Annotated in this window: 41 protein-coding genes and 3 pseudogenes (1 of these 44 running past the window's edge); 21 read left to right on the top strand and 23 right to left on the bottom strand. The window is 62.7% G+C overall.

Translation table 11 applies throughout. The features are described 5' to 3' along the window. Positions 1 to 119: 119 nt before the first annotated feature. Positions 120 to 680: a TetR/AcrR family transcriptional regulator gene (locus QRN25_RS12445; protein WP_285019753.1), complete on the bottom strand. Its 561-nt coding sequence runs from the start codon at positions 678 to 680 to the stop codon at positions 120 to 122. A gap of 86 nt (positions 681 to 766) precedes the next feature. Here QRN25_RS12445 and QRN25_RS12440 point away from each other — a divergent pair, with 86 nt between their 5' ends. From QRN25_RS12440 to QRN25_RS12410, 7 genes are all read left to right on the top strand, one after another. Then, the gene (locus QRN25_RS12440) at positions 767 to 1,510 is read left to right on the top strand and encodes an SDR family NAD(P)-dependent oxidoreductase (RefSeq protein ID WP_285019752.1); all 744 of its coding nucleotides are present in this window, start codon (positions 767 to 769) and stop codon (positions 1,508 to 1,510) included. A gap of 776 nt (positions 1,511 to 2,286) precedes the next feature. Then, positions 2,287 to 4,785 carry a TonB-dependent receptor gene (locus QRN25_RS12435; protein ID WP_285019751.1) on the top strand — a complete coding sequence of 833 codons (2,499 nt, stop codon included), beginning with the start codon at positions 2,287 to 2,289 and terminating at the stop codon, positions 4,783 to 4,785. A 69-nt stretch (positions 4,786 to 4,854) separates the two neighbouring features. Then, complete coding sequence (locus tag QRN25_RS12430; RefSeq protein WP_285019750.1) at positions 4,855 to 6,003, top strand: LLM class flavin-dependent oxidoreductase; 1,149 nt, start codon at positions 4,855 to 4,857, stop codon at positions 6,001 to 6,003. Continuing rightward, complete coding sequence (locus tag QRN25_RS12425; protein WP_285019749.1) at positions 5,996 to 7,333, top strand: MFS transporter; 1,338 nt, start codon at positions 5,996 to 5,998, stop codon at positions 7,331 to 7,333. The genes QRN25_RS12430 and QRN25_RS12425 overlap by 8 nt, the downstream gene beginning before the upstream one ends. After that, positions 7,330 to 8,463 (top strand): serine hydrolase domain-containing protein, encoded by a 1,134-nt coding sequence (locus QRN25_RS12420; RefSeq protein ID WP_285019748.1) that lies wholly within the window; start codon positions 7,330 to 7,332, stop codon positions 8,461 to 8,463. The genes QRN25_RS12425 and QRN25_RS12420 overlap by 4 nt, the downstream gene beginning before the upstream one ends. After that, complete coding sequence (locus QRN25_RS12415) at positions 8,460 to 9,764, top strand: MFS transporter (protein WP_285019747.1); 1,305 nt, start codon at positions 8,460 to 8,462, stop codon at positions 9,762 to 9,764. Before QRN25_RS12420 ends, QRN25_RS12415 begins: the two co-directional genes overlap by 4 nt. Before the next feature lie 399 nt (positions 9,765 to 10,163). Next, entirely contained in the window at positions 10,164 to 10,568 is a 405-nt protein-coding gene (locus QRN25_RS12410; RefSeq protein WP_285019746.1) for a DoxX family protein, read from the top strand. 18 nt (positions 10,569 to 10,586) lie between these two features. Here the strand turns inward: QRN25_RS12410 and msrB are convergent, their stop codons facing one another. From msrB to msrA, 5 genes are all read right to left on the bottom strand, one after another. Then, on the bottom strand, positions 10,587 to 11,078 hold the full coding sequence (gene msrB / locus QRN25_RS12405) for a peptide-methionine (R)-S-oxide reductase MsrB (RefSeq protein WP_285019745.1): 492 nt from the start codon (positions 11,076 to 11,078) through the stop codon (positions 10,587 to 10,589). Between the two features lie 92 nt (positions 11,079 to 11,170). Then, the gene (locus QRN25_RS12400; RefSeq protein ID WP_285019744.1) at positions 11,171 to 11,731 is read right to left on the bottom strand and encodes a fasciclin domain-containing protein; all 561 of its coding nucleotides are present in this window, start codon (positions 11,729 to 11,731) and stop codon (positions 11,171 to 11,173) included. 83 nt (positions 11,732 to 11,814) lie between these two features. Then, positions 11,815 to 12,501 (bottom strand): anti-sigma factor, encoded by a 687-nt coding sequence (locus QRN25_RS12395; RefSeq protein WP_285019743.1) that lies wholly within the window; start codon positions 12,499 to 12,501, stop codon positions 11,815 to 11,817. Further along, positions 12,494 to 13,069 (bottom strand): sigma-70 family RNA polymerase sigma factor, encoded by a 576-nt coding sequence (locus QRN25_RS12390; RefSeq protein ID WP_285019742.1) that lies wholly within the window; start codon positions 13,067 to 13,069, stop codon positions 12,494 to 12,496. Before QRN25_RS12390 ends, QRN25_RS12395 begins: the two co-directional genes overlap by 8 nt. Before the next feature lie 31 nt (positions 13,070 to 13,100). Beyond that, the gene (gene msrA / locus QRN25_RS12385) at positions 13,101 to 13,841 is read right to left on the bottom strand and encodes a peptide-methionine (S)-S-oxide reductase MsrA (RefSeq protein WP_285019741.1); all 741 of its coding nucleotides are present in this window, start codon (positions 13,839 to 13,841) and stop codon (positions 13,101 to 13,103) included. 184 nt (positions 13,842 to 14,025) lie between these two features. Here msrA and QRN25_RS12380 point away from each other — a divergent pair, with 184 nt between their 5' ends. From QRN25_RS12380 to QRN25_RS12370, 3 genes and pseudogenes are all read left to right on the top strand, one after another. After that, the gene (locus QRN25_RS12380) at positions 14,026 to 15,789 is read left to right on the top strand and encodes a cytochrome c biogenesis protein DipZ (protein WP_285019740.1); all 1,764 of its coding nucleotides are present in this window, start codon (positions 14,026 to 14,028) and stop codon (positions 15,787 to 15,789) included. A gap of 135 nt (positions 15,790 to 15,924) precedes the next feature. Beyond that, positions 15,925 to 16,761: an outer membrane protein gene (locus QRN25_RS12375; RefSeq protein WP_285019739.1), complete on the top strand. Its 837-nt coding sequence runs from the start codon at positions 15,925 to 15,927 to the stop codon at positions 16,759 to 16,761. A gap of 382 nt (positions 16,762 to 17,143) precedes the next feature. Then, positions 17,144 to 17,776: pseudogene (locus QRN25_RS12370) on the top strand (tyrosine-type recombinase/integrase). 297 nt (positions 17,777 to 18,073) lie between these two features. Here QRN25_RS12370 and QRN25_RS12365 read toward each other — a convergent pair. After that, the gene (locus QRN25_RS12365; RefSeq protein ID WP_285019738.1) at positions 18,074 to 18,541 is read right to left on the bottom strand and encodes a PaaI family thioesterase; all 468 of its coding nucleotides are present in this window, start codon (positions 18,539 to 18,541) and stop codon (positions 18,074 to 18,076) included. 11 nt (positions 18,542 to 18,552) lie between these two features. Beyond that, entirely contained in the window at positions 18,553 to 19,104 is a 552-nt protein-coding gene (locus QRN25_RS12360; protein WP_285019737.1) for a TetR/AcrR family transcriptional regulator, read from the bottom strand. A gap of 106 nt (positions 19,105 to 19,210) precedes the next feature. Between QRN25_RS12360 and QRN25_RS12355 the strand changes: the two genes are divergently transcribed. The 8 genes from QRN25_RS12355 to tnpC all read left to right on the top strand — a co-directional run bounded on the left by QRN25_RS12355 (position 19,211) and on the right by tnpC (position 27,015). Beyond that, positions 19,211 to 19,990 (top strand): SDR family NAD(P)-dependent oxidoreductase, encoded by a 780-nt coding sequence (locus QRN25_RS12355; protein ID WP_285019736.1) that lies wholly within the window; start codon positions 19,211 to 19,213, stop codon positions 19,988 to 19,990. Positions 19,991 to 20,025: 35 nt separating this feature from the next. Further along, positions 20,026 to 21,117, top strand: a complete 1,092-nt coding sequence (locus tag QRN25_RS12350) for an alkene reductase (protein WP_285019735.1) — start codon at positions 20,026 to 20,028, stop codon at positions 21,115 to 21,117. Between the two features lie 22 nt (positions 21,118 to 21,139). After that, positions 21,140 to 22,156, top strand: a complete 1,017-nt coding sequence (locus QRN25_RS12345; protein ID WP_285019734.1) for an NADP-dependent oxidoreductase — start codon at positions 21,140 to 21,142, stop codon at positions 22,154 to 22,156. Beyond that, positions 22,153 to 22,998 (top strand): alpha/beta fold hydrolase, encoded by an 846-nt coding sequence (locus QRN25_RS12340; RefSeq protein ID WP_285019733.1) that lies wholly within the window; start codon positions 22,153 to 22,155, stop codon positions 22,996 to 22,998. The genes QRN25_RS12345 and QRN25_RS12340 overlap by 4 nt, the downstream gene beginning before the upstream one ends. 23 nt (positions 22,999 to 23,021) lie before the next feature. Next, the gene (locus QRN25_RS12335; protein ID WP_285019732.1) at positions 23,022 to 23,978 is read left to right on the top strand and encodes an aldo/keto reductase; all 957 of its coding nucleotides are present in this window, start codon (positions 23,022 to 23,024) and stop codon (positions 23,976 to 23,978) included. A 757-nt stretch (positions 23,979 to 24,735) separates the two neighbouring features. Continuing rightward, positions 24,736 to 25,155: an IS66-like element accessory protein TnpA gene (gene tnpA, locus QRN25_RS12330; protein ID WP_285019731.1), complete on the top strand. Its 420-nt coding sequence runs from the start codon at positions 24,736 to 24,738 to the stop codon at positions 25,153 to 25,155. Then, positions 25,152 to 25,505, top strand: coding sequence for an IS66 family insertion sequence element accessory protein TnpB (tnpB, locus tag QRN25_RS12325; RefSeq protein WP_011608149.1), 354 nt, complete (start codon positions 25,152 to 25,154; stop codon positions 25,503 to 25,505). Before tnpA ends, tnpB begins: the two co-directional genes overlap by 4 nt. 154 nt (positions 25,506 to 25,659) lie before the next feature. Further along, positions 25,660 to 27,015 (top strand): IS66 family transposase, encoded by a 1,356-nt coding sequence (gene tnpC / locus QRN25_RS12320; protein WP_285019760.1) that lies wholly within the window; start codon positions 25,660 to 25,662, stop codon positions 27,013 to 27,015. Here the strand turns inward: tnpC and QRN25_RS12315 are convergent. The 12 genes and pseudogenes from QRN25_RS12315 to QRN25_RS12260 form a co-directional block, all read right to left on the bottom strand. Then, a pseudogene (locus tag QRN25_RS12315) lies at positions 26,937 to 27,260 on the bottom strand (SDR family NAD(P)-dependent oxidoreductase); the annotation flags it as partial. The gene tnpC and the pseudogene QRN25_RS12315 sit on opposite strands and share 79 nt — an antisense overlap. Before the next feature lie 298 nt (positions 27,261 to 27,558). Continuing rightward, positions 27,559 to 30,075, bottom strand: a complete 2,517-nt coding sequence (gene ligD, locus QRN25_RS12310; RefSeq protein WP_285019730.1) for a DNA ligase D — start codon at positions 30,073 to 30,075, stop codon at positions 27,559 to 27,561. A gap of 51 nt (positions 30,076 to 30,126) precedes the next feature. Continuing rightward, positions 30,127 to 30,783 (bottom strand): DUF6766 family protein, encoded by a 657-nt coding sequence (locus QRN25_RS12305; RefSeq protein WP_285019729.1) that lies wholly within the window; start codon positions 30,781 to 30,783, stop codon positions 30,127 to 30,129. A gap of 72 nt (positions 30,784 to 30,855) precedes the next feature. Continuing rightward, positions 30,856 to 31,458 (bottom strand): cysteine hydrolase family protein, encoded by a 603-nt coding sequence (locus tag QRN25_RS12300; RefSeq protein WP_285019728.1) that lies wholly within the window; start codon positions 31,456 to 31,458, stop codon positions 30,856 to 30,858. A 51-nt stretch (positions 31,459 to 31,509) separates the two neighbouring features. Next, a complete protein-coding gene (locus QRN25_RS12295) occupies positions 31,510 to 31,698 on the bottom strand; it encodes a DUF3606 domain-containing protein (RefSeq protein ID WP_285019727.1) in 189 nt (62 codons plus the stop codon). A 178-nt stretch (positions 31,699 to 31,876) separates the two neighbouring features. After that, positions 31,877 to 32,824 (bottom strand): glycosyltransferase family 2 protein, encoded by a 948-nt coding sequence (locus tag QRN25_RS12290; RefSeq protein ID WP_285019726.1) that lies wholly within the window; start codon positions 32,822 to 32,824, stop codon positions 31,877 to 31,879. Continuing rightward, positions 32,824 to 33,405, bottom strand: coding sequence for an SAM-dependent methyltransferase (locus tag QRN25_RS12285; protein WP_285019725.1), 582 nt, complete (start codon positions 33,403 to 33,405; stop codon positions 32,824 to 32,826). Before QRN25_RS12285 ends, QRN25_RS12290 begins: the two co-directional genes overlap by 1 nt. Next, positions 33,402 to 34,097 (bottom strand): PIG-L deacetylase family protein, encoded by a 696-nt coding sequence (locus QRN25_RS12280; protein WP_285019759.1) that lies wholly within the window; start codon positions 34,095 to 34,097, stop codon positions 33,402 to 33,404. The genes QRN25_RS12285 and QRN25_RS12280 overlap by 4 nt, the downstream gene beginning before the upstream one ends. Next, on the bottom strand, positions 34,063 to 35,169 hold the full coding sequence (locus tag QRN25_RS12275; RefSeq protein WP_285019724.1) for an acyl-CoA dehydrogenase family protein: 1,107 nt from the start codon (positions 35,167 to 35,169) through the stop codon (positions 34,063 to 34,065). The genes QRN25_RS12280 and QRN25_RS12275 overlap by 35 nt, the downstream gene beginning before the upstream one ends. Further along, entirely contained in the window at positions 35,166 to 36,215 is a 1,050-nt protein-coding gene (locus tag QRN25_RS12270; protein WP_285019723.1) for a glycosyltransferase, read from the bottom strand. Before QRN25_RS12270 ends, QRN25_RS12275 begins: the two co-directional genes overlap by 4 nt. Beyond that, positions 36,212 to 37,147 carry a glycosyltransferase family 2 protein gene (locus QRN25_RS12265; RefSeq protein WP_285019722.1) on the bottom strand — a complete coding sequence of 312 codons (936 nt, stop codon included), beginning with the start codon at positions 37,145 to 37,147 and terminating at the stop codon, positions 36,212 to 36,214. Before QRN25_RS12265 ends, QRN25_RS12270 begins: the two co-directional genes overlap by 4 nt. Continuing rightward, positions 37,144 to 38,244: a glycosyltransferase family 4 protein gene (locus QRN25_RS12260; RefSeq protein ID WP_285019721.1), complete on the bottom strand. Its 1,101-nt coding sequence runs from the start codon at positions 38,242 to 38,244 to the stop codon at positions 37,144 to 37,146. The genes QRN25_RS12265 and QRN25_RS12260 overlap by 4 nt, the downstream gene beginning before the upstream one ends. A 416-nt stretch (positions 38,245 to 38,660) precedes the next feature. Here QRN25_RS12260 and QRN25_RS12255 point away from each other — a divergent pair, with 416 nt between their 5' ends. Together QRN25_RS12255 and QRN25_RS12250 are read left to right on the top strand one after the other, a co-directional pair. Beyond that, positions 38,661 to 40,757, top strand: coding sequence for a catalase (locus QRN25_RS12255; protein WP_285019720.1), 2,097 nt, complete (start codon positions 38,661 to 38,663; stop codon positions 40,755 to 40,757). A 65-nt stretch (positions 40,758 to 40,822) separates the two neighbouring features. Next, positions 40,823 to 41,005 (top strand): hypothetical protein, encoded by a 183-nt coding sequence (locus QRN25_RS12250; protein ID WP_211152052.1) that lies wholly within the window; start codon positions 40,823 to 40,825, stop codon positions 41,003 to 41,005. 64 nt (positions 41,006 to 41,069) lie between these two features. Here the strand turns inward: QRN25_RS12250 and QRN25_RS12245 are convergent, their stop codons facing one another. After that, a complete protein-coding gene (locus tag QRN25_RS12245; RefSeq protein WP_285019719.1) occupies positions 41,070 to 41,258 on the bottom strand; it encodes a helix-hairpin-helix domain-containing protein in 189 nt (62 codons plus the stop codon). Continuing rightward, positions 41,255 to 41,749, bottom strand: a pseudogene (locus QRN25_RS12240) (nucleoside deaminase). The gene QRN25_RS12245 and the pseudogene QRN25_RS12240 overlap by 4 nt, the downstream one beginning before the upstream one ends. A 264-nt stretch (positions 41,750 to 42,013) precedes the next feature. Between QRN25_RS12240 and QRN25_RS12235 the strand changes: the two are divergent. Continuing rightward, complete coding sequence (locus QRN25_RS12235; RefSeq protein WP_248006429.1) at positions 42,014 to 42,370, top strand: hypothetical protein; 357 nt, start codon at positions 42,014 to 42,016, stop codon at positions 42,368 to 42,370. Between the two features lie 15 nt (positions 42,371 to 42,385). On the opposite strand, the gene QRN25_RS12230 is transcribed toward QRN25_RS12235, so the two are convergent. After that, positions 42,386 to 42,463: the end of a plasmid stabilization protein gene (locus tag QRN25_RS12230; protein ID WP_285019758.1), read on the bottom strand. Its footprint extends 219 nt past the window's final position; the window shows 78 of its 297 coding nt (coding positions 220–297); its start codon lies beyond the right edge, outside the window; it ends in the stop codon at positions 42,386 to 42,388.

Genomic DNA, 42,463 nt, shown 5'->3' with positions numbered 1-42,463 from the left:
ACGGGCGGCAATTGGGAACGGAGAATCAGGGGCCGAACGGCCGGAATGGGTCGACTGCCGCCGCCGGCGGCTCGTTGAAAACACGGCATCCTCGCTTGCAAATGCGAGACTTTGAGCGGTCAGCGCTGGCCGATCCCGTTTATGAATATATCGACGAGATGCGCAATGCGCGTGCATGCCGGGCCTTCCCGCTCGGTGGCGAGAGAGATTGCGGTCGCCACGCAGATGAGGTCGTCAAAACCAACCTTGCTGCTGACGGCGCCTGCCTGCTGCGCCCGGTCCAGCAGGCGCATCCCTTCCTCCGTCGTGGCGAGGCATCCGGGCGTTCCAATCTGGAGCACCGTTTCGAGCGACGTCGCCAGCCCACGATAGAAATTGGTCTGCCGGATCAGTTCCTCCAGATAAGCGCGCATCGCGCTCAGCGGGCTCAGATCACCGGCCTCTTCCCTGCTCGCCTTGGCGAGCGCGAGGAAGCGGGCGCTGTAGGTCGCGGCCAGCAGATCCTCCCGTGTCGGAAAGCGCCGGTAGAGCGTGCCAATCCCAACTTCCGCTGTTCTGGCAACATCATCAAGAGAGGCGCTTGCCCCCTTTTCGAGAAACACCGTTTCTGCCGCTGCAAGGATGCGGTCACGGTTTTTCTGGGCATCAGCCCGCAGAGAGGGGGCATTGGTCAAAGGCATCAGTCTCGCTCGGTCTTGCTAAGTGGAGAATAGCTCCATATAGAAAGTGGAGCAATCCTCCAGTTGTGCGAAATGGGCAAGGCGACATGGCGAAACGGTTCGAAAACAAAATTGTGGTGGTCACGGGCGGAACGGATGGCATCGGCCTGACGACGGCGAAGGCCTTTGCCGCTGAAGGTGCCGTCGTTTACGTCACGGGACGAAGCAAGGAGCGACTCGACGAAGCGCTGTTGGAGATTGGCCATGGCGTGATCGGCGTGCAGGGTGACATCAGCGATCTCACCGCACTCGATCAGCTTTATGCGCAAATCGCCGGCAATCACGGCCGCGTAGACGTGGTCTTTGCCAATGCGGGTGTGTCTGAATCCGCGCCCATCGGTGCCATCGAGGAAGATCACTTCGACCGCGTTTTCGACATAAACGTCAAAGGCACGGTCTTCACCGTGCAAAAGGCTCTGCCGCTCATGAGCGACGGCGGCGCGATCGTGCTGATGGGGTCGGGCGCGGGGAGCAAGGGCTTCCCGGCGCTGTCTATCTATAGTGCGACCAAAGCGGCCATCCGCTCCCTTGCCCGCACCTGGACTACCGACCTTAAAAGCCGGGGCATCCGCGTGAACACTGTGTCGCCGGGGATGGTGCTGACACCGGGGATGCAGCGCTACCTGGAGGCCAATGAGGGGGTCGAGGGCTGGATGAAGCAGACCATCCCGTTCGGCCGGCTGGGCAGGACAGAAGAAATCGCGAAGGCGGTGCTCTTTTTGGCGTCTGATGAGAGCAGCTTCGTCGGCGGGGAAGAACTGTTGGTGGACGGCGGCTTCGTCGCGGCGTGACGAGAACGGCGGCGTTGGAACCGTACAGTCTGACGCCGCCAACCAAAGATATTGAGAAAGCTGCCGGTCAGGTTCCGGGCGTGCCTCACAGGCAGGTGGAAGGCAGGAAGTGGTCGACACCGCATACTAAACAGGATTCCTAGGTTCGTCCGCAGCTTCATGCTGATCGGTAAGACGTAGCCCCTTGATGTTTGCTGGAACTGCGCGATTTGCACGACTGCCCTCGGTTCTCTCCTAGGCGGGTTACCCTCTCGACAAAGCGGCCCATCCACCGCCTCCCGTAAGTTAAGAAAACCGTTCATAAGTAGATGCTTACGCAGATTCGCTTCGTCCACGATACGCATGGCTCAAGATGGCAGCGCGCTCGGCCTGATTCGACGACGCTGGCTTGGGTGATAGACAAGGATAGATCTTGTTTATCACTGGCTGAATTTTGGGTGCTGTTCAGATCGGTCGACAACAATCAGGTTGGCGTTTGTGGACGACCTGCGGCTGGCGGGGCGGCCTTAGTCACTGGTTCTTTGTCAGGAACGATGCAAATCAGGCGCAAGCCTTATATGCATCGCACTAATCCACTAATATCCGATATTGGTGCACTGCTTATTCCGGCTTCCATGAGACTGGATGCGGAATAAGATAATCAAGCCAGATACTGGTCAGGAGGCACGGGGTACTGATCCGACGTTCGATCCGGACAGGCCATCATTTCAATTGCAGCTACGTCCACTCGCCTGTGCGGGGTGTGGAGTGCTGTCCGGTTCATGAGGGGTGTGAAATTGACCAGAGTTCGTAAATCGTCCGATCGCAAGATGCTGGCGTGCGTATCGGCGTTGATGGCAGGGGCTTCGACCCTGATCGCTTGGCCGCAGATGGCGCAGGCTCAGAGTGCTGATACCCGGCCCGCTGCGGACAGCACGTCTGCAGATGGCGACATCGTAGTCACTGCACGCCGACGCGAGGAGCGCATCCTCGACACGCCGATCGCGATCACCGCCCTCACCAGCGAGGCGTTGGAGCAGCGCGGCGTGAAGAACCTGCAGGACCTCGGTACTTTCGTACCCGGCATGAACATCGTCGGTCAGGCGACCGGCGGCGGCGCGCGCGCCGACCGTTCGTTCGTGGGCGTCATCCTGCGCGGCATGCAGCCTTCGACCTCCTCCGCGCAGACGACCTCAATGTTCATCGACGGCGTTCCGGTCACGCAGGCGACCGCGCTCCAGACGATCACCAACCCGGCGCGCATCGAAGTGCTCAAGGGACCTCAATCGGCCACCTTCGGCCGTCAGACCTTCGCAGGCGCTATCAACATTGTTACCAAGGAAGCCAGCGACACTCTGTCCGGATCGCTGAGCGGCATGGCCGGCACCCGAGCCAACTACGACGTCTCGGGCGAACTCAGCGGTCCGTTGCTGGGCGACGTGCTGAGCTTCCGCGCAACTGCGCGCGCTTTTGGCAAGCACGGTTCTTACAAGAACGCGGCCAACCCCAACGAGACGCTGGGCGACCAGTCGTCCAAGGCGGCCACGTTGCAGCTGACCTTCAAGCCGACCGATAGCCTGACGATCAAGGGCTTCGGCCTCTATTCGCAACTGAAGGACGGCCCGCCCGCCAACGGCTACATCAGTGCCTACGCGCTGCGCGATCCGCAGGGCAACCTCGTTCGCGAGGACCAGTCGAACTGCAACGTGACGGGTTCGAGCGGCCGCACCACCCGCTTCTTCTGCGGCGTCGCGCCTTCGCTTTCGTCGCTGGCCCCGCAGGCGAACACCGCCAATACCAAGCAGGTGGTCGACTTCGTCAACAATCCGGCGGGCCGCCTGTTTCCGAACAAGCTCAAGGGCTACGGCCTCATCAATGACTACTACCACCTGCATCTCGACGTGAACTGGGAAATCGGCGACAGCGGCTTCTCGGTCCGCTCGCTGAGCGGCTGGAACCGTGAGCAGAAGAGCGAGCTGGGCGATCTCGACAACTTCAACGGCAGCAGCTTCGCCGGGACCGGCGCGTACTACCGCGAAGGGTTCTACAACTTCCTGTTCCTCGTCGAGGCCGAAAGCCGGGACTTCTCGCAGGAAGTGCGCCTGAGCTACGACAACGGCGGCAAGCTGCACGCGGCTTTCGGCGGCAGCTATCTCAATGCCCGCCAGCAGGGTTCCAACGGCAGCCCCAGCATCATCGGCGCCCGTCGCAGCGGCGCCACCCAGTCGCGCACGCTGGGCGCCTTCGCCAACGTCAGCTACGATTTCACGCCCGAATTCTCGCTGGCGTTCGACGGGCGCTACCAGATTGACAAACTCTATGCCTACGCGGGCGAAGGCGGCGCGAACTCGAGCGGGGCGACCATCCCGGCGGGCTTCTATGCCGAGGACGAGCGCATCGCCAAGGGCACTTACAAGAACTTCCTGCCGCGCGTCATCGCCAAGTACGATTTCGGCAGCAGCATGGTCTATGCCTCCTATTCCAAGGGCGTGAACCCGGGCGCGTTCAACACGCTGTTCATCACCTCGCTGCCGCCGGTCGTCGCCGAGGCGGAGCGCCTGGGTTACTCGGTGCAGGTCGATCCCGAGAAGATCACCAACTACGAGATCGGCGCGAAGGGCCAGCTCTTCGGCAACATCGTCACCTATGACCTTGCCGCGTTCTGGGCCGACTGGACCAACCAGATCCAGAACCAGTCGACCGTGATCTTCGTCGATACCGACGGCACCGGCGTGCGCCAGCTGCAGGTCTCGGGCCAGACCAATACCGGCAAGACGCGGGTGAAGGGTATCGAGGCCAACGTCTCGGCACGCCTGTCGCGGGCGGTGACGCTGGACCTGACGGGCGCCTACATCGACAGCAAGGTCCGCGCCGGCACCAATACCGCCGCTACCGCGCTGACCGGGATGACCGACTTCCGCGGCAAGGAAAGCCCCTTCACCTCCAAGTGGTCGGGCACGGCGGCGCTCAGCTACAACGCGCCGCTCACCGACAAGCTGGACGGCTTCGCGCGAGCGGACTTCGTCTACAAGTCCGGTTCGTACACCGACATCTCGAACATCGTGCGCTCGCCCGACATGACCCAGGTGAACCTGCGCGCGGGCGTGGGCAACGACACCTACCGGATCGAGGCGTTCATCACGAACCTGTTCGACAACAAGGCGTACTACAACGTCTCGAACAACAGCCTTGTCGTGCCGGTGAACCCGTCACCGAACCCGTCGGTGGTCGGCGGCCTCGTCGCCCAGCTGCGCGAACTGCGCACAGTCGGCATCCGCGGCTCCTTCAACTTCTGAGCGACCCCATGACTGCACCCGGTCCGCTTCGGCGGGCCGGGTGATCTTTTTTCAGGAAGGCGCGATCCGATGCCCATCGAAATCACGGGGATCATGTCCCATCACGTGTCCAACGAGGACATGGTGCTGCCGCCCAAGGTCTTCGACAAGGCGGTGCTGCGCTCCCATGCGCAGGCGCACGAGCAGGCCGGGTTCGACCGCGTGCTGATCGCGCAGAGTTCCTACTGGCCCGATTCCATGCCGGTCGCCGCCTACATGGCGGGCGTGACCGAGCGACTGGGTTTCATGGTCGCGCATCGCCCCGGCTTCGTTTCGCCGACAATGGCCGCGCGCCAGTTCGCGACGCTGGACCACCTGAGCGAAGGGCGCGCCGCGATCCACATCATCACCGCCGCCAACGACCGCGAGACCCAGTGCGACGGCGATTTCCTCACCAAGGAGGAACGCTACCACCGCAGCCGTGAATTCGTGGAGGTGCTGCGCCGGATGTGGGCCGCAAAGGAGCCGGTCACGCACGAGGGGCGGTTCTACAGGTTCAACGAAAGCCTGCCCGAGATCGGACCTTACGAACGCTCCGCAATCCCGGTCTACTGGGCGGGCGGCTCGCCCGTCTCCATCCAGTACGCGGGCGAATGCGCCGATATTTACGCGGTCGGCATGGAATCGCTCGCCGATACCGGCGCGGCGATCGAGCGGATCAGGGCATCGGCCGCCGAGGCCGGGCGCACCATCGCGGCGCAGGGTACGGTGCGCTACATCCTTGGTCGTACAGAGGGCGAGGCGTGGGACAACGCGCGCGAGATCCTGCGCAAGTTCGTCGCCAATGGGGAAGAACGCCTGAAGCTGACCGGCAACAGCTGGTTCCAGCCCGGTGGCCGCACGGAGAAGGACTTCTCCAACGCGGCGGGCATATCGAACGAGGATCGCTTCGGGGCGCTGACCGGATCGGACTCGGTGCTGGACGAACGGCTGTGGATCGGCCCGCAGCGGCAGGGCATCCCCATGGCACCCTCGCTGGTCGGCACGCCCGAGCAAGTGACCGAAGCGATTATGCGTTACTACGACCTTGGCATGACCGGGGTGCTGTTCCGCGGCTTCGACCTTTACGAGGACGCGCTGCGGGCGGGGGACGAACTGATCCCGCGCCTCAAGGTCGCCGCGCTCGATCGCGATGCTGCTGCGGTACGCCAGATCGCGGGCGAACCGCAGCATGCCTGAGGCCGATCAGCGCGCCCCGCTGTCCGTCGCCATCGCCTGGGGCTCCGGCTCGTTCTGCCAGAGCCTTGTGATCTACGCCTACAGTGTACTCGTACTGCGCTATCTCACGGACACGGTGGGGCTCGCGGCGGCGCTGGCGGGGACGCTGATGGCCGTGTTCAAGGTCTACGATGCCCTGATCAATCCGGTGATCGGCTGGTTCACCGACCGGATCGACACGCCGATGGGCAGGCGCAGGCCCTGGCTGCTGCTGGGCGGTGTCTTCTCCGCCGCCTCGCTGGTGCTGGGCTTCAACATCCCGGTCGATGCTCCCATGGCGCACAAGATCGCCTGGGCCTGCCTTGGCCAGTTCCTGTTCTCCACGGGCTTCGCGCTTTTCGCGATCCCCTGGCTGGCGATGCCCCAAGAGATTTCGGGCAGCGGGCGGCAGCGCACGCAGATGATGGCGTGGCGCGTGGGCTTCTCCTCGCTGGCACAGGGCGCGGCATCGCTCAGCGGGCCGATGCTGCTGGCGGCGCTTGGCATGGGCGCGGCGGCCTATGGCGCGATGGGCTGGACGATGGGCGCGCTGTGCCTGGCGGGCGCGCTCGGCACGGTGATCTTCACCCGCCACGCGCGCACGCGGGTGGTCGAGAGCGGCGCCCGCCCGGCGCTGGGCGCGCAGTTCGGGCTGCTGCTGACCAACCGCCCGTTCCTGGTGCTGGTAGGGGTGAAGGTGTGCCTCTACTTCGGGCTGGCCGTGGCCGCATCCGGCATGGCGCTGCTGACGCGCTGGGTCTTCGCCTTCAGCGACTACTGGCTGGGCATCTACACGATGGTGAGCACGCTGGCGCTACTCGCCTCCCAACCCGTGTGGCTGTGGCTGAGCGGCAGGCTGGCGACGCGCGGCGCGCTGGCCTGCGCTTTCGCACTCCATGGCCTCTCGCAGCTCTCGCTGTTCTTCAACGCCGGTTCGGTGCCGCTACTGATGGTGCAGGCGCTGCTGCTGGGCGCGGGCGGAGGGGGCGTCTTCATGCTCAGCCAAGCGCTGCTGCCCGACGTGATCGAGCACGATTACCGCCGCACCGGCCTGCGCCGGGGCGGGGCCTTCGCGGGCGTCGTATCGCTGCTGGAAACCGGATCTTCGGCGCTCGCGCTGTTCGTGCTCGGCCTTGCCCTGTCGGCGGGCGGCTACCTTGCGGGCGTGGCGGGACGGGCTGGGCAACCGCCGCAGGCGATCGAGGCGATCCGCTGGTGCGCCTGCGTGCTGCCCGCCGTGGCTGAACTGGCGGGCATCCTGCTACTGACCCGGTTTCGCCTTGAGCGCGAGCCCGAAGGAGCCGTCGCATGAGGACCGTTGCCGCTCTTCTCCTCGCCCTCTCGGCAGGCGCCGCTGCCGCGCAAGACATGCCGCCCGCCTACAAGCGCAACTTCGACACGCAGGACGGCTCGCTCGACCGCGTGGCGCGCTGGGACAAGTACCTACCGACCGAGAGGGTCGAAGGTGCGACGGGCCGCCCGCTCTCCACGGCGCGCCCCGATCATCTCAGCATCCGCCCTGAAGCGCTCGCCGCCGCGAAGGCGCAGGCAGACGCCTCCCACACGATGGCGCTGCTGGTCTATGCGCACGGCAGAGTGCAGATGGAGGAATACGGGCCGGGCTTCTCGGCCGCCTCGCAGTTCGACAGCTATTCCAGCGCCAAGGGGCTGCTCGCCCTTGCGGTGATGATCGGCGTCGACAAGGGCTATCTGCGGCTCGACGATCCGGCATCGCGCTATATCTCCGCATGGCGTTACGACGGGCGCAAGGCGATCACGGTGGGCGACCTGCTGTGGATGCAGAGTGGGCTCGCCATCGGCAGCTTCGAGGTCAAGCCCAACAACCCGGTGCTCGACATGTTTATCGGGCTCGACATCAAGCCATTCGTCGCTAGCGCACCACTGGCCCGTCCGCCGGGCGAGGCGTTCGAGTTCAACCACATGAACGCGCAGGCCCTGCACGACGTTCTCGTCGCGGCCAGCGGCATGCGCTACGCCGCGTTCCTGTCGCGCCACTTGTGGAAGCCGCTGGGCCTGCGCGACGCGATGGTGGCGCTGGACCATGAAGGGGGAGAGGCGCGCACGGTCTGCTGCTTCGTCAACACCCCGCGCAACTGGCTGCGCATCGGCGTGATGCTGGCGAACGGGGGCAGGTTCGCGGGGCGGCGCATCCTCTCCGAACGCAACGCGCGCCTGCTTGCCATCCCCGCGCCGCGGAGCCCAGCATTCGGGATGTTCATGCAGGTGGCCAACCCGAACGGAAAGCCGGGCGATCCCAATACCGGGTTCCACGCTGACGACCTCTACTACTTCGAGGGACACGGCGGGCAGCGGCTCTACATAGTGCCGTCGCGCGGCCTCGTGGCGTACCGGACCGGGCGCGTGGACTACAAGTGGGACGACGTGCGCTTCGCCAACACCCTGCTGGACGGCCTGAAGTGAGCAAGCGCGCAGGCGCGCGGGGCATCGCTTGGGCATCCGGCGCGTTCCCGCAGGCCATCGCCTTCAACGCCTTCGCGGTGTTGTTCTTCCGCTACCTGACCGATACGGTCGGGCTGGAGGCGGCGCTGGTGGGCACGATCATCGGCGCGTCGAAGTTCTACGACGCGCTGATCGCGCCGGGCATCGGCCACCTGACCGACCGGATCGACACGCCGATGGGACGCCGCCGCCCTTGGATGCTGGCGGGTGGGCTGGCCATGGCGGCATCGCTGGTCGCCTGCTTCAACATCCCGGTCGAGGCGTCCTACGCCGCGCGGATGGCGTGGGCGGCGGCGGGGTACTTCGCGTTCGCGACGGGCTATATGGTCTTCGCCATTCCCTGGTTGGCGATGCCGCCCGAGGTCACGCCGAGCGTTCAGGCCCGCACCGGCATGATGGCCTGGCGCGTGGCGTTCTCCTCGGTGGGGCAGGGACTGGCGACTTCGATCGGTCCTATGCTGCTGGCTGCCGTCGGGGCTGGAGCGATGGGATATGGGCTGCTCGGCTGGGGGCTGGGTGGCCTGTGCTTTTGCGGTACGCTCATCACCGTGATCGCGACGCGCGGTGTCGCCCGCACGGCCCTTCCTGCGCGCTCGCCAGCGGGTGAACGAGCGCAGTGGCGCAGCCTGCTGGCCAACCGGCCTTTCGTGACGCTGCTGTCGCTTAAGGCGGCGCTCTATTTCGGCCTTGGCTTTAACGGAGCGGCGCTGGCCATGCTGACGCGCTGGGTGATCGGCGTATCGGACTACTGGTTGGGCATCTTCACGCTGGCGCTGGTCGCCATGTCGCTGCTGTCGCAGCCGGGTTGGGTCTGGCTGGCGGGGCGGTTCGGCAAGCGGCGGGCGCTGACGGTTGCCTTCGCGGGGCTTGCGAGCTTCCACCTGACGCTGGCTTTCAATGCCGACTCCACGGCGCTGCTGGTGGCGCAGGCCTGCGCGCTCGGCGTGTTCGGAGGGGGCGTCTACATGCTCACGCAGTCGCTCCTGCCCGATGTAATCGAGCATGACGCGAAGCTGACGGGTCGGCAGCGCGGCGGGTTGTTCGCGGGCGCGGTCTCGTTCCTTGAAACCGCGTCGTCCGCGCTCGCCATCTTCGTAATGGGCCTGATGCTGTCGGTCTTCGGCTATGTCGAGGGGATGACGCCGGGAACCGAGCAACCCGCATCGGCGCGATTGGCCATCATCCTGTGCGGAGCGGTGATCCCGGCATGCTTCGAACTGATCTCGCTCACGATCCTGCGCAAGCTCGATCCGGACTTATAAGGGTGCCGCCAGAGCGCCGGCCAAATGCGCGAGTTCGCTATCTTGCAGGCTCGGATGGCGTGCGTGGTCGCCGTGTTCCCGTGAGCCACGTCGCCAGCAGCGCTTCCTTCCATGCCATTGAATCGATGGCACTATCAAATCGTGGGCCCAAGCAACTTTTTCACTGCATTGTCACGCGGCATGAGCGAAAACTCAGTTTTGAGGAAGGGGGTCGCGCCGGAACATCTATTATCAGAACAACTGTCTTCGGATAGCGGACCGGCTGCATTTGAGGTTCGACAATTTTGCATCGAATGACCGACAAGGGTCGGGTGCAGGAGCGGCTGCCAAGCACCTAACCCTTGGCTGCAGGACAATGCCGCTCGTGACTAATTCCGTAGCTTGTACGATCATGCACGCATGAGAGTCCGTAGATATTCCTGTGCAATGCTGGCGATGCTGTATGCTCTTGCCGGTGCGCTACATCTGATCATCCCGGCACCATTCGTCGCCATTGTCCCGGATTGGGTTCCTGCGCCTGCCTCGGTTGTAATGCTAACCGGTCTTGCGGAAATCGCTGGAGCTGCTGGTATCGGGCAGTCTTGGGCGCCCCGGCTCCGCATCGCTGCGGGATGCGGTCTTTCGGCCTACGCCCTGTGCGTGTGGCCAGCGAACGTCCAGCACATGCTGCTCGACCTTGCGAAGCCTGAGCATGGTCTCGGGCTTGCGTACCACCTACCGCGGCTCGCCTTTCAGCCGGTGCTCATCTGGTGGCCGCTATGGGCGGCGAATGTTACGGCCTGGCCATTCCGACAGCAGACCTGACCATCCCGGTGGTGCGAGTCAGGCGGGCCGGAACGACAACGCAGCACCATTCATGCAGTAACGCAGCTCGGTAGGGGGCGGCCCGTCGTCGAAGACGTGGCCAAGGTGCCCGTCGCAGCGGGCGCAGCGCACCTCATTGCGAACCATGCCCATGGAGCGATCGGTGACGATCTGCACCGCGCCGGGAAAATGGTTCCAGAAACTGGGCCAGCCGGTTCCGCTATCGAACTTGGTGGAAGACGAGAACAGCGGCAGGTCGCAGCCCGCGCAGAAGAAGCGACCCTTACGGTGCTCTTTGACCAGCAGGCTCGAATAGGGCCGCTCGGTGCGTCCCTGACGCAATACAGCATAGGTTTGAGGGGGCAGACGTTTTCGCCATTCCGCGTCCGGCAGGCTGAGGCCTTGCGCCGGAGCGGCGATAGCGACGCCCCCGGTCAGTACAACTGCACCTGCAACAAGCAGCGTTGCCGTAAAGACGCGGCGGTTCAGGGAGACAGTGCTGGGCGTCATGGCCTCTATAATCCCCTCGCTTGAACTATTCAGGCGATACATGGGGGTGCGGGCCAACGGCCCACAAGCCCCATGTGTCGTTGAAATCGTGGTCAGGGCATCAGCACGGTGTCGACCACGTGGATGACACCGTTCGACTGCATGACGTTGGCGATGGTGATCTTCGCCTTGCCGCCCTTGGCGTCGGTTAGCCACCAGGCTCCGGTCTTGTCCTTCCAGGCGGTCAGATTCTCGCCCTCGACCGTCGTCAGCATGGCCTTGCCGCCGTGGGCCTTGGCGTTGGCGGCGATGTCGGCGGCTGTCATGCGGCCCGCGACGACGTGATAGGTCAGCACTTTCGTGAGCATCGCCTTGTTCTCAGGCTTCAGCAGCGAATCCACGGTGCCCTTGGGCAGCTTGCTGAATGCGGCGTTGGTGGGCGCGAAGACGGTGAACGGACCGGGGCCCTTGAGCGTATCGACGAGCCCGGCCGCCTTAACCGCGGCGACGAGCGTGGTGTGATCCCTGGAGTTAACAGCGTTGTCGATGATGTCCTTGGTCGAATACATCGCAGCGCCGCCCACCATCGGGTTCTTGGCCGCGATGGCCACGCCTCCGGTCAGCAACAGGGCGGCGGCGAGGCCGGAGGCGAACTTGCGGGGTAATGCTTGCATGTCAGGCATCCTCTTTCGTGCACTCTCGTGTTTGGAGTGCCCCGAAGATACGGAGCGCGCGCTGATCCGGATGCAGCAAGGAATCAGATTATCGAGATTTTTCCTGTCATCACCGGCAGGCTGCTCGGCGCGGCATGGGGCGCGGTGGCGGGATCTTCCATGGTAATGGCGAGCGTCGCATCCGCAGCAAGGAGCGGACGCATCGCGGGATCGACGGGCATCGCGCCTCCTTCGTGCGCCATCATGCCCAGTGAGCGTGGCACGCCGTCCTGCGGGATAATCCATAGTTCGGGGCGTTTGCCGTCGCCGGGCCTCTCCAGCGAGCCGACCTGCAGCATGCCATTTTGCGGGTCGTAGCTGACGGCGAGAACTTGCGCTTCGCCGTTCCCCGTGAGTTGGGAGACGGCCATCGGCATGCGTGCCGGTGGCTCGACCGGGCGCAGTACGATGAACAGGGCCAGCGCGGCCGCGACGGCTCCCGAAATTAGCGCGCCCGCGCGCCAGACACGCAGGGGCTTCATGCTTGGCGCCTCCGGGCGCGCGCCGACGCGCGCCGCGACCGCATCCCAGACCCGGGACGAAGGCAGGGAGGGCGGGAGCGTATCGAGCAAGGGCGACAGCCTTGTGCTCCATCCTTCCACCTCGCGTGCAAAGACCGGGTCGGAGAGGCACAAGCGTAAGGCTTGTGCGCGCTCGGCTCCTTCCAGCAACCCCAGCGCGAGTTCGGCGGCGAGAGCACCGCGATCCTGTTCTTCGGCTGCGTCAACCATGGCCAAGGCAGTCTTTCAGTCTGAGCATGCCGCGCCGGATCCAGCTCTTCACCGTGCCGAGCGGTGTGCCGCTGCGCTCCGCCAGTTGCTGGTAGGTCATGCCCTGAAGGAACGCGCTGCGGATCGCCCCGGACTGATCGCTGGGAAGGCCTTCGATGCAGACAAGCAGCCTACGTCTTTCCTCATCGCCTTCCATAATCACATCGGCCAGCGGCGCATCGTCGGCGATTCCGGCCATCGCCTCGTCGGGCACGGCGTCATGGCGATGTTCGGCCCGGCGCCAGTCGACAGCTGCATTGCGCGCGATCGTGGCGAGCCAACTTATGGGACTGGCCCGAGTGTCGTCGAACGACGCAGCCCGTCTCCAGACCTTCACGTAGACATCCTGGAGCACATCCTCCGCGGCTTCCCGGTCCGCGCAGATGCGAAGACAAATGCCGAACAGCTTGGCGGAGGTGAGATCGTAGACGCGGTGCAATCCGGCAGCATCGCCGCTGGCGGCAAGGTGGATGGCCGAGACCAGGACTGTCCGATTTTCCGACCGTGCCGCAGAGTTCGCTTCATGCATTCGCCGGTCTCGTCCCTGCTACGCCGAAGCATCAACGATCCTGCGCAGAACTTGTGCCCGGCCCGGATACGAGAACGGGATTGCTGCGATAGAGCGCCGGGAAGGTCACTTTCAGCGCGGCGACCTTCGGGAGGTCGTTGCGGCGGATATAAGCCGAATCCGGGTGCAGGGTCAGGTAATCCTGATGATAGGCTTCCGCCGGGTAGAAGCCCTTGAACGGCTCCACCCGCGTGACGATGGGGCGCTTCCACGCGCCTGCCTTGCCCAGTTGCGCGATGTAGCGTTCGGCGGTCTCGCGCTGGCCGTCTGCCTGGGGGAACAGGGCGCTGCGATATTGAGTGCCGCGATCCGGTCCCTGTGCATTGAGCATCGTGGGGTCTGCGACCACCGAGAAGAACACGTGCAGCAATTGTCCGTAGCTGACTTGCCGCGGATCGTAGGTCACCTTCACCGCCTCGGCATGGCCGGTGCCTCCGCGCGAGACCACGGCGTATTGCGCGCTTCCCCGATCGCCGCCCGCGTAGCCCGATACCGCGCTGCTGACGCCCCGAACATGCTGGAACACGCCCTGCACGCCCCAGAAGCACCCGCCCGCGAAAACGGCGGTTTCGCGTTTGCCTGCCTCGGGGGCCTGGAACGCCGGTGCCGGGATGCGGAATACGGCCTGGGTCGCGGCGGCTTGAGCACTGTTCTGGCGCAGGAGCGCGGCGCCCCCCACTATACCTGCGGTGAGGGTGACGACGAGCATGGCGGTGCTGGTGATCCGCTTCATGGACAGGGACTTTCCGGCTTCGTGGTTCCTGTGGGAATATACGACGCGAACCGGCGAAAGGATGCACGCTGGCGTCATTCATGCATCATTATGGTGCCGAGGCGTTTATGAACCGCAACACCGGATCCGCCGACGCATCGGAGCGCCGCGCGCTTCTGCATCTGCGGCAAGGCGGCGACAACACATGATCCTCTTCCTTCTGGCGTATCTGGGCGGTGTGCTGACGATCATCAGTCCCTGCATCCTGCCGGTCCTGCCCTTCGTCTTCGCGCGCGCGGACAAGCCATTTCTGCGCAGCGGGCTGCCGTTGCTGCTGGGCATGGCGATGACTTTTGCCGCCGTCGCGACGCTGGCGGCGGTAGGCGGAGGGTGGGCCGTCCAGGCGAACGCCTATGGCCGAATCGCAGCGCTGGCCGTGCTTGCGGCGTTCGGGTTGCTGCTGCTGTTTCCGTCCCTTGCCGATCGGGCGACGCGCCCGCTGGTGGCATTGGGAGGAAGGCTGTCGCAGTCTGCGGACCGTGCGGACCGTGCGGACCGTGCGGACCGTGCGGATCGCGGCGCGTCGAGTTTCTTCGCCTCGCTCCTGCTGGGCGTCGCCACCGGCTTGCTGTGGGCGCCCTGTGCGGGGCCGGTGCTTGGCCTCATGCTCACCGGGGCGGCGCTGCAGGGCGCGAGCGCGCATACGAGCCTGCTGCTGCTGGCTTACGCGGCGGGCGCCGCGACTTCGCTGGCGCTGGCCTTGCTGGTGGGCGGCAAGGTCTTCGCGGCGATGAAGCGCTCGATCGGCGTGGGTGAGCGTATCCGCAAGGTGCTGGGCGTCGCCGTTCTGGTTGGTGTCGCCGCGATCGCGCTGGGGCTGGACACCGGACTGCTGACGCGCCTTTCGCTGTCAGGCACCGCGCGTTTCGAACAGGGCCTGCTCGACCGTTTCCATCCTGACGAAGCGATGCCTTCGGCTGGGATGGGCAAAGGCGGGCAACTGGCCGACGAAGGTGCGTTCCCATCGCTGGCGGGAGCGAACGAATGGATCAATTCGCCGCCGCTGACCCCGGCATCGCTGCGCGGGAAGGTCGTGCTGGTCGATTTCTGGACCTACAGCTGCATCAACTGCCTGCGCTCGCTGCCTTACGTGCGGGCCTGGGCGGAGAAGTACCGCGACCAGGGTCTGGTCGTGATCGGCGTCCACACGCCAGAGTTCGCGTTCGAGAAGGACCCCGCCAACGTCCGCAAGGCGGTGCGCGATCTCGGCATCGCCTATCCGGTCGCGATCGACAACGACCACGACGTCTGGCGCGCGTTCCGCAACCGCTACTGGCCCGCGCACTACTTCATCGATGGCAAGGGCCGCATCCGCTACCACCACTTCGGCGAAGGCGATTACGCGCAGTCGGAACGGGTGATCCAGCGGCTGCTGGCGGAGAACGGAAATGCGCTGGGCAATACCGGGACGGTCACCGTGTCGGCGACCGGAGCCGGGGCCGCTGCGGGACAGGGGAGGGCACGATCGCCGGAAACCTATCTTGGCTATGGAAAGGCGCTGCGGTTCGCTTCGCCGGGCGGTTTGGTTCGCGACGCCCGTCACGACTACGCCGCTCCCGTCTCCCCGCAGCGCGACGCCTGGGGCCTAGCCGGGACATGGACGGCCGGTCGCGAAAAGGCATCGCTCGATGCTGCGGGAGGACGCATCGTCTATCGCTTTCAAGCGCGCGACGTACATCTCGTGCTCGGCCCGGCGCGGTCGGGGCAACGGGTACGGTTCCGGGTGACCGTCGACGGCAAGGCGCCCGGCGCAGACCACGGCACCGATGTCGATCCGGGTGGCAACGGCGTGGTCGATGGCCAGCGGCTCTACCAGTTGATCAGGATGCAGGACAGCACGGCTGAGCGGACTTTCGCGATCGAGTTCCTCGACCCGGGCGTTCAGGCCTACGCATTCACGTTCGGCTGAGGCGTGCCATCGGCTGTGCACACAATGGCACATGGGCAACAAAACGTCACGGTAAGCCGGCGCAACCAAACTTTGGCCCTCGCAGTTTGCCCTTCCGACAGCGGCTGAGTTGGCCGTCTGATAAGGAGGATTTCCATGAGGGCACTGTACTTTGCGCCGTTGGGCGCGATGGCGCTCGCTCTTACCGCGCCAGCTTTTGCGCAGGACGGGGACGCGGTGGACTGGAGCGGCCCGTATGTCGGCGGCTCGATCGGCTACACGTTCCAGAAGAGCGACAACAACGAGCATCTTCGCTTCGACACCAATGCCGACGGCAGCTTCAACGACACGGTCACGACGACCACTGGTGCGAACGCGTTCTCGCCGGGCACGTGCGGCGGCGCAGCGCGTGGATCGACACCGGCCAGCGGCTGCCGGGGCGACAAGGACGCACTGAGCTGGATGGGCCATGTCGGCTACGACCGCCAGTTCGGCAGCATCGTGGCAGGCGTGGTCGCCGAAGCAGGCAAGACGTACATCGACGACGCGGTGAGCGAATACTCGACGACACCGGCATACTACACCATGCGCCGTCAGATCGACTGGAACGGCAACTTGCGTGCCCGACTGGGCGTGACCACGCGCAGCGGCATCATGCCCTATGTCACTGGCGGATTGTCCTACGCCAAGGTGCAGAACAGCTTCACCACCAGCAACGGGGCGAACAGCTTCACTGAAGTGAACCGCAAGGAAGATGCCTGGGGCTGGAACGTCGGCGGCGGCGTTGAAGCCAAGGTCGCGCGCAACTTCTCGATCGGCGCGCGCTACCTCTATACCCGCTACAATGCCGACGATTACCGCGTCGATGTGGGCGCTGGCACCGCGCCTGCGACCAATCCCTTCCGCATCACCCCCTCGGGCGGGGCGAGCATCAATCGTGGCGATAAGTTCGACACCCAGAGCGTCATGGTGACCAGCAGTTTCCGCTTCTGATCGCACTAACCGGAGGGCAGCTGCAAAAAAAACCTGCACCACCTCGCAGTTGCCCTCATTGGTCACGGCGCCACACATTCGCAGCTGAACAGTGTCAGCGTATTGTGCTTGGCAGGAGCGCAGTGCTCCCGGGGTCCACATAATGTATTCCCACTCAGGACGTCTGGCGTCTCCGCTGGAGAATTTGATGCGTTGAAAGCGGGCTTCAGCGCGGTCCGGGCTTTGAAGCCGGAGGTCCCTATCGGCGAGTCTGGGACCTCCAGAAAATGAAAAGCTGCCCGTCCGCAACTCGATAGCGAAATATCACCGCTGAGAGTCTGCAATGGGTCGGCATCTCCTGAAGCGTTCTACCTATGGCCGTCAGGGCCATAGGAGATGTGTCATGGGATTATCAGAGTTTGATCCCGCCGCTCGCGAGCGGGTATCTTGGAACGCCGGGCGCAAGGTTGGTGCGAAGCGAGCGCTAAAGCCCCGTCAGATATGGGCCATCCGCTTCTTTCTCGACCAGCATGGGCGGGTCCGCGACCGTGCCCTCTTTGACCTGGCCATCGATAGCAAGCTTCGCGGATGCGATCTGGTGAAGATCAGGATCAGCGATATCGTTTGTGATCGGAAAATTCGCACACGGGCCACGGTCGTACAGCAAAAGACCGGCAGACCGGTTCAGTTTGAACTGATGACCGATGCTCGCGCGAGCCTGCTCAAATGGCTGGAACTGAGAGGTGGATCCTTGGAGGATTTTGCGTTTCCTAGCCGTACCGATCACGCAGCCCACATCAGCACCAGGCAATATGCTCGCCTCGTTGACGAATGGGTCACGGGGATCGGACTGCCTGGCGAAGATTATGGCACCCACTTTCTGCGCCGAACCAAGGCGTCGATCATCTACAAGGCGACTGGAAATCTCCGCGCCGTCTAGATTTTGCTTGGGCACACGAAGATCGAAAGCACGGTCAGATACCTTGGCGTGGACGTGGAGGATGCTTTGACGCTCGCAGAGGGCACTGAAATCTGAGACTGTCCTGGGTCCTTGCAACGGCAAGGACCCAGGGCTTACAGCGTAGCGGCTGCTGTGCGCCCATCCAAGCCGCTCAATTGGAAAAGTCTCGCGCCTGCGAGCGGTCAGTCCGGTTATGGCCGGGGCTGGGACGAAGCCGTCGTTCCCAGATAGCCACTCTAATTGCGGCTTTTGTCGCGGACGGACGTACCGGCCTTGCACGCGTGCCATAGTCGGCTTTGGCGTGGGCAAGAAAAATGAACCGAAAGGAGCTGGCGCCAGACTGGAAAAGTGGCCAGCCCGGAGCGCTGGACATCAATCTTCGCGCTCTTCGCGCCTGATCGGAAACACCAGCAATGTTGAGGTAGCAGAGGCGCATAACCTGCCCTGCGCATCGACCAGTCGCGCCTCGGAGAAGCCCACACGGCGTCCCAGCGATACCAGCTTTCCTTCTGCGCGAACCGGGCCGCTCGTTTCGCTGAGCGCGCGGTGATAGGCGACCTTGAGTTCCAGCGTCGTGTAGCCCTGTCCGACGGGAAGACTGGAATGCACGGCACAGCCACAGGCACTGTCGAGCAAGGTGGCAGCATAGCCGCCGTGAACCGAGCCGATCGGATTGAACACCTTACGCGATGGTGAGCCTTCGAAGACCACGCGTCCTCGCTCCAATTCGACCAGCCAAAATTCAAGCGTCTCTCCGATCGGTGGATGGCGGTTTGCTACCATCAACGCTGCCAGCTGGTCATGGCCATCAAGGTCGACGAGATCCTGCGTCACGTTCATGTCGGTCTTCCTTATCCCGTGGCCTTCTCGGAGAGCCAGGCGCGCGTCTCGGCAAGCAGTTCATCCGAAAGTGCCGGATCGTCCACCGCACGCGCCAAAACCACTGCGCCGACCATCGCCGACCATCGACCAATCGCGTCGCGGCGGCGTTCGGCATGATCGCCGCCGGGGAGCGCCGCCGCAAAACGTTCAATTTGCGCTTCCAGTCCCACTGCCATCGCACCACGCGCTGCAGGCGCTTGTTGCCGCATCAGCCCAGCAAGGCTTGCGGTCGGGCACCCCTGTTCGGGATGATCGCGGTGTAGGGTCGAGAGATAGGCATCCGTCCATGTCTCCAGATCCGCCATGCCGCTGCGTTCGCCCGTCATCGCCGCGGCGACCGTTGCTGCGATCAGATCATCCTTCGACGCGAAGTGGCTGTAGAAACCGCCATGGGTCTGTCCTGCAGCCTTCATCACATCCGCTACCGTAACGGCAGCGAAGCCGTGCTCGCGGAACAAGCGGCTAGCCTCACGCAGGATGCGTGCGCGATTTTCCACCATCTGCTCACGACTGACCCTCATCGAAAAATCTCCGCGATCCCCATTGACACTTTCATGATGATCATCACATTTATGGAAACGCGATGACCATCATAAATATAGTGACCTTCTGAAAAAGGGCAATGCGATGACCAAACCTGCAGTTCTTATCACCGGCGCTTCGACCGGGATCGGTGCCACATATGCCGATCGGTTCGCCCGGCGCGGCCACGATTTGGTGTTGGTTGCGCGCGACGTCGCCCGCATGGAGGCGATGGCAACCGGCCTGCGCGCGCAGAACGGCGTGTCGATCGACATCTTGCCTGCCGACCTGACCCGCGCCGACGAGATCGCAGCGGTGGAGGCGCGGCTGCGCGATGACGATCGGATCGGCATCCTCCTGAACAACGCAGGTGCTGGTCTGAACGGCAGCTTCGTCGATCAGCCCACGGACACGATCACACAGTTGATCGCGCTCAACACCACATCTGTGACGCGCCTCGCCAGTGCAGTGGCCCCCCGCCTGGCCGCACGCGGGGATGGCGCGATCATCAACATCGGTTCGGTCGTGGGACTGGCGCCGGAACTGGGTATGTCAGTCTACGGGGCAACCAAGGCGTTCGTGTTGTTCCTGTCGCAGGGACTGGCGTTGGAGCTTGGGCCAAAGGGCGTGTATGTTCAGGCGGTACTTCCCGCCGCGACCCGCACGGAATTGTGGGGGCGTGCCGGTGCCGACGAGGCGAACCTGCCGCCGATGATGGACGTGAACGATCTGGTCGATGCGGCGCTGGTCGGCTTCGACAAGCGCGAGGGCGTCACCATCCCGCCTTTGCATGATGGCACGTTGTGGGATGCCTTTGATGGCGCCCGCAAGGCGATGCTCCCCGGCTTCGGCACGACGCAGCCCGCATCGCGCTACGTCGCCTGAACTTTCGCCATATCGACACGAAGGGACGACCACTTATGACCGGCACCTCACTTTTCTCGACCTATGACCTTGGCGGTATCACGCTCGCCAACCGCATCGTGATGGCCCCGCTGACCCGCAATCGCGCAGGTGCAGGCTTGGTGCCAAGCGAATTTGCGGCTGAGTACTATGCCCAGCGCGCCAGCGCCGGGCTAATCATCACCGAGGCGACGCAGGTGTCAGCGCAGGCCCAAGGCTATCAGGATACCCCCGGCCTCTACACGCCCGAACAGATCGCCGCTTGGCGCAAGGTGACCGATGCCGTCCATGCCAAGGGCGGCCGTATCTTCGTGCAACTGTGGCATGTTGGGCGGGTCAGCCATGTCGATCTCCATGGCGGCGAAGCGCCTGTAGCGCCTTCGGCGATCCGGGCGGATGCCAAGACATTCGTGAATAACGGCTTTGCCGATGTGTCCGAGCCGCGCGCGCTGGAACTCGCTGAGATCCCAGGCATCATCGAGAGCTTCCGTCAGGCCGCCGCCAATGCGATCTCGGCCGGCTTCGACGGCGTGGAAATTCACGGCGCCAACGGCTATCTGCTCGACCAGTTCGCCAAGGACGGCGCCAACCAGCGCAGCGACAGCTATGGCGGCTCGGTCGAGAACCGGGCCCGGTTGATGCTCGAGGTCGTAGCGGCGGTGGCCGGAGAGATCGGCGCGAACCGCACCGGTATCCGCCTGTCTCCCGTGTCGCCCGCTAACGGTATCTCGTCCAGCGATCCGCAGGCGCAATTCGACTATATTGTCGCCCAGTTGGATAAGCTGGACATTGCCTATATCCATGTCGTCGAAGGCGCGACCGGTGGCTCGCGCGACGTCGCTCCGTTCGATTTCGCAGCACTGCGCAAAGCGTTCCGCAACACCTACATTGCCAACAACGGCTTCGATCACGCGCTGGCCGAGGCGCATCTGGCGAAGGGCGAAGCCGACGTGATCGCTTTCGGGCGGCCTTTCATCGCCAATCCCGACCTGGTCGAACGCCTGAAATCCGGCGCTGCGCTGGCCGATCTCGATCCCGCCACCCTCTACGGTGGCGGCGCAAAGGGGTACATCGATTACCCTGTAGCGAACGCCGATACGGCGGCGTGATCGACCACAAGGGGAAGATGCCATGAAGGGCTATATTCTGGATCGCTACCGTAAGGGGCAGACCCTTCGTCTCGGCGATCTGCCCGATCCGGTACCCAGCGCGGACGAAGTGCTGGTCGAAATCCAGGCGACCGGGCTCAACCAGCTCGACGGCAAGATTCGCGACGGTGCGTTCAAACCGATCCTGCCGTACAAGCCCCCTTTCGTGTTGGGTCACGATTTGGCCGGGGTCGTCCTGTCGGTCGGCTCGAATGTGCGACGCTTCAAGGCGGGTGATGCCGTCTATGCGCGCCCTCGCGATGGTAAGATCGGCACGTTTGCAGAGCGCATCGCGGTCAACGAAGCCGATCTGGCCCACAAGCCTGCCAACCTTTCGATGGAGGACGCGGCCTCACTGCCACTGGTCGCGCTCACCGTCTGGCAGGTGCTGGTCGAACAGGCGCAGTTAAAGGCCGGGCAGAAAATCCTGATCCACGCCGGGTCGGGCGGCGTCGGCACGATCGCGATCCAGCTTGCCAAACATCTTGGCGCCACCGTCGCGACCACCACCAGCGCGGCCAATGCCGACTTGGTGCGTAGCCTCGGCGCGGACGTGGTGATCGATTACAGGACCCAGGATTTCTCGGCGCTGCTGTCGGGCTACGATGTCGTGCTCAACAGCCTTGATGCCAAGACACTGGAGGCGTCGCTTAAGGTGCTCAAACCCGGCGGCCAACTGATCTCGATTTCGGGGCCGCCCGACCCCGCCTTTGCGCAGGCACAGGGGCTAAACGCAGTGCTTCGTCTGGTCCTACGCCTGATGAGCGCCGGTATTCGCCGAAAAGCCAGGCGTGTGGGTGTCGATTATTCGTTCTTGTTCATGCGCGCCGATGGCGCGCAACTCGGCGAGATTACCAAATTGATCGAGGATGGGGCAATCCGTCCGGTGGTCGATCGTACTTTTCCGTTCGGGAAGTTGAATGACGCCATGACTTATGTCGACAGAGGCCACGCTAAGGGGAAGGTCGTCGTCAGTCTGCAGGGCACCGCCGGATCATGACACAGCGCCGGGATGACTGGAACACCGTGCAGACCCGCCATCTCGAGGCGGCAGGAACACGCTTTGCCTATCGCCGTCTCGGACCGGAAGCCGGCGTGCCGGTCGTGATGCTCAACCACTGGGGGGGGAACCTCGACAATTTCGATCCGCCGATTGTCACGGGATTAGCCCCCGACAGGCCGGTCTATGCCATGAATTATCGCGGCATTGGCGCATCGGGCGGAGAACCGCCGCTGACCGTTGCCGCAATGGCAGCGGACATGGTCGCAGCGATCCGGGCGCTCGGCCTCGAACAGGTCGATCTGATCGGTTTTTCGCTCGGCGGCTTCGTCGCACAGCAGATCCTGCTCGATGCACCAGATCTGGTGCGGCGGGCGATATCAGCCGGCACCGGGCCGGCCGGCGGCGTCGGCATTGGAAAGGTCGGCTCGGTTTCCTGGCCCTTGATCCTGAAGGGACTTCTCACCTTCCGTGCCCCCAAGACCTATCTGTTCTTCACGGCGAGCAGGCAGAGCCACAGCGCTGCCAAGGCTTTTCTGAAACGCTTGAAGATGCGCAAGGCGGACCGCGACAAGACGGTTGGGCTCAGCGCGTTCGCACGCCAGCTCAAGGCGATCGAGGCGTGGGGGCGTCAGGCGCCGCAACCGTTGGAGACGATCCGCCGGCCTGTTCTCGTGGCCAATGGCGATCATGACATCATGGTCCCTACCGAAAATTCACGCGAACTCGCGCGGCGCATCTCGAATGCCGATCTCGTGCTGTACCCCGATGCCGGGCACGGCGGCATCTTTCAGTATCATGAGGCCTTCCTCGAAAAGGTCAGGGCCTTCCTCGCCGCTTGAGCGGTCGACACGGAGATACGAACATGGACTATGTGACGTTCGGCCGCACCGGCCTTCAGGTTTCTAGCCTTGCACTTGGCACCGGCAATTTCGGGACGGGCTGGGGTTATGGCGCCGACGCTGACGCCGCCCGCACGATCTTCGATGCCTATGTCGATGCGGGGGGAAATTTCATCGACACCGCCGATGTCTATCAGTTCGGCCAGTCCGAAGAGATCGTCGGCGACCTGCTGAAGGGGCGCCGCGAAGATTTCGTGTTGGCAACCAAGTTCGCCAACGGCGCCGTGCCTGCGCCGAACCGCCTCGTCACGGGCAACAGTCGCAAGGCGATGGTCGCCTCGGTCGAAGCCAGTCTCAAGCGCCTCAAGACCGACCGGATTGACCTATACTGGGTCCACCATCCCGATACGGCCACGCCATCGGAAGAGATCGTGCGCGGCCTCGACGATTTAGCCCGCGCAGGCAAGATCCTCTATGCCGGGCTCTCCAATTTCCCCGCGTGGCGACTGGCCCACGCCGCCACTATCGCCGCTCTTACAAATGCGGTGCCGGTTGCTGCTGCCCAGTTCGAGCACAGTCTGGTGCATCGCAAACCGGAGGCCGATCTATTCCCTGCGTGTCAGGCGCTGGGAATCGCACCGGTGACTTGGTCGCCGCTAGGCGGCGGCGTGCTGACCGGCAAGTATCGCAAGGGCGAGACCGGCCGGAAGGAAGGCTTTGGCGGTCGCGTCTTCCAGGCGGAAAATAGCGCAGTGCGTACTGGAACGGTCGATGCTCTGCTGGCAATCGCGCAGGAACTCGGCGCCAGCCCGGACCGGGTCGCTATTGCCTGGACCATGGGCCATGGCGCCGTGCCGATCATCGGGCCCCGCACATTGGGGCAAGCGCAGAGCAATCTCGGAGGTGCTACGCTTCAACTCTCGGCAGACCAACGCGTAAAGTTAGATATCCCAAGCAACGCGATAGAAGTGACAGCCTGATCAATCCCAAAAGACGGAAAACAGATGGTGTCCGTCTCCCAAACTGGCATAGCGCCGTGCCAATATCTCGCAGGCATAGAATTGATTCTGATGAAACTGCATGAGTAGCAGTTTCTGTCAGAAGCGGTGGTTCACGGTGCTTAATCTGAGCGACTGGCTCTGGTCTGGGCCGACGCCGCGCGAGCGTCAGCTATTCTAACAACCCGACTCCTAACCGGACGGTCGCCGACCGGCCAACCCTTGTCGTTCCCCGATCGAGGTCCGTCGCGCCTCTCTTGTCCGCTTCAGCCGAGAGCCGACGTTCGCCGCTGGACCTGCGAACGACAGCTTCGTCCCAAGCCCCGTCCTTCCTGGTTGTCGATCTCGTCCCTCAGCGAGCGACCGCTTCTGGGGGCCGTGTCCGAGCAGTTAAGTGACCGGGATGGGCGCGTAGCCGACTGCCGCAAAACACATGATTCCGGTCAGGGCCGACCACAATCGCGCGACGATCCTGCTGCACATATGATCACGCGGCCCCCGATCACTCACAATGTCCGACAAACACTGACGGATTGGGCGCTGGCACGGATATCACGATAATTGGGTTTTCCGACATGCGCGCCATGTGGATCGCCTCATGTCACGGAGCGTCGGTTCCGGGACAAGGGACACGCAGGACGATTGGGGCTCCAGTAATAAATGTAAGCGGTAAAAATCCCCCACATTTTCAGATGCTCCGAGGTTGGTAGTTTCGCCGCAATGAATGGCGAGGTTACCAGTGAGTGATGAAACTAATTTCGAAACATGTTTCGAAACGAACGCCCCGGGTCAGGTGCAGCGGCTTGACGTGATCGAAAGCCCGCGGGGCAAGCGACACTGGACGCCCGAGGCGCGAGCGCAGATCATCGCGGAAAGTCTGGAGCCGGGCGCCAATGTGTCAGCGGTGGCGCGCCGCCACGGGATGTTTCCGCAGCAGTTGTACACATGGCGACGCGGATTGCGGGAGCGCGCAGAGGCGATGACCTTTGTGCCTGCGATGGTCGAGCGCGGAAAGGTCGACGAGTTGTCCAGCGCGGCAGTGGCACCAGTGAGCGGCCAGATCATCGTCGAGGCAAGCGGGCTGTTGATCCGCATTCCGCCCGACGTGAGCGCGGATCACATCGAGCGGGTGTTGTTGGCCGCGCGGGTGAGCGCGTGATCATCCCGCCCGGCCCCCTGAAGGTACTGGTCGCAACGCAGCCCGTGGACTTCAGGAAAGGGATGGTGGGCCTTGCCTCGCTGGTCGAGCGCGAGCTCAGACTCGATCCCTTCTCAGGCATGCTGTTTATCTTCCGGGCGCGCAGGGCGGACCGGATCAAACTTCTGGTTTGGGACGGCACCGGGCTGGTGCTGGTGACCAAACGCCTGCACGATGGGAAGTTCCGTTGGCCACGCCCGGGCGACGGGGTGATGAAGCTGTCGGCGGCGCAAGCCTCGGCGCTGATCGAGGGGTTGGACTGGTCGCGCGTGCACGTGCCGCGCGTACCCAAACCGCTCCATGCGCAGTAGGCCGCATGCGTGATTCTGCTTGGCGCAAGGCTGTTCCTCGCGAGGCAAAATCCGCTAGAATGCAGGCGTGGCGGCGCATCCAGAACTCCCCGCAGCGACCGGCGCAGAAGCCGGATACGACGAGCTTCCCGACGATGTCGGGCAGCTCAAGGCGATGCTGCTGGCCGAGCGCGCCCGCGCAGCGCGGCTCGAGCATATCCTCAAACTGATCAACCGCACGACCTTCGGCAAGCGTTCGGAGAAGCTTCCTGCCGATCAGCTCGCACTGACGCTGGAAGACCAGGCCGTGGCCCTTGGTGAGGCCCAAGGCCTGCAGGATAAGATACACGAAGAAACCGAGCGTCATGGCCTCGTGCCTCGCAAACGCCGCCCCGCCGACACGCAGCGCGCATCGCTGCCGGCGCATCTGCCGCGCTTCGAGGTGGTGATCGAACCCGATAGCCTGGAATGCGCCTGTGGCGAGGCGCTGCACAAGATCGGTGAGGACCGTGCGGAACGGCTCGACATCATCCCGGCGCAGCACCGCGTCATGGTGACGATCCGGCCCCGCTATGCATGCCGGTGCTGTACCGATGGCGTACACCAGGCCCCGGCACCGGCGCGCGTGGTGCCGGGCGGCTTGCCGACCGAAGCGCTGATCGCCAATGTTCTCATCAACAAATACTGCGACCACCTTCCACTTTACCGCCAGTCGAAGATCTTCGCGCGGCAAGGCATCGAGGTCAGCCGTGCCACGCTGGCCAACTGGGTTGACCGGGGCATTGCGGCGCTGCTGCCGATCGTCGACCGGATGCGCGTGGATGCACTTGCACGATCACGGCTGTTCGTAGACGAAACCACCGTCAAGGTGCTCGCACCGGGGACCGGCAAGACCAAAACCGGCTACATGTGGGTCATCGTCTGTGACGACCGGCCCCATGGCGGTGCCGATCCGCCGCTGGCGCTCTACACCTATATGCCCGGCCGCGGGGCCATGTGGGCCAGACAGCTGTTGGGAGCCTATCAGGGCATCCTGCAGGTCGATGCCTGGCAAGCCTACGACCAGTTCGGCAAGGATGACCGCGCCAATGCTGGCGTCTGGAAATCCTACTGCTGGGCGCACCTGCGACGTAAGTTTGTCGACGCGGGCAGTGATGCTCCGATCGCGCAGGATGCGTTGCAGCGCATCGCCAGGATCTACGGCATCGAAAAGGACCTCCGTGGTCGCCCGCCCGAGGAACGCCTCGCTGTACGGCAGGAGCGAAGCCGTCCGCTGGTCGAGCAGCTCCACGCCTGGTTCACCGCCATCAGCCCCCGCATCATGGCTGGCTCGGCGACAAGTGACGCGATGAAATATGCGCTTAAACGTTGGGCGGGCTTCAGTCGGTTCCTCGACGACGGACGGATCGAGCTCGACAACAACGCCGCCGAACGTGCCATCAGGCCAGTGACCAAAGCCACGGCCTTGCGGCCTTCTGCCTCGATGAGGGCAATGACGTCCTGCGCGTCCTTTTCCTCGTCGGGCAGATAGGCAATGGCGACATCCGCCCCCTCACGGGCATAGGCGATCGCGGCGGCACGCCCGATACCAGAATCTCCGCCAGTGATCAGGGCTTTTCACCCTTTGAGCTTGCCCGCACCGACATAGCTGTCCTCGCCGTGGTCAGGTTTGGGGTGCATTTCTGCGGCAATACCCGGTGCCGCCTGCGGCTGCTTTGGGAAGGGCGGCTGCGGATACTGTGTGCGCGGATCTTGCAGTGCAAGGCGGTCGTTCATGAACGCTCCTGTCGTTTGGATTTAGCCCGCCTTTCACAAGCGGGAGCCAAAAACTAAAGAGGCGCGAAGCCTTTCCGGTTCCACTGGCGAGGGGGTTGATAGCGGCCCAGCGTCAGAGCGTTCCGTATTGAACTCCATCCGCCGAAATCACGGATGTTATCGGTGCCTTTCGACAATCAGGCATTTCGCACTTGCACAAACGCCTTCGCAGGTGCAATATGGCAAAGCCTTTCAGGCATCCTCTCCCAGACTTCAGGCCGGCTTTGCCGGCCTTTTTCTTTCGCCTTGCCTGGTTCTCCTAAAGATCAGGAAGCAATTGATCGGCCCGCCCCCACAGTGCTAGATTTTTTGAGGATGCGCGCTGCAGCATTTCAGCGCCGTCGCCGATATGCCATCGTGATGGCTTATCCAGATCGCGTAGTTCGTCCCAACTTACCGGTACCGCAATCGGCGCATGTTCGCGGTTGCGCGCGCTGTAGGGCATGACTGCAGTAGCGCCGCGCTGGTTTCGTAGATAGTCGATGAAAATACGTCCGGTCCGTCTGGCTTTTGAAAGGGCGGCGGTGAAACGGGCCGGCTCCGTTTGCTCCAGCGCCATGGCAAAGCGGTGGGCAAAGTCCTTCACCGTCGGCCACTCCGCCGACGGGGTGAGGGGCGCGATGACGTGTACGCCTTTCCCGCCAGTTACCATCGGGAATGTCGTAAGTCCCATTTCGGCCAAAAGATCACGCACATGGAACGCGGCTGAAACGACATCCTTGAACCCAAGGCCCTCGTCAGGATCGAGGTCGAAAACAAGCCTGTCCGCTTTCTCGATGTCCTCGATCCGCGCGCCCCAGCCATGGAATTCGATGGTGCCCATCTGTACGCACGTCAGCAGGCCAGCGGGCGTATCAACGAAGAAATAGGCTTCCTGATGCCCGTCCTTCTCCCGGATACCCACCTGCTTTACTGCTTCGCCAAAGCTGCCGGCGTCATGCTTCTGGAAAAAGCACTTTTTCGCCCGGCCTTGCGGGCACCGTACCAGACTGATCGGGCGGCTCCCCGCCCATGGCAGCATGATCGGCGCGACGATCTCGTAATAGTCTGCCAGCTGGCCCTTGGTGAGCCTGCCTTCTGGAAAGATCACGCGTTCGCGGTTGCTGATCTTCACCGTGCTGGCGGGCGCAGCGGTGGCCACGTCCACCGCTGCTTCTTTCTCGATCACCACCGCTTCCGGTTTCTTATCCTCGCGCAGCCCAAGATAGCTGGGGTGACGCAAGAAGCCTTCATCGGTGAACTCCATATATGCGATTTCCGCGACAAGCTTCGGCTCGATCCAGCGCGCTCCGCGCACGGCGGCGCGCGGGGCCTCGACAGTTGGCTCCTTTCGCGCGAGCGGGGCCATGATTTCCAATAGGCGCTCGATCTCGTCGGCAGTGAAGCCGGTGCCCACCTTCCCCGCATAACGAAGCTGGCCATCCTCGTTGACGCCGAGGAGCAGCGAGCGGAATCCGCGCTGCTTGTCTGAAGGCGTCCAGCCAACGATGACGAATTCCTGCCGGCGTATGCACTTGGTCTTCACCCAGCTGCCGCTGCGAGAGCCGCTGTATCGTGCATCGGCGCGTTTCGAGATCACTCCCTCCAATCCGGCATCGCAAAAGCTGGTCAGCAGCTTTTCGCCATTGCCAACGATATGGTCGGAGTAGCGAAGGCGTCCCTTTTGACCGGCGAGGAGTTCAGCCAGTTTTTCCTTGCGGTCGATCAGCGGCAAACCAGTCAGATCCTCGCCGTTCAGCTCCAGTAGATCGAAGGCAAAATAGTCGATCGCGCCGGGATTATCCTTGAGCGCGGCCTGCAGCGCCTGGAAGCTGGTGCGACCATCGGCCAGCGTCACCACCGCTTCTCCGTCGATCAGCGCACTATCGACGTTGAGCAGGGTTGCCTCGGCGATTAGACCCGCAAAGCGATCCGACCAGTCGAGCCCCGATCGGGTATAGGCACGACCTTCGCCGCCGCCGACGGCGATGAGGGTTCGGTAGCCGTCATATTTAAGCTCGTGCAGCCAACGGTCGCCTGACGGCACGTGATCGACGAGAGCTGCAAGCTGGACTGGTTGGAAGGGCGGCAGCTTGCCCTTCTTTTTGCGTCGGCTCGGTGCGGCGGCACCCTGCAACGGCTTACTCTCCGCAGCTTTAGCCTTCGCATTTGGTTTCGCGATCGGTTTGCCTTCGGCGATCTCTTCCATCGTGCGGCCACTGTCCACACTGGTGAGATGCAGCCCGATAAGATCATCCGAGCCACCCGCGAACTCATCCTCGATCTTGCGCAGAATCCAGTTTTCGCCCTTTTCGCGCCCGCGAGGCTTGAGACGGAACATGATCCACTCGCCCCGCATCCGGCGTCCATGCAGGGTAAAGTGCAGATGGCCTTCGACCAATGTCTTACCCGGATCCTTACCCTCGACTGGCTCCCAGGTGCCATTGTCCCACAGCATCACGGTGCCGCCGCCATATTCCCCTTTCGGGATCGTACCCTCAAAACGCGCATAGTCGAGGGGATGATCTTCCGTGCGGACTGCCAGGCGCTTGTCGTCAGGATTGGGGCTTGGGCCCCGTGTCACCGCCCAGCTGACCAATGTACCGTCCAGTTCGAGGCGGAAATCATAGTGAAGGCGGCTCGCGGCATGCTTCTGGACGACAAATCCGTTGCCCGCTGTCGGCGTGGATGCTCCTGCGGGTTCAGCGGTTCGCGAGAAATCGCGCTTTTCGCGATACTTCGCGAGACGCTTTTCTGCCGCTGTCGATGTCGTTTTTGCTTTTGAAGCTTTTGCCATGTCCGCTCCGATCGAGACTTCTTCAATCCGCAGGACGGTGCGCCCGTTCCCCTATTCGCCTGTCTGCCGGTTCGGCGCCGCGACAGCCTTGGATTCAGGGGATTCGCGCTGGCGCAGGAATATCGAAAGGACGACCAGCACTGCGGTTGAAAGGAACTCGCTTTGCCAGTTCTGGAATGACTCGAACCACAGTTGCGCGTCGCCGAGATAGGCCAGGACTGATAGCGGCGCCTCACCATGCTCCAATGCCTCGTCTGCCGCAGCGCGCGCACTGTGCACCCAGTGCATGACGAAGGACGCCACAAACAGCAGCGCGAGCGCGAGGCCGAGGGATCGTGCGTACAGAGCCCGCCAGACCGGCCCTTTGCGCAGGATGGCTGGGGCACCGGGCTGATAAGCCTGACGTTCCAGGTTTGCGTCGCGATCGGGATCGGCAGGATCCTTGGATTCAGCCGAACCGTGCTGGATCAGGAAGGCCGTAAGCACGACATAGGCCGCCATTTGCAGAAACTCGCTCTCCCAGTTCTCGAAAACTGAGGATAGAAATTGCGGACTGGCGGCATAGGCAAATAGGGACAGGCCGGGCTGCGCGTGCCTTCGGGCATCCTCCAATGCGACATGCCATCCTGAAATCCATTGCCCGACAATGCAAATTGCAAAGAGGGAAAGGAGCGCGATCGTCAGCCCGTTATCCTTCAGCCACCGCATCAACGCCTCCCAATCCTTCTAATCGCCCATAGTAACGCATGGGAAACAATCCGGTTCGGAGCGGGGCCAGCTTTAGCGCTTTAAGCTATTGAGCCATTCGTCGATCGTGAGGTCGGAAGTGGCCGACGTCTGCGCGCTCATGCTTTGCGCCATGATCTCCAAAGCCCACCGCCCGCGTTCTTCGCTCTCCGCAGCGACAGCATCCCGCGGCACCCAAAGATCATATTCGCGCATATGGGCGTCCGCCGCCGTGAATAGGACGCATATGTCCGTGGCGATCCCGCTCAGGACCAGCTTGCTGACGCCAAGCTGGGGCAAAAGCACCGGCAGGTTTGTCGCATAGAAGCCGGAGAATTGCGGCTTTATGATGAAATAATCACTCGGCCCCGGCTTGAGCAGCTCAGTGACCGGATTTCGCTCTTCAAGCGCACGGGCGACAAGGCTGGAAGCTTCCGAGTGCCACTCGCCAAAATTGTCGTTCACGTAAATGACCGGCCAACCTCGCTCGCGGAATGCGGCTCGCAAGCGATGGACGCATTTCGCAGCGGCCCGGGCTGCGGGTTCGAGATCACCGGCCCCTTCGAAATCGAAGCAGTTGACCATGTCGAGAATGAGCAGGCCCGGGTTGCTTAATTCAGCAGGCTTGATCGAGCTATTGCGGTTTGTTTTGGCCATGAAGTTACAAGGATAATGCCCATCCGCGCTAAGCAGGCGGCCATATTATTCCTATCCTTTTGCGATCTTGGCGGCTTCTGCGTCCAGCTTTTCACGATTGTTGCCGTGGCGATTGATAAGCTCCTGAGCCTGATCGCGCGTCAGCCCATGCTTTTGCGCGAAATAGTCCACCTCATACTCCTCGTCGCCCGCGACCCTGCTGCGATCGGGTTCGCCGCGCTGGGATTTATCGTCTGCCATAGGACACCTCTCGCCTACCAATTGTGACGATAGCGCAACCCTTATTTACGGCTACGGGTTCCGATCTTGGGTATTGATAGAGAAGCATCTCCAACTTGAGCCACGTTCCCGCCTCTCCACCCCCCCCATCCGGAGATCATATCCGGTTCTTATCCATGCCTCATACGTCCATGGTCATCTACGGGCCCCTGCCTGACGGTTGAGATTGGGATTGGAAATGAAGGTGTGGCGGCTCAGTTCCTGCCAGCGTTCGTTTGATCGCGGTATCGTCTTCTGCTCTGCACCAACTTGCTGGTTCAACGCGGGCGGCAGCCATTTCGCATGCTGTCGGCAGGCGCAAAAAATCAAGAGCGTTCTCCTCCCAGCGCACGAGTCCGAGCCGTTCGAAGTCTGCAAGCCAGCCTTCCATTGGCCACCGATTCCAGCGCGCCTGGAACACCCGTGCGTTGCGCACAATGTCAACAACGTGCTGCACGGGTGGATCGTAGCTGTCATGATACTGATGACAGGCAATCGCCTGTCCGACGAATAGCAGCTTCAATCCGGCAGCAGCAGCCCGGAAACCAAAATCGGTATCTTCGGCGCCGTAGCCGGTGAATCCTTCATCAAACCCGCCCAGGGCCACGAATGTCGATCGACGCAGCGCGAAGGCAAGCGACCAGAAAAGCCCGGCATTCGTTTCCTCACGCACGCCTTGGGTGGGAAACGTCCGCACGGGATGCGCCCGGCCATGCTTGAGCAAGTCGGTTTCTTCCCAAGATCCGCGCGCATCATCGGGGCCAAGATAGCGAATATCCGCGCAGACCAAGCTGTCATGCTCGGTGAGTGTCTTGCCCAGGAGGCCAACGCAATCACGCAGTGGAATGCAATCGACATCGAGGAACACCAGCATATCGTGATTGGCCAAGGCCGCCGCGCGGTTGCGGGCGGCGGCCAATGGAAGCCCGACCGTCTCGAACCGCTCGATGCGGACGGGAAAGCTTATCGGTCCCACTGTGACCGGATCGTCACTCATATCGACGACAATCAGCTCATCGGGTCGGCGGTCGCTCCGACGCAGGCCCTCGACGAGCTGCGCCAAGTGTGCGCTCCGGTTACGGACAATAGTCAGGACCGAGACGCCCATCAGCGGCGCTTCCACAAATCGAGACGATATTTGTCTCGGCGTTCGGCGAGCTCAACGTCAAAGTCCGCAACAAGTTCGGTCAATAAGGCTTGGACCGCCTCATCGCCACTTTGCGGATAGTCGGTTTCGCCTGTGTAATGGACAAGGATGATCCGGCCGCCGGGAGAGACGTGACCGCGAAGCCATTCGCTTGCACGCTCGAGATCAACCAGACCCCAATAATACGCCACTTCGGACAGCACAACGAGGTCGAAATCTTCGATTTCAGGAGTTTCGCGGGGAAACGCCATGTGGGCCAACGACACGCCAGGACGATCGCCGACGCGTTCCCGTGCTTTTGCCAATGCCTTTGTGCTGATGTCGACGGCAAGCAGGCTGTCGCACATGGGAGCCAGATGCCCGGTCAGTACGCCATGTGCGCAGCCTATCTCCAGTGCGCGGGCATATCGTCGGTCGGCCAGAACATCATGCGTGTGGGCAAATTTGGCCGCCTCATACTCGCTCGACGCAAGATTCCATGGATCATCGTCCGATCCGAAAATGTCATCGAAATATCGTGCGGTCAGGCTGGCGCCGGTCATCGGTAATCCCTTCTCAATGTCAGAACGTCTTGCGCAGCCATGCGCAACTTCTCCGGTGGAAGGCGGAAACCCTCGCCGATCACCGGCGAGAGCTGGCTGCGATGGGCCAGAAGGGCATGGCGCCGCCGCCCGACCGGCATGGCCGGCGTTGCGATACGTCGCGCACGGCGCGGCGTATCGCTCCAGACATGATAGGCGAACAGGGCGATCGGCCGCCTCGCCCTTCGCAAGGCCGCTTCGGCCAGCCTGTACGCCGCAACATGGTCGCAATGGGCCTCGCTCTTATCCGAGACGGCAATGGCATCGAACCGGTGCCAGCGCAGCAGCGCAGCAAGCCGATCGGCCCCCCGCGCGAATGCTTTACTGTCGAAAGAATAGGGGTGAGCATCGCGCCATCCCATCCAGATCGTCGGGATCGCTTTGGCGCCTAGCCTGCCAACCGCATTGCGGGCTTCCTTGCGCCGGGTCGCAGCAACGCGGGGCGTACCCTCGGGGTGGGAGCCAGTGCCATCGGTCAGGAAGACGATGCCTCCGAGCCGGTCATGAGCGGCGCAGTGTGTGATCAAGGCACCCGTGCCGAGCGTCTCGTCGTCGGGATGGGGGCAAGCACGAGCCAGCGCGCTTGTGCCCAGCGGCTTTGGACCAAGGGCTCTCCTTTCACCACAGCCGGTCGCTTTCTTCCCAGATGTCATGGTCAAGAAGCGTCCGGGCAGCCTCGTCCCGCGCATGATCGGGTCCGGCCTGACGCAGGTAGAGGGAAAGGTCGCGGATGATCTTGTCCGCGCGTTCCCCGTCAAAGGCGCTGCGCGTGCCAAGGATGCGCGCAGCGGCCTCCATCACGGTGAACCCGGCATTTTCGACGACCCCGCGTGTCAGCCGGGCGACAGCAACGGCATCCGCATCACCCGAAGCGAAGCGCTGCGCTGCTGCGTCCACCCAGAAGCCTGCGGTTCGCACCGCTACGACGGCATCGGCAAACCGTGCTCGCTGTAGCGGATCTTCGCGGGCGCTATCGCGCATGGCCGTGCGGATTTCAGAGACAAGCGCCTCGATGCCGCCAAGTTGCGCCGCGCAGAAGCGCCAGGCGCCAGCGGTAAAGCGTGGATCACGGTCATAGTCGCCCGGTTCCCCCAGCAGCATAAGCGGCTCGACGGCCACGTTGTCGAGCGAGTAGCGACCACTGACGCTCGCGCGCATTCCGCGAACACGCCAACCTGACAGGTCCGTCCGCGCCTTATCATTGGCGGGGACGATGACCAGGCGCCGCGCGGTGTCCTCGCCGGCGGCCGTGATGAGGGCATAATCGAGACCGCCGGCTCCGCTTGCGAACATCTTGTCGCCGATCAGCGAGAGGGCGGTATTGCCAGCGAGCCGGACACCGGGCGCCGGCTCGGTCGCCCACACACCGAACCACGCACCGCGATCCAGCACCTGCGTCAGCCACTCAAGCTGGTCAGGCGATCCGTACCAGTCGAACAGGGACATTGCGTTGACATGGCCTTCATACAAGCGACCGATACTGAGATCTCCGCGCCCGACCTGGCGCAAGGCCTTTGCCATCGTGCGTGCACGGGCCACCTCATTTTCAAAAGCACTCCCTCCACATAGTTGCGGTGCGAACCGGCGATGATGACCGCTCTGGATCAGCGCTGCCAAGCTATCACTGGGGAAATTAGGTGCGGCGTCATAGCGCGCGCCAAGCATTGCAACGCGATCGACGATGTCGGTCGAGTCAATGACTTGGTCCTGAGGATCGGGGATCACGCGATATGGCTCCTGTTTGAGACTGCCGGGGCACAAAGGTCATCGAGCCAACGCGCGACCCGTACCGGCCCGCTTTCACACTCAAGGCAAGCGGGCCAATGCTGGTTTTGCGCGATCGCCCGACCGATAAGGCCAGGCCATTCCTGAGAATGGGGCCAGTCATGCCGCACAATTGCTGCGCCCACTGCTGCCAGCCTGTTGGCCTTCGATGCCTGCTCGTCGAACGGACGGGGTTCGGGCAAGCAAATGAATGGGCGCCGCGCCGACAGAACTGCGCTGACGACGCCATCGCCTGCAGCGCCAATGACGACCCTGGCCGCAGCAATCTGCGCGTCCGCATCACCGACCCACCCGCGCAATTCAAGATTGGGTGGCAAATCAGCGGGTACGGTGCAGGGACCGATGACGCGCCATTGCCATGCGGGCGCTGCTCGGGCTGCGGCTGCCCAGTGCTCTCCATTGGATATCGCGCCCCCGCGCCCGAGGACGACCAGCACAATGTCATCATTCGCGCTGATATTCTTGCTGGCAGATCGGACGATGCCAGGGGCGTAGAAGGTCTTCTCGCGCACCCAGCCTGGGGTTTCGTCATCGTCGAGCGCATCGTGGAAAGGAGCGAGCAGAGCGGTAGCTGCGCGAAAGGCGTCCAGATGGGCAGCATCGAGCCGGCGCCCGCTCAACCGGACATAAACCGTCGGCACCGATGCAAGCCGCGCCAGCATCGCCACCTCGGCCGAGACATCCACCACCATCAGGCGCGGACGCGCCTCAGCGATCCAGCCTGTCATTTGCGCAGAGCGCTGGCGGAGACCTTCATGATCGAGCGGCGCATAGTGCAGGGAAGAAGGACGCTCGACATGATCGATGCCGGCGAAGCTGTCGTCGAGACGGTCGTCAGGCAAATCGAGGAAGGGGAGGTTTCCGGTTCTGCCGGCAAGCCCGCTCCCCATGAGCATTACATTGTCCAGCGATTGACCGATCGCGATGGCGCGCTGGCGATGGCCGTCGCCGTGATGATGGACATAATATCCGATCGGGCGGTTCATCGGACGGCTGTCATTTCGGCTTCCGCCATGTCGGGAAGCGGCATGTCGCACGGCATGGGGGGTAAGGCGCGGTCTGCTTCCAGACAGGCCGCTACGCCCATCTCAGCCCTCGTCAAAAGCCGCCAGCCTGCGCGCTCCTCCCAATGGGAGAAAGCAGGGACCATAGGAACATCACCGCTTGCGGCGCAAGCGATCCACCGCTGCATGTCGGCCGCCATGCCGCCATTGGCACGTCCTGCTGTCCGTGAAGATGCCCGGGTCCACACCGCATTCGGGTGGACGAGCTTGCCACCCGCCTTGATGGCCGCTTCGACCAAGGCACGATCCTCGCCGGTCGGCAGAAGCGGAACGCCGCCCGCGCGGTGATAAAGGCCGACGGAGAGCGCAAGGCTGGCCCCCGTATGATCGCCGTGTCGGGGCGGCATATCCCACGCGACGGGATCGATCTTGTCCTCGATCGCGCGCACGGCTTCCCAATAGGCATCGAACCGGCGGCGCAGCCTGAAGATCGCCGGGGCCATGTCCGCTTCCAGTTCGTCCAGTTCGATGCGACCGCCAATGATCCGCTCCGACGAAAAATGTGCCAGGTTGGCCTCGATCCAATCGGCGGGAGGTCGGCAATCCGCATCCGTGGAAAGCAATAGGCCGCCGGGCGTCAGAAGATCAGCGCCCATGTCCATCGCCGCGCGGCGGGCAGATCCAGCGTGGGCAAGTTCCGGCTCGAACACGCGCTGATTGATGTGAAGCGCAAACCCGGCATTGGAGCGAAGCGTAGCCTCAACGGCTTTCGCATGGGTGGCATCGCTACTGTTGTTGACGCATATCGCGACAGCGAAGGTCTGAACGGTTTGCTGTGCCAAAGCTTCGATCAGGCGACCGATATGCTCCGCCTCGTTACGAGCCGGTATGCAGACGCAGACTGGTGGCCTCATGCGACGCTGGCAATGAGAGGTGCAGTCTGCGGCTCGTGGGCGACAACCGAGGCAAGCGCGAGCTGACGGTACACGGCTTCATACTCATCGACCATCCGCTGCGCGTCGCAATATCGCTCCGCATGAGCCCTGCAGGCGCTGCGGCTCAGCACGGAAGCGGCCAACGCCGCTGCTGCGAGCGATGCGACATCGTCCGGCTGCGCAAGAACGCCGCAATCTTCATTCAAGAGCGCAGGCACTCCGCCGCGCCGGAACGCGGCGACGGGGGTGCCGCAAGCCAGCGCCTCAGCCATGACCAGGCCATAGGGCTCTTCCCATCGCGGAGTGCAAAGCGCGGCGATGGCCCCTCCCACCAGACGGGCGAGTTCGCGGTGCGATAGATGCCCGACATACTCAACGTTCGTACCGAGGCGCGGTGCGATCGCCTCATCGAAATAACTCTGGTTCGAGACGGGGCCGGCGATACGCAGCGGCAATCCTGCAAGCCGCGCCGCATCAATCGCGTAATCCAGTCCCTTTTCCGGGACGATCCGGCCATACCAGACCAGATACGGCGTTTCGCTTGCGACAGGCTGGTACGGGAAGTGTGTGAGATCGATGCCGTTGGGAATGACATGATCGGTCCTGGCCACGTGGCTCCACATGTCGGCCGTCGCCTGCGAAACGGCGACATAGGTCATCGGTCCGCGGTTGAGCCGGACCCCGCTTTCCAGCCAGCAAAAGGGCGGGGTGTGGAGCGTGGTAAGGACAGGGGTATCAAGCGTCTCGGCCATGCTGACGGGGAGATAGTGCAGCGAATTGTTGTGGATCACGTCAAACGATCGCGACCGCAATTCGGTCATCAGCCCGAGATACGCATGGTGTTCGCGGAAGAAGGCAACATCATTGGCTTCGGCAATGCCCGTTTCGAGAAGCGAGGTCTCATCGCAGATCGCTTCCACCCCCAGTGCGGGATCGGAGCGCGTCGAAGCAAAGAGCGTGACGTCGTGCCCGCGTTCGCGCAGTGACCGCGCAAGCATGTGGGTGTGCATCTCCAGCCCGCCTGCAAACGGCTCACTTATGGGAAACTTCAAATGGGCTATGATGGCAATGCGCATTCAACGGGCTCCCAGCGACGATGCACATGTTTCGCAATCGCCAAGCCGTTAACGCTTATATGAAGGTTTATTTCCCGGATGTAGCAGGGTTTTTCTGCAACGAGTGCAGCTTAACTTCGGTCAATATAGTGGTCGCTGACTTTTGCGGCCAATAGGAAAAAATCAGATCTCCACATGGGGTCATTTTACATACGGATGATAATAGCTGAAAAAGATTGTTGACTATATGACCATTATAGTCCGCTAGCGGACGTGATAAAACATCCTGTTATTTCTAAAGTATAATTTGCAACTCGCCAGCTTGCCGGTGGACCATCAAGGACAATCTCTTCCGACTACGATTTTCAGATGCCGACTTTTTTCGCCCTGATGCGTTGTGAGTGGACCATATCACGATCAGCGCGAAAGGGACCGACATGGCCAGTAAGAACGCAATCGAAAACAGCACGGGAAGTGGCGGGGAAACGCATCAGCAAGCGAGCGACGATAATGTCCTGACCACCAACCAGGGCATCCGAATTTCCGACAACCAGAACCAGCTCAAGGCCGGCGCGCGCGGCCCGGTCTTGCTGGAGGATTTCGCTCTGCGCGAAAAGATTTTCCATTTTGACCATGAACGCATTCCCGAACGCATCGTCCATGCCCGTGGCTCTGCGGCTCACGGCTATTTCGAGGCGACCGACGACATCTCCGACATCTGCAAGGCAGCGGTCTTTGCCAAGGGCACCAAGACTCCGGTCTTTACGCGCTTCTCGACGGTCGCGGGCGGCGCAGGTTCGGTCGATACCCCGCGCGACGTGCGGGGCTTTGCGGTCAAGTTCTACACGACCGAGGGCAATTGGGATCTGGTCGGCAACAACATCCCGGTGTTCTTCATCCAGGACGCGATCAAGTTTCCTGATTTGATCCATGCCGCCAAAATGGAAGCCCAGACCGGCTATCCCCAGGCGGCGACGGCCCACGACACCTTCTGGGACTTCATCAGCCTAATGCCCGAATCCACCCACATGATCATGTGGGCAATGAGTGATCGCACTCTGCCGGCATCGTTCGCCACGATGGAAGGCTTTGGCATCCACACGTTCCAGATGGAAAACGAAGCGGGAGACGTGACATTCGTGAAATTCCACTGGAAGCCCAAGGCCGGCCTCCAGTCGACGATCTGGGACGAGACGGTGAAGATTGCCGGCGCCGATCCCGATCATCAACGCCGTGATCTGTTCGAGCGGATCGACCGGGGCGACTTCCCGGAATGGGAGCTGGGCATCCAGGCTTTCGACAAAGCGTTTGCCGACAGCCTCGATTTCGATGTGCTCGATTCCACCAAGATCATTCCGGAAGAAATGCTGCCGGTGCGTGTGATCGGCCGCATGGTTCTCGATCGCTATCCCGATAATTTCTTCGCGGAGACCGAGCAGGTCGCCTATTGCCCGGGCAACATCGTGCCCGGCATTGGCTTTTCCAATGATCCGCTGCTGCAGGGCCGGCTCTTCTCATACCTCGACACCCAAAAGTCACGGCTTGGCACGGCCAATTTCCACCAGCTTCCGGTGAACGCTCCCAAATGCCCGGTGATGAATTTCCAGCGCGACGGCCAATTTCAGATGGCGGTGCCGAAGGGTCGCACGAATTACGAGCCCAATGGCCTGTCTGAAGGTGCCGAGACGCGGCCCGGAGATGAGCCCGGGCCGCGCGAATGCCCCGTCACCGGCTATCGCAGCATTGCCGCTGCAACCGGGCCGGACGAGGAAGGCGGCAAGCTTCGTATTCGCGCCGAGAGCTTTGCCGACCATTATAGCCAGGCGAGGCTGTTTTTCCGTTCCCTCGCCGAGCCGGAGCAGGCGCATCTGGCCTCAGCCCTGGTCTTCGAACTCAGCAAGGTCGGCTTGGCGCATGTGCGCACGCGAATGATGGCCAATCTTGTAAATGTCGATCCAAAGCTCGCCGAGCGCGTTGCGGACGGGCTCAATATGGAAGTTCCTGAGGCATCACCATCCGCAGCGCCGGTCAAGGACATGGAGCCTTCGCCGGCGCTGCGCATCATCGATGGTCCGCGGGCGCCGAACTCGATTGAGGGGCGCACCATCGCAATCCTTATTGCCGACGGTTCTGATGCGGGCGTTGTCGATGAACTGACCAGTCAGATCGGGGATGCCGGGGGGCGCCCTGTAATCGTCGCACCCAAGATCGGCGGCGCGAAGATGTCCGATGGTTCGGTGCTGGAAGCGGATTTTCAGCTCGCTGGCGGTCCCTCTGTGCTGTTCGATGCCGTTGCCATCGTCCTTTCGGACGAGGGCTGCACGCAGCTTCTTAAAGAGGCGGCTGCCGTTCAGTTCGTGATGGATGCTTTCGGGCATCTCAAGGCCATCGGCCATACGGCAGAGGCACAGCCATTGCTCGACAAGGCGGGCGTTGAACCCGACGATGGCATCACCGACCTAGGTGCGACCTTCATCAAAACTGCTGCGACCCGCATCTGGGCGCGCGAACCGAAGGTCCGCATGCTGGCATAGGCATCGATTGGGAACACCTCACTTCAGCACGAGTTTTACAGTCATTCCATTTCAAGGAGAGCATCATGAGCATTGAAGGCAAAGCCAAGGAAGCTGCCGGGTTCGTCAAGGAAGAGATGAACGAACACGGCGACACCCCCGAAGCGAAGAAGAAGGCCCAGGAAGGCCGCGATCTGCGCAACGAAGGTCGCGTCGAAGACGGCAAGGCGCCCAAGACGACCGAGCCTGGCACCGGCGCCAAGGAATAAGTCTCTATCGATCTTCAGGACGCCGCTCCTCACGGGGCGGCGTCGTTGTATCTGACAAAATGGATCAGATCGTCAGGGCATCATCCAGCCCATCCGCATTCCCGGCCATTCCCGGAACTTCTTCCAACTGACGCAGCGCGGTGAACGCGCCGCGATCTTCACGGTAGCGCACGATCTCAAAACCATGGCCCTTGAGCCGGGGTATTGCATCGAGCTCGTCAGCGGTCGCGGTATTCACATTGATCAGCGTCATAGGTTGCCTTGCTTCTCTAGCGGCACATCGGCATCGGGGGGGTAATAAAGGGCAGCGCATTCAGTGCGCAGGCACCCGCCTTCGATCACGATGTCATCGCGATAGGCGTCCGTGATGAAAGCCAGCGTATCGACATGCCGGGCTTCGAAATACATTTCATGCACATCGTCACGCCCTGCGCCATAGACAACCCGGCCTACTTTCGACCAGATCTACGCCATCGTACACATCCCGCATGGCTGAAGCGTCGAGTAAAGCGTTGCACCGCGCAGCTCCATTTCACCCGTGTCTTCGCATCCTCGCCTGATCGCCATCATCTCTGCGTGCGCGGTAGCGTCGGGTAATTCCTCGGTCTGGTTGCGCTCGCCGGCAATGATCTTGCCATTCAGAACAATCACGCAGCCCAAGGGGGAGGTAGAGGGATTGGATCCTTTGGACCGTGCAATCTCGATGGCCTTGCGCATCCACTTTTCATCTTCGGCCTGAGACACTCTCGTCCTCCCTCTCGTAAGCGAATGCGAAAAGGAGCGCTACCTGCCCCGGAAAACGGGCGTCCGGCAACGCCAAGGCCCCTTGTGGCCCCAAAAAAACTAGTTTCAACAGCACGCAGATCGGCGCAATCTCGACAGGCTGGACGCTATGACCATTCTCAGGTTGGGTTTGAAAGACTCCGCGGTCATCACCGTCGCTCCTGTCCGGTTGAGGAACGCCTTCGGCGCGGAGAGGGTTTCGCGAGAGGAGTCGTGAAAGTGAGCATGGCGAACGAACGATCATCGCCTGCCAAGGCCGGGCATCATCCCGTCACGCCTGACGGACGCTATTTCGTCGTGCGCGGACGGCTTTGGCGCACCTCCGATCCATCACTCGACCCCAACGAGCGCGAGCAGATGGTTCGGCAACTGATGGCAGCCCGGCGCGCGGTCGCGAAGGCCAGAAGGGATGGGGATATGGCGGCCGAGGATGCGGCCCACGGCGCTGTCGATCAGGTGAAACGCGCGCTAGGCGAGCGCGGCCCGGTTTGGTGGAGCGACGGCGCCCCCGATCTCAACCGCCAGATGGCGCACACCGGTCCCTATGCCGACTGGTATGCCGGTCTGAAGGCTGACGATTAAGGCGATCGCGAAAGTCTAACCACGCGATTGCTTGCGGCGCGTTTCCCAGCCTTTCTTTGCGGCGGCTGACCGTTTCTCATGGCCCTGGGACGA

The organism is Novosphingobium sp. fls2-241-R2A-195 (assembly GCF_030209485.1).
Lineage (GTDB): Bacteria > Pseudomonadota > Alphaproteobacteria > Sphingomonadales > Sphingomonadaceae > Novosphingobium > Novosphingobium resinovorum.
The sequence above is the reverse complement of the archived record's forward strand: the minus strand, read 5'-3'. Positions and strand labels throughout refer to the sequence as shown.

Bases quoted from the DNA above. Each gene is read 5' to 3' on its own strand.
- QRN25_RS12445 (WP_285019753.1), bottom strand. From the start codon at position 680: ATGCCTTTGACCAATGCCCCCTCTCTGCGGGCTGATGCCCAGAAAAAC.
- QRN25_RS12440 (WP_285019752.1), top strand. From the start codon at position 767: ATGGCGAAACGGTTCGAAAACAAAATTGTGGTGGTCACGGGCGGAACG.
- QRN25_RS12430 (WP_285019750.1), top strand. From the start codon at position 4,855: ATGCCCATCGAAATCACGGGGATCATGTCCCATCACGTGTCCAACGAG.
- QRN25_RS12425 (WP_285019749.1), top strand. From the start codon at position 5,996: ATGCCTGAGGCCGATCAGCGCGCCCCGCTGTCCGTCGCCATCGCCTGG.
- QRN25_RS12420 (WP_285019748.1), top strand. From the start codon at position 7,330: ATGAGGACCGTTGCCGCTCTTCTCCTCGCCCTCTCGGCAGGCGCCGCT.
- QRN25_RS12410 (WP_285019746.1), top strand. From the start codon at position 10,164: ATGAGAGTCCGTAGATATTCCTGTGCAATGCTGGCGATGCTGTATGCT.
- msrB (WP_285019745.1), bottom strand. From the start codon at position 11,078: ATGACGCCCAGCACTGTCTCCCTGAACCGCCGCGTCTTTACGGCAACG.
- QRN25_RS12400 (WP_285019744.1), bottom strand. From the start codon at position 11,731: ATGCAAGCATTACCCCGCAAGTTCGCCTCCGGCCTCGCCGCCGCCCTG.
- QRN25_RS12395 (WP_285019743.1), bottom strand. From the start codon at position 12,501: ATGGTTGACGCAGCCGAAGAACAGGATCGCGGTGCTCTCGCCGCCGAA.
- QRN25_RS12390 (WP_285019742.1), bottom strand. From the start codon at position 13,069: ATGCATGAAGCGAACTCTGCGGCACGGTCGGAAAATCGGACAGTCCTG.
- msrA (WP_285019741.1), bottom strand. From the start codon at position 13,841: ATGAAGCGGATCACCAGCACCGCCATGCTCGTCGTCACCCTCACCGCA.
- QRN25_RS12380 (WP_285019740.1), top strand. From the start codon at position 14,026: ATGATCCTCTTCCTTCTGGCGTATCTGGGCGGTGTGCTGACGATCATC.
- QRN25_RS12375 (WP_285019739.1), top strand. From the start codon at position 15,925: ATGAGGGCACTGTACTTTGCGCCGTTGGGCGCGATGGCGCTCGCTCTT.
- QRN25_RS12365 (WP_285019738.1), bottom strand. From the start codon at position 18,541: ATGAACGTGACGCAGGATCTCGTCGACCTTGATGGCCATGACCAGCTG.
- QRN25_RS12360 (WP_285019737.1), bottom strand. From the start codon at position 19,104: ATGAGGGTCAGTCGTGAGCAGATGGTGGAAAATCGCGCACGCATCCTG.
- QRN25_RS12355 (WP_285019736.1), top strand. From the start codon at position 19,211: ATGACCAAACCTGCAGTTCTTATCACCGGCGCTTCGACCGGGATCGGT.
- QRN25_RS12350 (WP_285019735.1), top strand. From the start codon at position 20,026: ATGACCGGCACCTCACTTTTCTCGACCTATGACCTTGGCGGTATCACG.
- QRN25_RS12345 (WP_285019734.1), top strand. From the start codon at position 21,140: ATGAAGGGCTATATTCTGGATCGCTACCGTAAGGGGCAGACCCTTCGT.
- QRN25_RS12340 (WP_285019733.1), top strand. From the start codon at position 22,153: ATGACACAGCGCCGGGATGACTGGAACACCGTGCAGACCCGCCATCTC.
- QRN25_RS12335 (WP_285019732.1), top strand. From the start codon at position 23,022: ATGGACTATGTGACGTTCGGCCGCACCGGCCTTCAGGTTTCTAGCCTT.
- tnpC (WP_285019760.1), top strand. From the start codon at position 25,660: ATGCTGCTGGCCGAGCGCGCCCGCGCAGCGCGGCTCGAGCATATCCTC.
- ligD (WP_285019730.1), bottom strand. From the start codon at position 30,075: ATGGCAAAAGCTTCAAAAGCAAAAACGACATCGACAGCGGCAGAAAAG.
- QRN25_RS12305 (WP_285019729.1), bottom strand. From the start codon at position 30,783: ATGCGGTGGCTGAAGGATAACGGGCTGACGATCGCGCTCCTTTCCCTC.
- QRN25_RS12300 (WP_285019728.1), bottom strand. From the start codon at position 31,458: ATGGCCAAAACAAACCGCAATAGCTCGATCAAGCCTGCTGAATTAAGC.
- QRN25_RS12295 (WP_285019727.1), bottom strand. From the start codon at position 31,698: ATGGCAGACGATAAATCCCAGCGCGGCGAACCCGATCGCAGCAGGGTC.
- QRN25_RS12290 (WP_285019726.1), bottom strand. From the start codon at position 32,824: ATGGGCGTCTCGGTCCTGACTATTGTCCGTAACCGGAGCGCACACTTG.
- QRN25_RS12285 (WP_285019725.1), bottom strand. From the start codon at position 33,405: ATGACCGGCGCCAGCCTGACCGCACGATATTTCGATGACATTTTCGGA.
- QRN25_RS12280 (WP_285019759.1), bottom strand. From the start codon at position 34,097: ATGACATCTGGGAAGAAAGCGACCGGCTGTGGTGAAAGGAGAGCCCTT.
- QRN25_RS12270 (WP_285019723.1), bottom strand. From the start codon at position 36,215: ATGAACCGCCCGATCGGATATTATGTCCATCATCACGGCGACGGCCAT.
- QRN25_RS12265 (WP_285019722.1), bottom strand. From the start codon at position 37,147: ATGAGGCCACCAGTCTGCGTCTGCATACCGGCTCGTAACGAGGCGGAG.
- QRN25_RS12260 (WP_285019721.1), bottom strand. From the start codon at position 38,244: ATGCGCATTGCCATCATAGCCCATTTGAAGTTTCCCATAAGTGAGCCG.
- QRN25_RS12255 (WP_285019720.1), top strand. From the start codon at position 38,661: ATGGCCAGTAAGAACGCAATCGAAAACAGCACGGGAAGTGGCGGGGAA.
- QRN25_RS12250 (WP_211152052.1), top strand. From the start codon at position 40,823: ATGAGCATTGAAGGCAAAGCCAAGGAAGCTGCCGGGTTCGTCAAGGAA.
- QRN25_RS12245 (WP_285019719.1), bottom strand. From the start codon at position 41,258: ATGACGCTGATCAATGTGAATACCGCGACCGCTGACGAGCTCGATGCA.
- QRN25_RS12235 (WP_248006429.1), top strand. From the start codon at position 42,014: ATGGCGAACGAACGATCATCGCCTGCCAAGGCCGGGCATCATCCCGTC.